Annotated in this window: 42 protein-coding genes (1 of these 42 running past the window's edge); 22 read left to right on the forward strand and 20 right to left on the reverse strand. The window is 59.4% G+C overall.

All coding sequences use genetic code 11. The annotated features are described in order from the left end of the window. Window positions 1–274 precede the first annotated feature (274 nt). The 11 genes from ACVWYF_RS20695 (at window position 275) to ACVWYF_RS20745 (ending at window position 20,637) form a co-directional block, all read left to right on the forward strand. Window positions 275–3,055, forward strand: coding sequence for a substrate-binding domain-containing protein (locus tag ACVWYF_RS20695; protein ID WP_457071682.1), 2,781 nt, complete (start codon window positions 275–277; stop codon window positions 3,053–3,055). Between the two features lie 203 nt (window positions 3,056–3,258). Continuing rightward, the gene (locus tag ACVWYF_RS20700; protein ID WP_457071684.1) at window positions 3,259–4,581 is read left to right on the forward strand and encodes a sugar porter family MFS transporter; all 1,323 of its coding nucleotides are present in this window, start codon (window positions 3,259–3,261) and stop codon (window positions 4,579–4,581) included. Window positions 4,582–4,734: 153 nt separating this feature from the next. Beyond that, window positions 4,735–5,616, forward strand: coding sequence for a carbohydrate kinase family protein (locus ACVWYF_RS20705; RefSeq protein ID WP_457071686.1), 882 nt, complete (start codon window positions 4,735–4,737; stop codon window positions 5,614–5,616). Between the two features lie 45 nt (window positions 5,617–5,661). Continuing rightward, window positions 5,662–7,206 carry a glycoside hydrolase family 32 protein gene (locus ACVWYF_RS20710; RefSeq protein WP_457071688.1) on the forward strand — a complete coding sequence of 515 codons (1,545 nt, stop codon included), beginning with the start codon at window positions 5,662–5,664 and terminating at the stop codon, window positions 7,204–7,206. A gap of 68 nt (window positions 7,207–7,274) precedes the next feature. Continuing rightward, window positions 7,275–9,161: a glycoside hydrolase family 13 protein gene (locus ACVWYF_RS20715; RefSeq protein ID WP_457071690.1), complete on the forward strand. Its 1,887-nt coding sequence runs from the start codon at window positions 7,275–7,277 to the stop codon at window positions 9,159–9,161. A gap of 269 nt (window positions 9,162–9,430) precedes the next feature. After that, window positions 9,431–12,391 carry a SusC/RagA family TonB-linked outer membrane protein gene (locus ACVWYF_RS20720; RefSeq protein WP_457071693.1) on the forward strand — a complete coding sequence of 987 codons (2,961 nt, stop codon included), beginning with the start codon at window positions 9,431–9,433 and terminating at the stop codon, window positions 12,389–12,391. A gap of 20 nt (window positions 12,392–12,411) precedes the next feature. Then, window positions 12,412–13,980 carry a RagB/SusD family nutrient uptake outer membrane protein gene (locus ACVWYF_RS20725; protein WP_457071695.1) on the forward strand — a complete coding sequence of 523 codons (1,569 nt, stop codon included), beginning with the start codon at window positions 12,412–12,414 and terminating at the stop codon, window positions 13,978–13,980. Between the two features lie 103 nt (window positions 13,981–14,083). Next, window positions 14,084–16,156: a glycoside hydrolase family 65 protein gene (locus ACVWYF_RS20730; protein WP_457071697.1), complete on the forward strand. Its 2,073-nt coding sequence runs from the start codon at window positions 14,084–14,086 to the stop codon at window positions 16,154–16,156. A 35-nt stretch (window positions 16,157–16,191) separates the two neighbouring features. Beyond that, entirely contained in the window at window positions 16,192–18,591 is a 2,400-nt protein-coding gene (locus ACVWYF_RS20735; RefSeq protein WP_457071699.1) for a glycoside hydrolase family 3 C-terminal domain-containing protein, read from the forward strand. Window positions 18,592–18,814: 223 nt separating this feature from the next. Continuing rightward, window positions 18,815–20,026 carry a metal-dependent hydrolase family protein gene (locus ACVWYF_RS20740; RefSeq protein WP_457071701.1) on the forward strand — a complete coding sequence of 404 codons (1,212 nt, stop codon included), beginning with the start codon at window positions 18,815–18,817 and terminating at the stop codon, window positions 20,024–20,026. Between the two features lie 107 nt (window positions 20,027–20,133). Then, entirely contained in the window at window positions 20,134–20,637 is a 504-nt protein-coding gene (locus tag ACVWYF_RS20745) for a DUF421 domain-containing protein (RefSeq protein WP_457071703.1), read from the forward strand. A gap of 28 nt (window positions 20,638–20,665) precedes the next feature. On the opposite strand, the gene uvrB is transcribed toward ACVWYF_RS20745, so the two are convergent. From uvrB to ACVWYF_RS20770, 5 genes are all read right to left on the reverse strand, one after another. Then, window positions 20,666–22,705: an excinuclease ABC subunit UvrB gene (gene uvrB / locus ACVWYF_RS20750; protein ID WP_457071705.1), complete on the reverse strand. Its 2,040-nt coding sequence runs from the start codon at window positions 22,703–22,705 to the stop codon at window positions 20,666–20,668. A 241-nt stretch (window positions 22,706–22,946) separates the two neighbouring features. Next, entirely contained in the window at window positions 22,947–24,695 is a 1,749-nt protein-coding gene (locus ACVWYF_RS20755) for a hypothetical protein (protein WP_457071707.1), read from the reverse strand. Then, the gene (locus ACVWYF_RS20760; RefSeq protein ID WP_457071709.1) at window positions 24,685–25,341 is read right to left on the reverse strand and encodes an RNA polymerase sigma factor; all 657 of its coding nucleotides are present in this window, start codon (window positions 25,339–25,341) and stop codon (window positions 24,685–24,687) included. The genes ACVWYF_RS20755 and ACVWYF_RS20760 overlap by 11 nt, the downstream gene beginning before the upstream one ends. A gap of 216 nt (window positions 25,342–25,557) precedes the next feature. Further along, window positions 25,558–26,307, reverse strand: coding sequence for a shikimate dehydrogenase family protein (locus ACVWYF_RS20765; RefSeq protein WP_457071711.1), 750 nt, complete (start codon window positions 26,305–26,307; stop codon window positions 25,558–25,560). Window positions 26,308–26,411: 104 nt separating this feature from the next. Beyond that, a complete protein-coding gene (locus tag ACVWYF_RS20770; RefSeq protein WP_457071993.1) occupies window positions 26,412–27,074 on the reverse strand; it encodes a DedA family protein in 663 nt (220 codons plus the stop codon). 421 nt (window positions 27,075–27,495) lie between these two features. Here ACVWYF_RS20770 and ACVWYF_RS20775 point away from each other — a divergent pair, with 421 nt between their 5' ends. Together ACVWYF_RS20775 and ACVWYF_RS20780 are read left to right on the forward strand one after the other, a co-directional pair. Next, the gene (locus tag ACVWYF_RS20775) at window positions 27,496–28,419 is read left to right on the forward strand and encodes a bestrophin family protein (RefSeq protein WP_457071713.1); all 924 of its coding nucleotides are present in this window, start codon (window positions 27,496–27,498) and stop codon (window positions 28,417–28,419) included. Window positions 28,420–28,629: 210 nt separating this feature from the next. After that, on the forward strand, window positions 28,630–31,437 hold the full coding sequence (locus ACVWYF_RS20780; protein ID WP_457071715.1) for a T9SS type A sorting domain-containing protein: 2,808 nt from the start codon (window positions 28,630–28,632) through the stop codon (window positions 31,435–31,437). A 157-nt stretch (window positions 31,438–31,594) separates the two neighbouring features. On the opposite strand, the gene ACVWYF_RS20785 is transcribed toward ACVWYF_RS20780, so the two are convergent. From ACVWYF_RS20785 to ACVWYF_RS20810, 6 genes are all read right to left on the reverse strand, one after another. Further along, window positions 31,595–32,425, reverse strand: a complete 831-nt coding sequence (locus ACVWYF_RS20785; RefSeq protein WP_457071718.1) for a phosphosulfolactate synthase — start codon at window positions 32,423–32,425, stop codon at window positions 31,595–31,597. A 124-nt stretch (window positions 32,426–32,549) separates the two neighbouring features. Further along, the gene (locus ACVWYF_RS20790; RefSeq protein ID WP_457071720.1) at window positions 32,550–33,947 is read right to left on the reverse strand and encodes a tetratricopeptide repeat protein; all 1,398 of its coding nucleotides are present in this window, start codon (window positions 33,945–33,947) and stop codon (window positions 32,550–32,552) included. A 164-nt stretch (window positions 33,948–34,111) separates the two neighbouring features. Further along, a complete protein-coding gene (locus tag ACVWYF_RS20795; protein WP_457071722.1) occupies window positions 34,112–35,134 on the reverse strand; it encodes an NAD-dependent epimerase/dehydratase family protein in 1,023 nt (340 codons plus the stop codon). 30 nt (window positions 35,135–35,164) lie between these two features. Beyond that, window positions 35,165–35,935, reverse strand: coding sequence for a tyrosine-protein phosphatase (locus tag ACVWYF_RS20800; protein ID WP_457071724.1), 771 nt, complete (start codon window positions 35,933–35,935; stop codon window positions 35,165–35,167). Between the two features lie 14 nt (window positions 35,936–35,949). Next, the gene (locus ACVWYF_RS20805; RefSeq protein WP_457071726.1) at window positions 35,950–38,454 is read right to left on the reverse strand and encodes a polysaccharide biosynthesis tyrosine autokinase; all 2,505 of its coding nucleotides are present in this window, start codon (window positions 38,452–38,454) and stop codon (window positions 35,950–35,952) included. A gap of 74 nt (window positions 38,455–38,528) precedes the next feature. Then, on the reverse strand, window positions 38,529–39,497 hold the full coding sequence (locus ACVWYF_RS20810) for a polysaccharide biosynthesis/export family protein (RefSeq protein WP_457071728.1): 969 nt from the start codon (window positions 39,495–39,497) through the stop codon (window positions 38,529–38,531). 249 nt (window positions 39,498–39,746) lie between these two features. On the opposite strand from ACVWYF_RS20810, the gene ACVWYF_RS20815 reads away from it, so the two are divergent. The 4 genes from ACVWYF_RS20815 (at window position 39,747) to hpf (ending at window position 42,680) form a co-directional block, all read left to right on the forward strand. Then, entirely contained in the window at window positions 39,747–40,892 is a 1,146-nt protein-coding gene (locus ACVWYF_RS20815) for an acyl-CoA dehydrogenase family protein (RefSeq protein WP_457071731.1), read from the forward strand. 208 nt (window positions 40,893–41,100) lie between these two features. Then, window positions 41,101–41,295, forward strand: coding sequence for a 30S ribosomal protein S21 (gene rpsU / locus ACVWYF_RS20820; protein ID WP_457071733.1), 195 nt, complete (start codon window positions 41,101–41,103; stop codon window positions 41,293–41,295). Window positions 41,296–41,463: 168 nt separating this feature from the next. Continuing rightward, window positions 41,464–42,342, forward strand: coding sequence for a tyrosine-type recombinase/integrase (locus ACVWYF_RS20825; RefSeq protein WP_457071735.1), 879 nt, complete (start codon window positions 41,464–41,466; stop codon window positions 42,340–42,342). Between the two features lie 38 nt (window positions 42,343–42,380). Beyond that, a complete protein-coding gene (hpf, locus tag ACVWYF_RS20830) occupies window positions 42,381–42,680 on the forward strand; it encodes a ribosome hibernation-promoting factor, HPF/YfiA family (protein WP_457071737.1) in 300 nt (99 codons plus the stop codon). 126 nt (window positions 42,681–42,806) lie between these two features. Here the strand turns inward: hpf and metK are convergent, their stop codons facing one another. The 4 genes from metK to ACVWYF_RS20850 form a co-directional block, all read right to left on the reverse strand. Next, a complete protein-coding gene (metK, locus tag ACVWYF_RS20835) occupies window positions 42,807–44,069 on the reverse strand; it encodes a methionine adenosyltransferase (protein WP_457071739.1) in 1,263 nt (420 codons plus the stop codon). A gap of 186 nt (window positions 44,070–44,255) precedes the next feature. Continuing rightward, window positions 44,256–44,990, reverse strand: coding sequence for an SDR family NAD(P)-dependent oxidoreductase (locus ACVWYF_RS20840; RefSeq protein WP_457071741.1), 735 nt, complete (start codon window positions 44,988–44,990; stop codon window positions 44,256–44,258). Between the two features lie 108 nt (window positions 44,991–45,098). Next, complete coding sequence (locus ACVWYF_RS20845; RefSeq protein ID WP_457071743.1) at window positions 45,099–46,319, reverse strand: class I SAM-dependent methyltransferase; 1,221 nt, start codon at window positions 46,317–46,319, stop codon at window positions 45,099–45,101. 29 nt (window positions 46,320–46,348) lie between these two features. After that, entirely contained in the window at window positions 46,349–46,837 is a 489-nt protein-coding gene (locus ACVWYF_RS20850) for a hypothetical protein (RefSeq protein ID WP_457071745.1), read from the reverse strand. A 278-nt stretch (window positions 46,838–47,115) separates the two neighbouring features. Here ACVWYF_RS20850 and ACVWYF_RS20855 point away from each other — a divergent pair, with 278 nt between their 5' ends. Both ACVWYF_RS20855 and ahcY read left to right on the forward strand, forming a co-directional pair. Further along, window positions 47,116–47,844, forward strand: a complete 729-nt coding sequence (locus tag ACVWYF_RS20855; protein WP_457071747.1) for a DUF4397 domain-containing protein — start codon at window positions 47,116–47,118, stop codon at window positions 47,842–47,844. 120 nt (window positions 47,845–47,964) lie between these two features. Continuing rightward, window positions 47,965–49,284 carry an adenosylhomocysteinase gene (gene ahcY / locus ACVWYF_RS20860; protein ID WP_457071749.1) on the forward strand — a complete coding sequence of 440 codons (1,320 nt, stop codon included), beginning with the start codon at window positions 47,965–47,967 and terminating at the stop codon, window positions 49,282–49,284. Window positions 49,285–49,354: 70 nt separating this feature from the next. Here the strand turns inward: ahcY and ACVWYF_RS20865 are convergent, their stop codons facing one another. From ACVWYF_RS20865 to ACVWYF_RS20885, 5 genes are all read right to left on the reverse strand, one after another. Then, complete coding sequence (locus ACVWYF_RS20865) at window positions 49,355–50,122, reverse strand: hypothetical protein (protein WP_457071751.1); 768 nt, start codon at window positions 50,120–50,122, stop codon at window positions 49,355–49,357. 28 nt (window positions 50,123–50,150) lie between these two features. Continuing rightward, a complete protein-coding gene (locus ACVWYF_RS20870; RefSeq protein WP_457071753.1) occupies window positions 50,151–51,194 on the reverse strand; it encodes an Atu2307/SP_0267 family LLM class monooxygenase in 1,044 nt (347 codons plus the stop codon). 131 nt (window positions 51,195–51,325) lie between these two features. Beyond that, window positions 51,326–53,557 carry a prolyl oligopeptidase family serine peptidase gene (locus ACVWYF_RS20875; RefSeq protein WP_457071755.1) on the reverse strand — a complete coding sequence of 744 codons (2,232 nt, stop codon included), beginning with the start codon at window positions 53,555–53,557 and terminating at the stop codon, window positions 51,326–51,328. A gap of 72 nt (window positions 53,558–53,629) precedes the next feature. Then, window positions 53,630–54,715 carry a hypothetical protein gene (locus tag ACVWYF_RS20880; RefSeq protein WP_457071757.1) on the reverse strand — a complete coding sequence of 362 codons (1,086 nt, stop codon included), beginning with the start codon at window positions 54,713–54,715 and terminating at the stop codon, window positions 53,630–53,632. 61 nt (window positions 54,716–54,776) lie between these two features. Continuing rightward, entirely contained in the window at window positions 54,777–55,778 is a 1,002-nt protein-coding gene (locus ACVWYF_RS20885) for a sugar phosphate nucleotidyltransferase (RefSeq protein ID WP_457071759.1), read from the reverse strand. 201 nt (window positions 55,779–55,979) lie between these two features. Between ACVWYF_RS20885 and ACVWYF_RS20890 the strand changes: the two genes are divergently transcribed. From ACVWYF_RS20890 to ACVWYF_RS20900, 3 genes are all read left to right on the forward strand, one after another. Next, window positions 55,980–56,558: a LemA family protein gene (locus tag ACVWYF_RS20890; RefSeq protein ID WP_457071762.1), complete on the forward strand. Its 579-nt coding sequence runs from the start codon at window positions 55,980–55,982 to the stop codon at window positions 56,556–56,558. A 148-nt stretch (window positions 56,559–56,706) separates the two neighbouring features. Continuing rightward, complete coding sequence (locus ACVWYF_RS20895; RefSeq protein WP_457071764.1) at window positions 56,707–57,165, forward strand: TPM domain-containing protein; 459 nt, start codon at window positions 56,707–56,709, stop codon at window positions 57,163–57,165. Beyond that, window positions 57,162–57,671, forward strand: partial view of a TPM domain-containing protein gene (locus tag ACVWYF_RS20900; RefSeq protein ID WP_457071766.1) — the 5' portion only. 348 nt of this gene lie beyond the right edge of the window; only the first 510 of its 858 coding nucleotides appear in the window; it begins with the start codon at window positions 57,162–57,164; its stop codon lies beyond the right edge, outside the window. Before ACVWYF_RS20895 ends, ACVWYF_RS20900 begins: the two co-directional genes overlap by 4 nt.

A 57,671-nucleotide genomic window follows, 5' to 3' on the forward strand; every position in this document is an offset into this window, starting at 1 on the left:
CCGCCCTCGGCTACCGCTCGCCCCACCAATTCGAACGCGACTTTCAAATCAGCATATCTTAGTGCATTGTCCGTTTTTACTGGACCACCCCAATTTGGGGTGGTACTACGCACTGCTGGTCAGGCATCATGGGGGCTTCGCTGATTTTTTCGGCGCGCAGTAAGCAAGCATAATCATCCGAATTATCATATAATGTGTAGTTTGCAGCAGGCATGGCCCTGTTAGCCCACATTGCTTACACATTTGCCCCGTAGTTTTTTGCTCCAGTATTTAAGTGACTGATTTTCTGAGCTTGTTGTGGTGCCGAATGCTGCTGCTACTGACGGTAGGAGTGGTGCTGGGGGGCTGCGCGGCCGCTCCTCCCGAGCCGGTTTACCGCATTGGCTTTTCGCAATGCACCATGGGCGACAATTGGCGGCGGGCCATGCTGGCCGGCATGGAAAAGGAATTGAGCTTCCACCCAAACGTGCAGTTTCAGATGCTGGATGCCCACAACGACAGCGAATTGCAGCGCCGGCAAGTCGAGCAGTTAATTAAGGAGCCGGTCGACCTGCTTATTATTTCCCCCAATCAATCCGGGCCACTCACGGCCCTCACCGAAGCGGCTTACAACCAAGGAATCCCGGTAGTAATCCTGGACCGCCGCACCACCTCGCGCCTCTATACGGCCTACGTGGGCGGCAACAACCTGGAAGTGGGCCGCACGGCCGGGCGCTACGTGGCCCAGCTGCTGCGCCAACGCGGGCAGGTGCTCGAAATAATGGGCCGGCCAGGCTCCTCGCCGGCCACCGACCGCGCCAAGGGCTTTGCGCAGGTGCTGGCCGCCTACCCGGACATCCGGCTCACGGCGCAGGTGGCCGGCAACTGGCAGCCCGCCTCGGTGCTCCAGCAGCTGCCGGCAGTGCTGCGGGCGCACCCCGAAACCGACCTGATTTTTGCCCATAACGACCCCATGGCCCGCGCCGCCTACCAAGTGGTGACGCGGCTGGCGCTGCCGCATCCCGTGCGCATCATTGGGGTGGACGGCCTGGCCGGGCCGGGCAACGGCCTGCAAATGGTGGAGGACGGCATTCTGAATGCCACCATGCTGTACCCCACGGGCGGTGAAGAAGCCATTCGGACGGCCTTGCGCATCCTGCGCCACGAGCCTTTTGCTAAGGAAAACCTGCTGGAAACCATGGTGATAGACTCGGCCAATGTGGGGCCGATGCGCGCCCAGACCGAGCAATTGGCCATCCAGCAGCACGACCTGCGGCAGCAGCAGCAACGGCTCGAATCGGAGATGCGCCGCTATGCCAGCCAGCGCACGGCCGTATACCTGCTGCTGGTCAGCTTGTTGGTAGCCACGCTGTTGGGGGCATCTGCGTGGCGGGCGTTGCGCCTTAATCGGCGCATTCGGCGGCAGCTGGAGCAGCAGAATGCCGAAATCAGCACCCAGCGCAACCAGATTGCGCAGCTGGCCGAAGCCGGCCGCCGCACGGCCGAAGAAGCCAGCCGCTCATCGGAAGCCAAGCTGCGGTTTTTTACCAATTTCTCGCACGAGCTGCGCACGCCGCTCACTCTCATTCTGGGGCCGGTGGAAGAGCTGCTGACCGACGGGGCCACCCTTGCGGAGGGGCAGCGCCAAGACCTGCAACTGGTGCGCCGCAACGCCCAGCGCCTGTTGCGGCTGGTGAATCAGCTCATGGATTTCCGCAAAATTGACGTGGGCCGGATGTCGGTGCGGGCCACCGAGGGCAACCTCGTGGACTTTGTGCGCGAGCTGATGGACGTGTTTGAAAAAACGGCGCGGCGGCGCAACATCACCTACCGGTTTTTGCCCGCCGAGCCGGTGGTGCAGCTCTGGTTCGACGGCGAAATCCTGGACAAGGTGTTTTTCAACCTCCTGTCCAATGCCTTCAAGTACACGCCCGATGGCGGCCAGATTACGGTGAGCCTCCAGCCCGATTTGGTGGCCCACATGGTGCGCGTGAGCGTGGAAGACACCGGCCGGGGCATTGCTGAAATCGACCAGCCGCACGTATTTGAGTGGTTTTACCAGGGCACCCGGTCGTCGGCCAACAGCTCCGGTATTGGCCTGGCCCTGGCCGAGGGCCTGACCCGGCTGCACGAAGGCTCACTCACCTTCCGGACCGAGCCGAGCCACGGCACCACCTTCGAGGTGAAGCTGCCGCTGGCCCGCCCCGCTACTTTCCTTGAGGCCGACCCCGAGCCGCGCCTGTCCCCCACCGCCGAAATGCTGCCCGATGACGAGCCCGCCGAGCCCGCCCCGCCTCTGGCCCGCACCGATGCAACGGCGCTGGTAATAGAAGACAACGACGACGTGCGCAACTTTCTGCTACAGAAGCTGCAACCCTATTTCCAGGTCAGCTCCGCCGCCGATGGCGTCACCGGCCTGCGCCTGGCCGGCGAAACCATCCCCGACGTGGTGGTGTGCGACGTGAACCTGCCCGGCCTGAGCGGCCTGGAAGTGGTGGCCCAACTGCGGGCCGACTGGCGCACCTCGCACATTCCGCTGGTGCTGCTCACGGCCCGTAGCGCCCCCGAGGAGCAGGTGGCCGGCGTGCAGGCCGGGGCCGACCTCTACCTCACCAAGCCCTTCAACCCCACGTTCCTGGTTGAGAGCCTGCGCACGCTGCTGCGCAACCGCGACCAGCAGCGCGAGCATTTCCGTCGCGAGCTGAGCGTGGACACCGCCACCGTGGCCCCGCAGCGCGTCGACCAGAAATTCCTGGCCGACCTCACCGCCATCATCGAAGCCAACCTCGACCAGCCCACCCTGAGCGTGGACGACGTGGCCCGCAGCCTGGGCGTGTCCCAAATGCAGCTTTACCGCAAGGTGAAGGCCCTGCTCGGCACCGGCGTGTCGGACTATATCCAGAGCCTGCGCCTCACCAAAGCCCGCCTGCTGCTGCTGCAGGAAGGCAGCACCATTGCCGAAATCGCGTACCTCACCGGCTTCTCCTCGCCCTCGTATTTCTCCACGGCCTTCAAAGGCAAGTACCAGGTATCGCCCTCGGAGTACAAAGCCTTGCACACTCCCGGGCGTAGCTGAAATATTTTTGCAAATCGGGTCGGATTAGTGAAAGAAAAGCCAGCTAGGCTTGTCTGGATTTTTACGTCAAATTGTTGACAGAAAATGATTTAAAATAATTTTTGCACCATGTAGGAATTCCGCAAGAAATTGAAGGAAACGAGCAAGCCTTTTGGACACCCGCCCCGGACTTTTGAGCCAGCCTCAATTCGTCCCGCTTTCTCATGGTGCAGCGCAAAGTCCTTTTCTGGTCTATCGTCACGGCGCTGGGCGGCTTCCTGTTCGGCTTCGATACGGCAGTTATATCCGGCGCGGAGAAAGCCATTCAGCAACTCTGGAACCTGAATGCGTTTGAGCACGGCTTCACCATTTCCATTGCTCTTATCGGCACGGTGCTGGGGGCCATTTTCGGGGGCATTCCCTCCGATGTGCTCGGGCGGCGGCAGACGCTGCGGTGGATTGCGGTCTTGTATTTGGTATCGGCGGTGGGGGCGGCGCTGGCCCCGGCTTGGGTGCCGTTCATGGTGTTTCGGTTTTTGGGCGGGCTGGGGGTAGGGGCGTCGTCGGTGACGGCTCCGCTGTATATCTCCGAGATTTCGCCAGCCGAATCGCGAGGCAAGCTGGTGGGCTTGTTCCAGTTCAACATCGTGTTCGGCATCCTTGCCGCCTACCTCTCCAACTACCTGCTGGCCAACGTGGGCGAGCATTCCTGGCGCCTGATGCTGGGCGTGCAGGCCGTACCAGCGGTGTTGTTCCTGCTGTTCCTGTTCCGGGTGCCCGAAAGCCCACGCTGGCTGCTGCTGCACGGCCGCATCGACGAGGGCCGCGACGTGTTGCGCATCATCGGCCCCACTACCGTGGATGCCGACGTGGCCGCCATCCTCACCTCCCAGGCCCTGGATGCCGGGCAGAGCGAGTCGCTCTGGAGCCCGCAGTATCGCACGCCGGTGTTGCTGGCCGTGGCCTTCGCCTTTTTCAACCAAGTGTCGGGCATCAATGCCATTATCTACTACGCGCCCCGCATTTTTGAAATGACCGGGCTGGGGCAGAAAACGGCCCTGCTGTCATCGGCGGGCATTGGGTTGGTCAATTTCATCTTCACATTGCTGGGGGTCAATCTCATTGACCGATTTGGGCGGCGCACGCTCATGCTGGTGGGCTCGGTGGGCCTCATTGCCACGCTGGGGCTGGTGGCGCGGGCCTTTTACGCGCAGCAGTTTGGCGGCGTATTGGTGCCGGTGCTGCTGTTCGTGTACATCGCCTTTTTCGCCTTCTCACAGGGCGCGGTCATCTGGGTATTCATCTCCGAGATTTTCCCCAACGCGGTACGGGCCAAGGGCCAGGCGCTGGGCTCCAGCACACACTGGGTGATGGCCACGGTCATCGCCTTCACCTTCCCTTGGTTTGCCGAGCACCTGGGCGGCGGCAACACGTTCGCCTTCTTCTGCGGCATGATGGTGCTGCAACTCATTTTCGTCCTGCGCTTTATGCCCGAAACGAAGGGTACGAGTCTAGAGCAGGTCGATAAAGCGTTGGTGATGCACTGAAGAAAGACTGTCATGCAGAGCGAAGCGAAGCATCTCGCGTGCTAAACGTAATCCAGCCAATTGAATTGCTGCCACACGCAAGAGGCTGCGCTACGCTCTGCATGATGGCCATTTGCTCATTTGCTTCTCACCTCCAAAACTCACCCCCACGCCATGGCCATTGCCTGCTTCGGAGAAATGCTCTGGGACGTGCTGCCCACCGGGAAGCAACCGGGCGGAGCCCCGCTCAACGTGGCGGTGCATCTGCGCAATTTCGGGCTGGAGGCGCAACTCATCAGCCGCGTGGGACACGACGACCTGGGGGCCGAGTTGCTGGCTTTTGTGGAAAGCAAAGGGCTGAGCACCAAATACGTGCAGCGCGGCGAAACCCACCTCACGGGCGTGGTGAAGGCCAACGTGAGCAACACCAACGAGGTAACTTATAAGATAGTCCAGCCGGTGGCCTGGGACTACATTCAGTATGAACCTGCGCTCAGCGCTCTGGTTCAGGGGGCCGAAGCCTTCGTCTTTGGCAGCTTAGCTGCTCGCAGTCCGGTGAGCCGCGAAACCTTGTATCGCCTGCTGCAACAGGCGCCACTGAAGGTCTTCGACGTTAATCTTCGGCCCCCTCATTATTCGCGCGACGTGGTGCAATACCTGTTGCGCCACGCCGACATCGTGAAGCTCAACCACCACGAGCTCACCGAAATCATGGACTGGTTTGGGGCCAGCCCGGCCGAGGAAACCGCCCTGGAGTGGCTGGCGGCCCGCTTCAAGCTGCAAGCCGTGTGCGTGACCAAAGGGGCCGACGGTGCCGCGCTCTGGACCGGTGGGCAGCTCTACCGCAGCCCCGGCCGCCCCGTGGCCGTGCAGGATACTATTGGCAGCGGCGATGCTTTTCTGGCGGCGCTGCTCCGGGGCCTGCTGGCTGGCCAGCCGCCGGCCGATAACCTTGCTTTTGCCTGCGCGGCGGGCTCGCTGGTGGCCACTTTCCAGGGAGCCACGCCGGCCATCTCCGAAAATATGGTGCGCGAGCTGGCCTCCGCCACTGCCTGATTACCCGATTTTACAAACTGACTCAAGCTGCCCATCTCCCACCCGATGAACCGATTGCTCCTCTGCGCTTTACCTCTGCTCGCGAGCATAACCAGCCTGGCCCAAACCCCGGGGGCGGCCGCCGACCCGTACCGGCCGGTGTACCACTTCACGGCCCCCAAAAACTGGATAAACGACGCTAACGGCTTGGTGTACAGCAATGGGCAGTACAACCTGTTTTTTCAATACAACCCGCAGAGCGCCCAGCCTGGCCACCTGGCCTGGGGCCACGCCACCAGCCCCAACCTGCTGCGCTGGACCCCGCAACCCGTGGCCCTGACCGAGTATGCCAGCCCCGATGGCAGCAACACGATGATTTTTTCGGGCAGCGCGGTCGTCGATAAGGACAACACCTCGGGCCTGTTCGCGGCCGGTAAAACCGACGGACTGGTCGCCTTTTATACCGGCCATCAGGAGCGGGCGGGTGCAGTGGTAGCCCAGCACCAGAACCTGGCCAGCAGCCCGGACGGCGGCCTCACCTGGCAGCGCTACGCTGGCAATCCCGTGCTCGACATCGGCAGTAAGGAGTTCCGCGACCCCAAGGTGTTCTGGTACGCGCCGCAGCAGAAGTGGGTGATGGCCACCGTGAAAGCCGACCGCCAGCAGGTGTATCTCTACGAGTCGAAGAACCTGAAAAACTGGAGCTTTCTGAGCCGCTGGGGCCGCGCCGGCAACACGGTGAAGGAGTGGGAATGCCCCGATTTGTTCGAGCTGCCCGTGCCCGGCGGCGGCACCAAGTGGGTGCTGCTGATTTCGGCCGGCAACCCCGTGGAGCAGTTCCGGGGCCAGCAGTATTTCCTGGGGCAGTTTGATGGCAAGACCTTTACGCCCGACCAGGCGTACGAAGAGCCCGCTTACCTCGACTTCGGCAAGGACTATTTTGCCGCCGTTACCTTCAACAACGTGCCCGATGGTCGCCGCTTGCTGGTGGGCTGGGCCAACGACTGGGCCTACGCCCAAGCCGTGCCCACCGGCACCGAGTGGCGTGGCAGCTTTGCCGTGCCCCGCGAGCTGAGCCTGCGCCGCACTTCCGCCGGCCTCACGCTGGTGCAGCAGCCCCTGGCCGAGCTGCGCCGCTTGGGCAAAGAGGCCCTGAGTATCAAAAGCCGCGACCTTAAGCCCGGCCCCGCCGGCTACGAGCTGCCCTTCCACGGCGAATCATACGACCTGGAACTGACCCTGAAACCCGGTAAAGCCAACCTGCTCACCCTGAACCTGCTGCAAAGCAACGACGAGAAAACCGTGCTGCGCTACGACGTGGCGAAGCAGGAGTTGACCCTTGACCGGCAGCATTCGGGCAACGTGGCCTTCCACCCCATGTTCGCCATGAGTCTCGAAACCGCCAAAGTACCCCTGCGCGACGGCCAGCTCCAGCTGCGCCTGCTCGTGGATAAGTCGGTGGTGGAAGTATTCGCCCAGAACGGCGAAACCACGCTCACGGACCTGGTTTTTCCGAAGCAGCACGCCGGCCGCATCAGCCTCATCACCGATGGCGCGGCCCAGGTAACGGCCCTGCGCCTCACCGACCTCAGCCAGCCAGCCATGCCTTAACTGAAATTTTACCCCTTACAATCAAGAGCTTCGCTTCAATACTCTTTTCCGCAAAACCCATCCCACCCGTGTCGTTTTTCTCCCGCTCATTCTTTTTACTTGAACGCAGTGCCCGCTCCGTAGGAGTGGGGCCGGGGCCGGCAGGGGCGGGCTTTGCCGTGTGCGCCAGCCTGGTCGCCACGCTATTGCTAACCCTGGCCGGTTGCGGCCAGGCCGGGCAGAAATCGGAACAAAAAGCCGAAACCGCCCAAACCCGGACCCTCGCCGATACTACTGCCCGTAACGAGAGCTGGTGGAAGGAAGCCGTGGTGTACCAAGTGTACCCACGCAGCTACCAGGACAGCAACGGCGATGGCGTGGGCGACCTCAAGGGCCTGATTTCGCGCCTCAACTACATCAAAAGCCTGGGCGTGGACGTGATTTGGCTGAACCCGATTTACGGCTCGCCCAACGACGACAACGGCTACGACATCAGCGACTACCGCGCCATCATGAAGGACTTCGGCACCATGGCCGACTTCGATGGCCTGCTAAAAGGCATTCACCAGCGCGGCCTGAAAGTGGTATTGGACCTAGTGGTGAACCACTCTTCTGACGAGCACAAGTGGTTTCAGGCGTCGAAAAGTGCGCGCACCAGCCCCTACCGCGACTACTACCACTGGTGGCCCGCCGAAAAAGGCACGCCCAGCAAACGCCAGAGCTTTTTCGACGTGAAGGGCGATGCCTGGCGCTACGACTCGCTCACCAACGCTTACTACCTGCACTACTTCTCGCGCAAGCAGCCCGATTTGAACTGGGAAAACCCCAAGCTGCGCCAGGAAATCTATTCCATGATGCGCTTCTGGTTCGATAAGGGCATTGATGGCTTTCGGATGGATGTGATTCCATTCATCGCCAAGGACACGACCTTTCCGGCCCTGCCGGCCCAGTACCACGGCGATTTCGGCCGCTACTACGCCAACGGTCCGCACCTGCATGACTACCTGAAGGAGATGAACCGCGAAGTGCTGCGCAAGTACAACGTGATGACCGTGGCCGAGGGCGCGGGCGTAACTAGTGACCAGGCCCTAGACTTCGTGGACCCCGCCCGCCGGGAACTCAACATGCTCTACCACTTCGAGGGCATGGGCGTGGGCAACGTGCCCGGTCTGAAGTACCGGATGCTCTCGCCCAAGGGTTACAGCCTGCTGGATTTCAAGCAGGTATATACCAAATGGGATAAGATTTTTGCCGAAAAGGGTTGGGGCACCATTTACCTCGGCAACCACGACCAGCCCCGCATGACCACCCGCTGGGGCGACGACCGGCCGGCCTTCCGCGCCCCCTCGGCCAAGCTGTTGAGCACGTTTTTGCTCACCATGCGCGGCACGCCTTACACCTTCGGCGGCGACGAACTGGGCATGACCAATATCCGCTTCAATGGCATTAGCGATTACCAAGACATCGAGGTGCGCAACATGTACCAGCAGCTCAAGGCCGAGGGCGGCAACCTGAGCCAGTTTCTGGAGGCCCAGAAAATCTCGGGCCGCGACAACGGCCGCACGCCCTTTCAGTGGAGCGCCGCCGCCAATGCCGGCTTCACCACCGGCCGGCCCTGGCTGAAAATCAACCCCAACTACGGCACCATCAATCGGGCCGCCGAAGAGCAAGACTCCAGCTCCGTGCTCAATTATTTCCGCAAGGTCACGGCCATGCGCAAGGCTCATAAGGTGCTGGTGTACGGACAGTACCAACTGCTCGACGCGGCCAACCCACACATCTACGCCTACACCCGCACCCAGGGCGCGGAGCGGGTGCTGGTGGTGCTCAACTTTTCCTCGGAGCTGCGCAGTTGGGCCGTGCCGGCCGGCCTCACGCCCGCCGGCCAGCCCTGGTTCAACAACTATCCTACGCTCAAAACCGGCTCCACCCTGGCCCTGCAACCCTGGCAGGCCGTGGTGCTCCCGCTGCAATAAAAGGAGCGGCTTTTCGCAACAACTCATCCCTCTCACCTAACGCTGCAAAACATGAATAGACCCGGAACTCCCCGCCAATCACTCCGAAATCGTTTGCAGAAATCGTTTTCGGAGAATTGCCAGCTACTCGCCGCTTAAAAATTTCCCACCATTTCACTTTTCATACCATGAGAAACAACGTTTACAAACGGTACAATCCGTGTGAGCTGCCGGCCGCAACAGGCGGGCACGGCCCAACAACGCTCCTGAAGCTCTTGCTACTAGGGGTCTTGTTTGTTCTGTTTCCACTACTGAGCCAAGCCCAGGCCAACCGTTCGATTTCGGGCAAGGTGACGGATGAGTCGGGCGGCGGCCTGCCCGGCGTGACGGTACTGGTGCCCGGTACCAGCACCGGTACCAGCAGCGGAGCCGATGGTAGTTTCCAGCTTGATGTGCCAGCTACGGCCACGAAGCTGTCGTTTTCGTTCGTAGGCTACTCTGCGCAGCAGGTTGATATCACCGGCAAGTCGTCGGTATCGATATCGATGAAAAGCGACGCACAGGCGCTGAGCGATGTAGTGGTAGTGGGCTACGGTACGACCCGCAAGCAGGACCTGACCGGGGCCGTAGCTGTTATTGGCGAGAAGGATTTCAACAAGGGTACCTTCACCTCGCCCGACCAACTTATCCAGGGTCGTACCTCGGGGGTGCAAGTCACCAACAGTAGCGGACAGCCTGGGGGCCCGGCAACCATCAAAATTCGGGGCAATTCTGCCGTGACGGGTACCGGCCAGCCGCTTTACGTAGTAGATGGTGTGCCGCTCGATGGCCGCTCGGCCCGGCCGGGCCAAGTGGCGGCTAGAGACGCTGGTGATGGTGCCGACAGCAACCCGCTCAACTTCCTCAACCCAACTGACATTGAGTCAGTGACTGTTTTGAAAGATGCCTCCGCTACGGCTATATACGGCTCGCGGGCAGCCTACGGGGTTGTGCTGATTAACACGAAGCGGGGCAAAACGGGTGCCCCCCGGCTGGACATCGGGGCCTCGACTGGCTTTTCAACCATCCTGCGCCGGCAGAAGATGCTCAATGCTGGCCAGTTCCGGCAAGCGCTGGTTTACTATGGACTGCCCAACAGCGGGCCCGGTAGCTACGACTTGGGCTCCGACACTGACGCGCTGGGGTCTATCCTGCGAACGGGTCAATTGCAAAACTACAACGTGGCCATGAGCGGTGGTGGCGACAACGGCCGCTACCGCCTTTCGCTGGGCTACCTCAATCAGGACGGCATTGTACGCAAAACCGGCTTCAAGAAGTACAGTGCCAACTTCTCCACCAATCTGGAGTTCCTCGAAAGCAAGAAGCTCGGCGTGGATGTGAACATCGTTACCAGCCAGTTTCAGGAAAACTTGGCTCCCATCACTACTACCGCCGGCTCGCAGGGCAGTCTCATTGGCCAGGCGTTGCAGTGGAACCCGACTGAGTCGCTCCGCAACGCCGACGGTTCGCTGAACATCAAAGCAGGCGAACTCATCAATCCCCTTGCGTATCAGGAACTATACAATGACGAATCCCGGGTGTCCACCATTCTGGCCAGCGTATCGCCGCATTACAAGTTTACCGACTGGCTGGAAGCACGGGTGCTGTACAGCATCAATTACAGCACCGGCGAGCGCCGCACGTCCACTGGACAAGACCTTATCAACTTCGATGATATAAAGGGCAAGGGGCTTGCTGGTATTGGCAACAACCAGTTGAGCACTCAGCAAATCGCCAATACGCTGAATTTTAACAAGAAAATTGCTGCTGACCTCAATTTGAACGCTTTATTGGGCTACGAGTATACCACGTTTTCAAACGCAGGCTCGAACATCAAGGCATTCGGTAATCCCGACCAAGGGGGCTTTGGCAACTTCGGGCTGGACTACACAAATTACATTCAGTATTCCAGCAACGGCTCCCGCTTTCCAACTTCCTTCAAAGACCCATTCACGGCGTTGCAGTCCGTTTTTGGCCGGGCTATTCTTAACTATAAGGAGCGCTACCTCATCACGGCTACGTTGCGCCGCGACCAAAGCAGTAAATTCGGCCCCGAAAATCGGGTGGGCTATTTCCCTTCTGTTGCCGCTGCCTGGGACATTAGCCAGGAAGAATTCCTAAAGGGCAACAAGTCACTGACGCAACTTAAAGTCCGGGCAGGGTACGGCCGTACCGGCAACCAAGAGTTCCCGGCCGGCTCGGCCCAAGCCCGGTACTCGCTGGACAACAACGGTGCCCAGAATCCGCTCAACGCCGCAAACCCAGGCTTGAAATGGCAGTCGGATACGCAGTACAATGCCGGTGTTGACCTGGGATTCTTTGACAACCGACTGACGGCCACGGTGGATTACTTCTACAAGACGACCACTGACCTGTTGTTTCCCAAAATCCCCGGTGAGCCCCGGCCGTCCAATGCTGCCGTCAGGTGGGAAAACCTCAAGGGCGAAGTCGTAAACAAGGGCGTAGAAGTTGCACTCGGGACTATGATTTTGAACGGTGAAAAGGTTGGGGTGGGCTTTAACGCAAACGCTACTTTCATTCGCAACAGCGTTTCCGGCCTGCCGGGTGCTCCCATTCCTACCGGATTAATTACCGGCCAAGGGTTATCCGGGGCATTGGTTGAAACCATTCGGAATGGTTTGCCCATCAATGCTTTTTATCTGCCGGAGTACCAAGGTCTTAACGACAAAGGACTGCCGAATGCATTCGGGCCGGTATTCTACGCTGGTAGTCCCAACCCCAAAACTCTGCTTGGCTTAAGTGCTAACGCCCACTACGGTAAGCTTGCACTTGTAGCCAACATGACCGGGGTATTTGGCCAACTCATTTACAACAATACCCTGAACGCAGTGGGTGCCATTGGAGGCATTAACGCCCGGAAGAACATTGCGCTGGTAACATTTGAGAATCCTGTTAAGGAATCGACTGGCAGCGCGACGGCCGCCTCGTCACGCTACCTGGAGAAGGGCGACTACTTAAAACTCTCTAACGTGACGCTGTCGTACGCAATCGGCAACCTGGGAAAAGTGTTCAAGGGAGCCAGCATCTACGCTACGGGCCAAAACCTGTTCGTATTTACGAAATACACGGGGGCTGACCCGGAAATCAATACCATCAAAACAGGTGCCAATAGCGTCCCCTCGGTCGGCATTGATTATACGGCCTATCCGAGTGCCCGCCTCTTCACCTTCGGCCTTAATTTCTCCTTGTAACACATTAGCCCTTATCAGCCATGAAGAAGAACAGTATTATCCGAATCGCGGCCACTTTAGCCTTGCTACAGGTCGCCAACAGCTGCCAGCTCAATGAGGACATTAACGGAAACCTAACGCTAGACCAAATTCCTAAAGGCAACCCGGCGGCGCTACTCACGGGGGTATACAATTCCATGCGTGACCCTATTCAGGGTAGCGTAAACGTTTTTGCTCTGGAGGAAGTCTCGACCGATGAGCGAATTATGCCCACCCGCGGGCCAGACTGGGACGACAATGGCAAGTGGCGCCAGCTCTACCTCCACAACTGGGACTCCAACAACGAACAAATCCGCAATACCTTCACCGGGCTTAACGGCATTACCTACGCCGCCACCGACCTGTTGCGGTTTAACCCCACAACGCAGCAGGCCGCAGAAGCCCGGTTCATCCGCGCCTGGGGTATGTTTTGGTTACTGGATATGTTCGACCAAGTGCTGTACCGCGACCCCGGCGAGGAACTGAGCCAGCCGGCCCGGTTGCGGAAAGGCACAGAGGCGCTGAATTACATCGTGAGCGAAATCCAGGCCGTGCAAAAAGACTTGCCCCTCGGCCCGGTGGGCAAAGCCAACCAGGATGCCGCTCGCGTCTTACTGATGAAGTGCTACCTTAACAAGGGGGCCTACGCCAACCGCAAAACACCCACCTTCGACGCGGCTGACATGAACTCGGTTATTAAGTTGGCGGACGAAATCATCACCAGCAACAAGTATACCTTCACGCCTGACTATTTCGATAACTTCGCGCCCAACAACACCGCTATTGGTAAAGAGAACATCTTCACCCAAGAAAACACCTATGGCGACGGCGGCGATGTGCGCTCCTATTGGAAGTTCGTTTCGCACTACAACCTGTTTCCCGTCAATGGCTACAATGGCCCAGCCACCACGGGCGATTTTTTCGACAAGTTTGAGGCGACTGATAAACGGCGGGGCGAAGCTTATCCGAGCAATTCTCCCAATGCCATCAACACGGGCAACCACATCAACGTGGGCTTCCTTGCCGGTCAGCAGTACAACCTCAAGGACGAGACTGCCCTCAAAGACCGAGGGGGTAACCCCTTGGTGTTCACTAAGGATGTTAACATATTTGAAGTAGGCGCGGACCTGGAAGTAAAAGGCATCCGGCCCCTGAAATACCCTGTGGACTACGCCAGCGAAGACAAAGGCGGCAACGGCGCGGAGAACGACCATGTGAGTTTCCGCCTGGCCGACGTACTGCTGATGAAGGCCGAGGCCATTATGCGTGGGGGTACCCCCACCAGCGCGGGTGTTTATGGCACCACGCCCCTGGCCATCGTCAACTACATCCGCACGCTGCCCTCGCGGGGAGCCAGTGCCTTGCCCGCGCTTACGCTGGACATTCTGCTCGACGAGCGCGGCCGTGAGCTGTACAACGAGGAGTGGCGCCGGCAGGACCTGATTCGGTTCGGCAAGTTTCTGCTGCCTCGCAAGGACAAGCCGCAAAGCCCGGATAAAGCTTTGCTCTTTACCATTCCGCAAACGCAGGTAGATGTGAACCCCAACATCACCCAAAACCCTGGTTACTAGCCTGGGCTGGAGTTTGCCTGCGGGTGCTCCAATAATTTCAGGAGAGGGCGGGCCACGGCCTGCCCTCTCCTTATTTTTTCACTACCCTTGAAACTGCTTTGCTATGACCAAATTCCGACGAGTTGCCACCCGCCGGCTGTGGCTCCTACTGCTACCGATACTGCTGCTATGTACCCCGTATACCCAGGCCCAAACGACCCCGCCCGACCCCTGGCGCATCGTCGCCGACAAGGTGGACCCGGCCAACTACTACGGCGTGACGGTGGCCAACGGCATCATGGGCGTGGTGTCGTCTCCTGAGCCGTTTAAGGTGAAGAACGTGGTGCTGGCCGGGGCCTACGACCAGTACGGCCGGGGCCGGGTGAGCAACTTCCTCAACGGCATCAACCTGCTGAATATGTACATGGAAATTGACGGCCGCCGCTTGGGCGCTGCCGATGCCAGCCACTTCCGGCAAGAGCTGGACATGCAGAAGGCTACCCTCACCACCACCTTTGACTACGCCGACAAGGCCACCATCAGTTACACCACCTACGCGCTGCGCCACCTGCCCTACACGGTACTGCTGGACGTGTCCATCGTGGCCAAAAAGGACATTGCCCTCACCGCCGCCAGCGTGATGGACACCCCCGATGCCCTGCGCGACGTGCAGAACTACTACAACGAAATCGACCGGCCGCACGCCACCGTGCGTCTGCTCACGTCATCGGCTAAAAGCCCTACGGGCAAGCTGTTGCTGTGCGCCTCCACTACGTTTCTGTTCACGGAAGGGCAGGGGCTGGAGCCGCGCGTCATCCACGAGATGTGGGACAATGGCGAGCACCTGATGAAATTCAGCAAAGCCCTGAAGGCCGGGCAGACATACGGCTATGCCGTGGCGGGCTCGGCCATCACCTCGGCCCACCACCCCGACCCGCTGAACGAGGCCGAGCGCATGACCATTTTCGCCCGCCTCGAAGGCCGGGAGCGGCTGCTGGCCTTCCACGCCAAAGCCTGGCAGGACCTGTGGCAGAGTGACATCCAGATAAGCGGCGATGCCCAGGCCCAGCAGGACGTGCATTCTATGCTCTACCACCTCTACAGCTTTTCGCGGGCCGGCACCGATTATTCGCCCTCGCCCATGGGCCTCTCGGGGCTGGGCTACAATGGCCACGTTTTCTGGGATGCCGACCTTTGGATGTTCCCGGCGCTGCTGGTGCTGCATCCCGAAATCGCTAAGTCACTGGTCGAATATCGGTTCCGGCGGCTGGAGCCGGCCCGGCAGAATGCCTTCGCCCACGGCTACCAGGGGGCCATGTACCCTTGGGAAAGTGCCGATACGGGCGTGGAAGAAACGCCGGTTTGGGCCCTGAGCGGACCTTTTGAGCACCATATTTCGGCCTGTGTGGCCCTGGCCGCCTGGCAATACTACTGCGTGACGCAGGACAAGGACTGGCTGCGCGAAAAAGGCTGGCCGATGCTCTCGGCCACCGCCGACTTCTGGGCCAGCCGCGTAGAGCGCAACGGCCCCGGCCACTACGACATCAAAAACGTGGTGGCTTCCGATGAATGGGCCGAAAACGTGGACAACGACGCCTTCACCAACGCCGCCGCCAAAGTCAACCTGCAAAACGCCGCTGCCGCCGCAAAGCTGCTCGGCCTGCCCGCCAATCCCGACTGGGCACTGGTGGCCCGGAACATTCCCATCCTCCGAATGGCCGACGGCGTGACTCAGGAGCACGCCACCTACCACGGCGAGGGCATCAAGCAGGGCGACGTGAACCTGCTGGCCTACCCCCTGAACGTCATCACCGACCCCGTTCAAATCAAAAAAGACCTGGCCTATTACGAAACCCGCGTGCCCAACGAAGGCACCCCGGCCATGACGCAGGGCATTTTCGCGCTGCTCTACGCCCGCCTGGGCAATGCCGATAAGGCCAAGCTCTGGTTTAAAGATGCTTACGAGCCCAACCTGCTGCCCCCGTTCCGCGTCATCGCCGAAACCAAGGGCGGCACCAACCCCTACTTCGCCACTGGCGCGGGTGGTGTGCTGCAAGCCGTGCTCATGGGCTTCGGCGGGCTGAATATCACCCCGGCGGGCATTACGCAAAGCAAAAGCACGCTGCCCACCGGCTGGCAGTCGGTGAAGATTACGGGCGTGGGGCCGCAGCGCCGCACGTATTCCATGGGGCGATAAATAATTGATTTTCAAACGCTAATTCTTCCACATTGATGAATCACTTATCCAATACATCGGGCCACCGTAGTCGCCGGTTCCCGGCCGTACTGCTGCTGGCGCTGCTAGGCAACCGGGCCGCAGTGGCCCAGGCTCCCGCGCCGCAGTTGGGCAAAGCCCCGCTCAAAGAAATCCTCGCCGCCCTCACCACCGAGGAAAAAGTGAAGCTGGTGGTGGGCATGGGCTTTTACCCGGCCGGCTTCCCCGAAGGCATTCTGCCACTTTCGGACCCCGCGGACCGCAAGGTGCCCGAGAAAGTGCCCGGCGCGGCCGGCCGCACCCACGCCATTGCGCGGCTCGGCATTCCGTCGCTCACGCTTTCGGATGGGCCGGCGGGCGTCCGCATTGCCCCCATCCGGGACGGCGACAGCACCCGGACCTACTACGCCACGGCTTTCCCGGTGGCCACGCTGCTGGCGTCGAGCTGGGACACCGAGCTGGTGCATAAAGTAGGCGTGGCTTTTGGCAGCGAAGTGCGGGCCTTTGGCATTGATGTGCTGCTGGCCCCGGGCATGAACATCCACCGCAACCCGCTGGGTGGTCGCAACTTCGAGTATTATTCCGAAGACCCGGTGGTGACCGGCAACATCGCGGCGGCGTTTGTGAATGGCATTGAGTCGAACGGTGTGGGTACCAGCATCAAGCATTTCGCGGTCAACAACCAGGAGTTCAACCGCATGAAAATGAACTCGCAGGTGAGCGAGCGGGCGCTACGGGAAATCTACCTCAAAGGGTTCCAGATTGCCGTGCGAAAGTCCCAGCCCTGGACGGTGATGTCGAGTTACAACCTTGTGAACGGCACCTACACCTCCCAGAGCTCCGACTTGCTCACGGCGCTGCTGCGGCAGGAGTGGGGATTTAAAGGATTGGTAATGACCGACTGGTACGGCGGCCAGAACCCGGTGGCCCAGCTCCAGGCCGGCAACGACCTGCTCATGCCCGGCACCACCACCCAGACGCAGGCCCTGCTGGCGGCGGCCAAAAGCGGCCAGCTCACCCCTGCCCAGCTCGATGCCAACGTGACTCGCGTGCTGGAAATGGTGCTCCAGTCGCCCACCTTTAAGGGCGACAGCTACACCAGCCGCCCCGCGCTGTCCGCCGATGCCGCCGTAGCCCGCCAGGCCGCTGCCGAAAGCATGGTCCTGCTGCGTAACGAAGCCCAGGCGCTGCCCCTGGCCGCCGGCCAGCAGCTGGCCTTGTTCGGCAACACGTCCTACAATCTTATTGCCGGCGGCACCGGTAGCGGCGACGTCAACCGCGCCTACACCATCTCCATCGAGCAGGGCCTGAACAAGGCCGGTTACTCCGTCAACTCCGCCATCAGCCAAGTGTACACCCAGTACCTGCGGGCCGAAAAAGCCAAACTGCCCAAGACCCGGACGTTCTTCGACCCCGCCCCGGTCATTGCCGAGCCAAGCCTGAATGCGGCCCTACTACAGCAGCAGGCCCAAGCCGCCGATGTGGCCATCATCACCCTCGGCCGCAGCGCCGGCGAGGGTGGCGACCGCAAAGTGACCGACGATTTCACGCTCCGGGCCGATGAAACGGCAATGCTCCAGCAGGTTGCCACGGCTTTCCATGCGGTGGGCAAGAAAGTGGTAGTAGTGCTGAACGTGGGGGGCGTGGTAGAAACCGCCAGCTGGCGCAACCAGGCCGATGCCATCCTGCTGGCCTGGCAGCCCGGCCAAGAAGGCGGCCACGCCGTAGCCGACGTGCTCAGCGGCCAAACCAACCCCTCGGGCAAGCTGGCTACCACCTTCCCCATGGCCTATCCCGACATTCCGTACAGCCAGGATTTTCCCGGCAAAGTGCGGCCCGGCGCGGCCCCTTCGGCCGGCGGAATGGCCGGTCAGGAATCTGAAAACACCTATGCCGAAGGCATCTACGTGGGCTACCGCTACTTCAATACCTTCCACAAGCAGCCGGCCTATGCCTTTGGCCACGGCCTGAGCTACACCACATTTGCTTACGGCCCGCTAAAGCTCAGCGCGCCCGCGCTCAACGACAAGCTCACGGCCACGCTCACCATCACGAACACCGGCAAAGTGGCGGGCCGCGAGGTCGTGCAGCTCTACGTGAGTGCGCCCAAAGGCAAGCTCGCCAAGCCCCAGAGCGAGCTGAAAGCCTTCGCCAAAACCTCCCTACTTGCGCCCGGCAAGTCGCAAACCCTCAGCTTTACCCTTACCGCCGCTGACCTGGCTTCCTACAACACTGCCGCTTCAGCCTGGGTGACCGATGCCGGCACCTACACCGTGCAGGCCGCCGCGTCGTCGGTAGAGGTGAAGCAGCGCGCCACCTTCCAGGTGGGCAAGCCCGTGGTGGTGGCCAAAAGCCGCCATTTACTAGCCCCGCCGGCCCCGGTGACGGAAATGGCCGCGCCCACGGCCAGCAAGTAATGATGTTGTTGAAGTCCCGCGCCAGCCAGCTCGTAAGTCGCGTCTGCCAAGTAGCTTCGCCTGGCCGCTCCCGTACTGTTGGGGGCGGTCTTGGCTATCTATGCGACACTTCTACTTTTCTGCCGCCCAACCGGGTCGCGCCCGCCGCTCAGGCTGCTTCAGCTCCTTGATTTTGAGTGGGCTGCTGGCTTTAAGCAGTCTGCCCACTTTAGCTCAGGCTGTGATGCCCGCCGCCACCGCCACGCTATTGCGGCCTGCCGCCGTATTCGACGGCCAGGAAATGCATGCTGGCTGGGTCGTGCTGGTCGAAAATGACAGAATAACGGCGGCCGGCCCCGCCACGCAGGTAACGCCGCCAGCCGCCGCCCGCACCCTGGAGCTGCCGGGCCTAACGTTGCTGCCGGGCCTCATCGAAGGCCACTCGCACCTGCTGCTGCACCCCTACAACGAAACTGCCTGGGACGACCAGGTGCTGCTCGAATCGCAAGCGTTGCGGGTGGCGCGGGCCACAGTACACGCCCAGCGCACGCTGCTGGCGGGCTTCACTACTGCCCGCGACCTGGGCACCGAAGGCGCGGGCTTTGCCGATGTGGGCATGAAGCAGGCCATCAACCAAGGCATTATCCCCGGCCCGCGTCTGCTGGTGGTTACGCGGGCGCTGGTGGCCACCGGCAGCTACGGCCCCAAGCTTTCGGTGGATGAGAACGTGCCCCAGGGTGCTCAGGAGGCCGATGGGGTGGATGGCATTATCCGGGCCGTGCGGGAGCAGATTGGCAAGGGGGCCGATATTATCAAGGTGTACGCCGACTACCGCTGGGGTCCCGATGGCTCGGCCCAGCCCACGTTCTCACAGGAAGAACTGACGCTGATTGTGCAAACCGCCCGCTCGACCGGCCGGGGCGTGGTGGCCCACGCCAGCACGCCCGAGGGCATGCGCCGCGCCATTATGGCCGGGGTCGAAACCATCGAGCACGGCGACGGCGGCACCCCCGAAATATTCGCCCTAATGAAAAAGCGCGGCGTGGCCCTGTGCCCTACCGTGGCCGCTTCCGATGCCGTAGCCCAATACAAAGGATGGCACAAGGGCACCGACCCGGCCCCGCCCCGCATTCAGCAAAAGCACCAGAGCATGGCCGCCGCCCTCAAAGCCGGTGTGATGCTGGCCCAGGGCGGCGATGTGGGCGTATTCGCCCACGGCGACAACGCCCGCGAAGCCGAGCTGCTGGTGCATGACTACAGCCTCACGCCGCTGCAGGTGCTGCGCCAGGCCACCAGCGGCAACGCCCAAATCTTCCACCTCGCCGACCGGGGCAGCATCCGCCCCGGCCTGCTGGCCGACCTCGTAGCCGTGGCCGGCGACCCTACCCAAGATGTTGCCGCCCTGCGCCAAATCCGGCTCGTGATGAAGGGCGGCGTGCTCTACCGCCAGCCGTAGCAGTTGGCGCTTGCCCATTAATCTAGTCAGGGGTTATTTGTTGGCTGCTATGATAGTCCTAGCGGCAACGGACTGCGTACTACCGACAGCCACTTGCCAATTTCTTGATGAAAGAATTCTTCGCCAACCTCATCGGCCTGCACGAAACAGCCCAAACCATCAGTCCCGGCCAAATTTCGGCCCGAACAGTGGTGGTTTTTCTGGTGGCGTTGGTGCTGCTACGAATGTCGGGCCGACGCACGTTTGCCAGCAATAGTGGCCTTGAAATGGTTGTTAAATTTATGTTGGGCGCCACGCTCAGCCGCGCCATCGCGGCCGATGCGCCATTCTTCACCATCCTCTCGGCGGCCCTTACACTTGTGCTGGTACATCGGGCGCTGGCTTATCTCACGTATTTCTTCCCCGCGCTGGGCCGTTTGGTAAAGGGCGAGGCCAGCGTCCTGGCCGAAGGGGCCACCATTCATCACCACGAGTTGCGGCGTGCCAGTATCAGCGAGGAAGCCCTGCAATCGGGCCTGCGTGTAGGGGCTAATCTCGACGACCTGGCTCAAACCAAAACCGTGCGTCTGGAGCACGACGGCAGCATCAGCATCGTGAAAAAGGCAGACTGAGCGGGACACATTTTGCGCCCCGCCCGCGTTATTCCCGCTTGCCTTTGAGCATGGTTTTCAGCGCGGCCAATTCGTCGCGCAGCTTGGCGGCTGTGAGGAAGTCGAGGTCCTTAGCGGCGGCTTCCATCTGCTTTTCAGTGGTTTTGATGAGCTTTTCCAACTCGGGACGGGTCATCATGGCTATCACCGGCTCGGCGGCCATAGCCAGGGCGGCCCCGCCGTCCGCGTCGGCGTAGGGCAGGGTATCCAGCACGCGGTAGTCGGAGAGCGAGGTTTGACCCAGGATTTCGGCGTGACTCTTGCGCACCGTGCGCGGGGTGATGCCGTGTTCCTCGTTGTACGCCGCCTGGGTGGCGCGGCGGCGGTTCGTCTCGTCAATGGCCCGCTGCATGGAGCCCGTCATGCGGTCGGCGTACATAATTACCTTGCCCCGGTCGTTTCGGGCGGCCCGGCCCATGGTCTGAATCAGGCTGCGCTGGTCGCGCAGGAAGCCTTCTTTATCGGCATCCAGAATAGCCACTAAACTCACTTCCGGCAAATCCAGGCCTTCGCGCAACAGGTTCACCCCAATTAGCACATCGATTTCGCCCAGCCGCAGCTTGCGCAGAATCTCCACGCGGTCCAGCGTTTTCACGTCGGAGTGTACGTATTCGACCTTGATGCCGAGACGGTCCATGTACTTGCTCAGCTCCTCGGCCATGCGTTTGGTAAGGGTGGTCACGAGCACGCGGTCGCCCATTTTCACGCGGTTGTCCACTTCGTCCAGCAGGTCATCAATCTGGTTGATGCTGGGACGGATGTCGATTTCGGGGTCGAGTAGGCCGGTCGGGCGGATAATCTGCTCCACCACCACGCCATCGGCCTGGGCCAGCTCGTAGTCTGACGGCGTGGCCGACACGAACACGGCCTGCCGGTACATGCTCTCGAACTCGTTGAAGGTCAGCGGCCGGTTGTCCAAGGCCGAGGGCAGGCGGAAGCCGTACTCGATGAGGGCGGTTTTGCGGCTGCGGTCGCCGCCCCACATGGCCCGAATCTGGGGCATGGTGGCGTGGCTTTCGTCCACCACCAGCAGGTAGTCTTTGGGGAAATAATCGAGCAGGCAAAACGGCCGCGAGCCCGGCGTGCGCCCGTCAAAGTAGCGCGAGTAGTTCTCGATGCCCGAGCAGTAGCCCAGCTCCCGAATCATCTCCAAATCGAACTCCGTGCGCTCCATGATGCGCTTGGCTTCGGAATCGCGTCCTTCCTTCTCAAAGTAAGCGTGCTGCTGCACCATGTCGTCCTGAATCTGCTTAATGGCCGAGTTCAGGGTCTCCTTCCCGGTCACGAACAGGTTGGCCGGGTACAGGGCCACGCCACTGGCCTCGTCGCTCAGCTTCTTGCCGCTCACCGGGTCAATCTTGTGAACGGACTCAATCTCATCGCCAAAAAAGTAGATGCGGATAGCGTAGTCGGCATACGCCGGAAACACGTCCACCGTATCGCCCTTCACCCGAAACGAGCCCCGCGTGAACTCCACCTCGGTGCGCGAATACAGAATCTGCACGAACTGGTAGAGCAGGTTGTTGCGCGTGTACTGCATTCCCGGCTTCAGGAAAATCACGTTTTTGGCGAATTCCTCGGGGTTGCCGATGCCGTAGATGCACGACACCGAGGCAATCACAATCACGTCGCGCCGCCCGCTGAGCAGGGTGGAGGTGGTATGCAACCGCAGCTTCTCGATTTCCTGGTTGATGGCCAGGTCCTTTTCAATGAAAACGTCGGTGCTGGCGATGTAGGCTTCCGGCTGGTAGTAGTCGTAGTAGCTGATGTAGTACTCGACCGCGTTCTGCGGGAAAAATGCCTTGAACTCGCCGTAGAGCTGCGCCGCGAGGGTTTTATTGTGGCAGAGCACCAAGGCCGGCTTGCCCGTCTGGGCAATGACGTTGGCCATGGTGAAAGTTTTGCCGGTGCCGGTGGCTCCCAGCAGCACCTGGGCGTACTCGCCGTTGTTCACGCCCTCCACCAGCTTGGCGATGGCGGTGGGCTGGTCGCCGGTGGGCTTAAATTCAGAGGTCAGTTGGTACTCCATGCAACGCGAAAGGTAGGCCGAAATGGTCAGCCTACCTTAACCCAAATGGGGGATAATGGGTTTCGCGGGAATGGGAAAAGAGTAGGGGAAGAGAACAGTAGATACGGCTGTCATGCAGCGCGCATCGAAGCATCTTGCCTGCGCAACTAATTCTTTCAATTGAGTTAGTACTGAGGTAAAGATGCTTCGATGCGCGCTGCATGACAGCCGTGCTTCCTGTAAATACGGCTGTTCAAACACTTTACCGCCCAAACTCCACGCCCGCTTCCAGCCCGAAGCTATACGGGTGGCTCTGCGCAAAATAGCTTTGCACCGGGTGGGCATTCAGCGCCACCAAGCCGATTTCGGCCGTCGGACCTACTGTCAAAGCCCACTTGCCCGTGCTGGTACGAAACTGGGTGCCCGCCGCGCCGCGCAGGCTGCCCATCACGCGGCGGTAGGGGCCGCCCGTCGAGGCGATGGAATAGGTACGGGTGGCTTCGGGGTCGCCCTGCACGTCGCTGCGCACGCCCAACAGGGCCGTTACCACGCCCCCCAGCCGGCCGTAGAGGCTCCAGCCACGTTTCGCGGGGTTGGAATAGCGCACTTCCAGCGGAATGCTGCCCATGCTGTAGCGGAAATCGGTGGTGTGCAGCGGGCGGTTGGTGCGGGCTTGGCCCAGGTCGAATAGCTGCTCACCCACAAAAGACGACGACGAGGCCGACTGCGCCGTGGCCTGCGTGAATTCGGCCCCGGTGCTCAGCGACCAGTGGCCGCGCAGGTGGCGCGTAGCCAGCAGCGCGATGCGCTGGCTCAGGCCCGGCCGCAGGTTGTTGCGGTACTCGGTAGCGGCCACTTCGGTCAGGGCCGGGGAATCTGTGCCGAAGGCGGGCCCCCGGTCATAATCGAATGCCGGCTCAATGCCGGCCCGCGAGAAATTAACGTTGGGATTGAATACGCCGGCCGTGTAGCTGGCCCCATAATGCCAGCGGTTCGCGTCGGTGGCGGGCAGGTTTTCAACCTGCACCGTAGCCAGTCCATTCGGCAGGGTGGTAGCATTCGCCAGGCTCAGTGACGTTTCCCGGGCGGCCAGCAGGCTCACTTCCTCGGGTGCAATCGTTGCGGCCGAAGTGGCGGTAGCGGCCAGGGAGGTGGTAGCCGCCGCGCCGCTGCTCAGCGCGCCAGCCGTGCCGCCGCCAAAGGCTGCCGAAGTGCCGGCCGCAGCAGCACCCGCTACATCAGCCGCCGCCAGCATCCGGCCGGAGGCCTGGTGTGCGGCCGGTTCCTCGGAGCGTACCTGGGCCGCAGCCGAATGGGTGGCCGAAGCGGGGGTTTCTCTAGCTGCTATGGCCGCGACAGTTGCCGTGCGCCCTTCCGAAGCAAGGCCATTTTGCGAAGTCGGTTCATTAACAGAGAACTTCCCAGCCGAATAACGGGCCGCTGAATTCGAACCGAAGCCAGTATATTTCTTTGGGGAAGCAGAGGCCAGGTCCGTCCGGTTTGTAGCGGCAAAGCCTTTATCAGCTGACGGCGTGGCGTTAGAATAGATGGTCGTCGGGGTACCGTTATTCAGGGAACCCTTACCCGATAAAGTAGCCCCGCTAGTACCGGCTGCCGGGCTATTAGCTGCCAGCGCAGCGTCGGACTGGCCGGCTCCAACTTTCAGGCCCGGCGTGGTCGAATTATTGGCGCGGCCCAGTTGGGTGCCCGCCGCCGCCGGCTGGTTGTTTGCCGCCATTTCCGCGCTACCCAGCAGGTCGGCGCGGTTGGCCCACCAGCCGGTACCGGCCAGGGTGGCCAGCAGCAGGCTGGCCGCCGCCACCCAGCGCGTAGCCACCAGGCGACGGCGGTAAGTTTCGTTCTGCCGAATCAGCAGGGAATTATCAATCTGGTCCCACAGCATGGGGCGCGGGGGCACGGCGGCCTCCTCGCCCAGGTGGTGGCGGAATAGTTCCTCCAGGCTGCCGGTGTTTTTAGGCGTAGTGTTGTTATCGATAGGATTAACGGACATGGCGGGTTGGGGCACCGAGGCGCTCCAGTTTAGTTTGTAGGATGACGCGGGCCCGGGAATATTGGGATTTGCTGGTGCCCTCGGTAATGCTTAATAGTTCGCCGATTTCTTTGTGGGTGTAGCCTTCGATGGCATAAAGGTTGAAAACCATGCGGTAGCGCGGGGCCAGCTCCTGCACCATTTCCAGCAGCTCCTGGAAGTTAAAGTTGCTGAGGGTAAACTCTTCGCTGGACAGCGTTTCGGGGTAGTCGCCGTCGCTCACCGCTACCAGTGAGGCGTTGCGGCGGTGCTGGCGCAGGGCCGCGTTAATCATGATACGGCGAATCCAGAATTCCAGCGGGCACTCGCGCCGAAAGCTGGCCAGCGTGCGAAACACCGTCAGAAAGCCTTCCTGCAACACGTCCTCGGCCTCGAAGGTGGTTTGGGCGTAGCGCAGGCACACGGCCATCATTTTGCCGGCGTACTTATCGTAGAGCAGCTTCTGGGCCAACTGGCGGCCGCGCAGGCAGCCGTCAATCAACTCGGCCTCGGTGGGCGGGCTGGTCACGGCCGCGCTGCGGCTGGCCGTGAGGCGTGGCGCCGTGGCGGGCTGGTCGGGCAGCACATCATCGGCCCCGAACGCGAACCAGGTGAGGGCGCTGCTCATGCCTGCGCCCGGTAACCCGTGCCGGCCAGGGATAGAAAGGTAGAAGAGTCCATTTTCAATTGCATAGAAAGGCGTGTCATTCAGAAAGTAGCCGGCCTGTGGCGGGCTGGCTTATGGGAGATGCACGCCCATCGGAAAAGGTTGCAAGCGGGACGTTTTGCTCAATGAAGAATTAAGAATGAGGAATGAAAAATTGGAAAATGACCAGAAGGGTCCTCATTCCTCATTCCCATTATTCCAGATGTCCCAGGCCGCCTCTGCTTGCAGGCACAGCATTTCGAAGCCATTTTTTACCTGCGCGCCGGCTGCCCGGCCTTTGGCCATAAACACTGTTTCGGCCGGGTTATACACTAGGTCATACAGGTAATGCTGCTCCGTCAGCGCCTCGTAGGGCAGGCGCGGGCACTCCTCCACCAGCGGGAAGGTGCCCAGCGGCGTGGTGTTGATGATGAGTTGATGCGCGGCCAGTACCTGCGGCGTCAGGTCGTCATAGGTGAGGCCGTGGCCCAGCGGGTCGCGCGTGACGGACCAGTAGGCGATGCCCAGGTCATTCAGGGCTACGCCCACGGCCTTTGCCGCGCCGCCCGCGCCCAGCACCAGTGCCCGCGCTTCGGGTGTAGCCGGAAAAAACTGGCGTAGCGACTCGCGGAAGCCCACCACGTCGGTATTGTGGCCACAAAGGCGGCCATTGGGCAGCCACTCAATCACGTTCACGGCCCCCACGCGGCGGGCCGAGCTGGCCAGCTCATCCAGGTAAGGCACCACACTTTCCTTATACGGAATGGTCACGTTCAGGCCGGCCAGGTGGGGGTGGGCGGCCAGCAGGGCGGGCAGCTCGCCCACGGTAGCCAGCTCAAACAGCTCATATTCGTGGTCGGCCAGGCTCTGCGAATAGAACTTCTGGTTGAAGTACGTTTGCGAGAACGAGTAATTAAGGGTGCGGCCAATAAGCCCGAACTGACGCATGGAATGGAAAATTGAAAACGAAAAACAACCCAAAGTAGCGCAAAAAAGCCGTCCCGGATATGAAAATCCGGGACGGCTTTTTTGCCGGACATCGAATGGCCGGGCTATCGGGCCGGCGCGTCGGTCGGGCCGGCCATCTTGCCCTTCACAAACGACCACAGCGGTGGCAGCACCGACAGCGCGATGATGCCCAGAATCACCAGCTCGAAGTTCTTTTTTATCACCTCAATGTTGCCGAACAGGAAGCCCGCCAGCGTAAGCACCACCACCCATAGCACCGCGCCCATGATGCTGTACGACGCGAAGTAGCGATAAGTCATGGTCCCGATGCCTGCCACAAACGGTGCAAACGTGCGGACAATGGGCACGAAGCGCGCCATGATGATGGTTTTGCCGCCGTGCTTGGCATAGAACGCCTGCGTCTGGTCGAGGTACTTGCGGTTCAGGAACTTGAAATCCTCGCGGAACACCCGTGGCCCTAAGTAGTCGCCCACCGCGTAGTTCACATTATCACCGATGAAGGCGGCCGCAATCAGCAGCGGGATGAGCACCCACACGCTCAGGCCCGTTTCGGGGCGGGCGGCCAGCGCGCCGGCCGCAAACAGCAGCGAGTCGCCGGGCAGGAAGGGAAATACAATAATGCCCGTTTCGGTGAAGATGATGAGGAAGAGCACCAGGTAGGTCCAGGTGCCATAGTTGTGAACTACGTCCACCAGAGTCTTGTCGAGGTGCAGCAGAAGGTCGAGAAAGTGCTTGATAATTTCCATGCCGGGCGTGAAGTGAATCACAAAGAAAACCAGTCGCCGCCGAAACCACCGCAGTCGTGGGGCATCGGCACCTCACGCGTCCGGTTTATTATTCTCCGCAGTTAGCGTCCCGAACCTGTGGTTCTTACCTTTGCGCCCCGATTGACTATGCAGGCGCTCGGCTTGGTATTTATTCGGTATTTTTTTCAATGCGAACAAAACCCTCAGTTCGGGATAGTAGGCCTGTTATTGAGCCCGATAAAGCATCGGCATACGGTTCAGGTAAGCGTTGCGCGGCAAAATATGGCATGACCTATGATTAGGCCTGCCGCAATACGCCTATGAATTGGCAACGGCTCATTTTCACTATTCTACGGTGCGGCTATACCGGCTCAACCCCGGCAAATGATTTGCCGTTGCAGGACAAAAAAACACTTACTCAATGATTGTTTATCAGGGCGGAGATTGGTGGCGGGCCTTGTGGCACTTTCATACCTCGGCCGTTATTCGCCTGTTGCTGAAGCGCGTGGCCCTGGTTGGCCTTTACGGGTCGGCCATTGCCATCGTTAGCCTCGACTTTCACACCCTCAACGTCCGCATCGGGCGCGAGTATTTGTCCATTCTGGGCATTCTGCTCAGCTTGCTGCTGGTGTTTCGCACCAATACCGCCTACGACCGCTACTACGAGGGCCGCAAGGTGTGGGGAGTGCTGGTATCGCAGTGCCGGGGCCTGGCCATGGAAATGAACGCGCTGCTGCCCCGCGAGGCCAAATCCAGTCGTCGCTACTTCGCCGCCCTCATCTCCAACTTCCCCATTGCCCTCGAAGGCAGCCTGCGCAACAAGATTCGCTTCGACAAGATGGAGGCCACCCCCGACATCATCGAGCGCCTGCAAAAGGCCGAGAGTGTGGCTTCTACTATCATTGCCGTACTCATGGAGAGCGTGGAGCAGCTGCGCCAGGTTCAGATATTCGACCCCATCTACCTCATCAACATCAAGCAGCACTACCTGGCCATGATGTCGGTAAGCGGGACCTGCGAACGCATTAAAGCCACGCCCATTCCGTATTCCTACAGTTTTTTTATCAAGTGCTACATCACCGTGTTCATCATGGTAATGCCCTTGGTGTTGGTGGATTCCTGCGGCTGGTGGATGGTGCCCGTCACTATGATTGGGGCCTACGCCATGCTCGGCCTGGAAATGATTGGCAACGAAATTGAAAACCCGTTTGGCTACGACAGCAACGATTTGCCCATCACCCAGCTCTCCAATAAAATCCGGGTAAGTGTTCATGATTTGCTCGGCGTGGAACTACCTGCCGAGAAAAAAGCTTTGGCGACCGTACCCTACAGTGTCGTGCATTAACCGAGGGTTTTTATGCATTCACCCAGCATTAAATAGCTTCCATCAACAGCCGCTTGCGACTGTCAAAAACCCTTAATTTGGACAGATTTACCATTTGTTTAAATTTTCCCCTAACAGGTCAGACCTTTTTTTTACCTTTGCGTATATGCGCCTCGTCGTGAATACGCGTTCCACGCGTTTCGTTCTCTCTAACATCCAACCCCCAATTACATGCAAAATTTAACTTTTACTCAGAAGCTGTTGCGACAGCGGCGCTTTCTAAGCTCTCTTATTCCGCTATTGGCCTTATTCTTAGGGATAGGTTTGCCGAATAAGGCTTATGCCCAGCCCACTGGCGCATCAACTGCGACCATTCGCAACGTCTACGTTACTGCTGGTGCCAGCGCTGCTGCTGCTACAACTAACACTTATGATGCCATTGCTACTACAGGCGGCACTGGTATTGGCGGCGGCATTTTCGCCGGAACGAACTTTGGTTCGCTGGACGTTTCTGCTGGCCGGTTGCTTTTGCAAGGCGGTAAAGTAGAAATCAATGAAACGGCCGGGGAAGTATACAGCCGCGCTTTTATTACGTTTGGTGTAGTTGCGGGTACTATTGCTGCTGGTCCAAATCCTACGCTAAACCAGACTGTTGAGTTGGTTCAGACGGGGTTCAGTGCTGGCGTTCGGACGTTCGAACTGACGACGGCTGCTCGTGATATTCTAATGCTAGCTACCACGGCTGGCAGTCCTGGCACGAGCTACCGTTTTGACGTTGCTGTTAACGCCCTAGGAGAAGATGCCGGGGGCGACCCAGTATCAACTGCTGGGACTGCATCACGCCGTCGTTCCGTATTCACAGCTACCGGTACGCCAGCCTCTTCATCAGTAAAGGCTAATACCATTCAGGTTGCGCCCAACGGTGGTTCCAACGTTACTTTCTATTTCAACTCGGCTAGCACGCCCCAGTTTTCGGGCGCTGATTTGAGTTCGCCAACTAATGGGGGCAATTCTTATGACATCAACACCGGCCGCCTGTTGCTCACCGGTACGACAGTAACTACTACGGAGGCAGGTAGCTCTACCATTAACAACGTTGTCCTATACTACCGCACCCGTCTCGGCACTGACCCAGGCGGAGCCTATCAGGCCATTACGCTTACTCAGAGTAGCGGTGCCAACGGTGGTACTAAAACCTTCGTACTTGACCCCAACAGTGGCGCGGCTCAGCCTAACCTGATTGCTACGCCGGCCGTCAAGGCACCAGGTACGTACACGGTTGATGTCTACTATCAGGCCAATGGCACCGCCAATGGCACCCCCTTTGCCATCGTTGACCCGCCCACAGGTGCCTATTCGGCTAACTTCATGGTAAACGGAACGCCCATTGCCCAGACCATCTGGACGGGTGGAAAAAATGACAACTGGTTCGATATGGATAACTGGACCAATGGTGTCCCCACCGCAAGTACCAACGCGCTGGTTCGTGACCTGGGTACCGGCAATGCAAATGCTTACCCGAACATTTATTCCGATTCGAAAAAGCTCACGGCCGGTGGTGCAGTTGTGTATGATAACACGGGCTCCGGCCCCGCCCTTACTCGTGACTTTGTGATGGCTGGTACTTCACAGGCCCAGCGCTCTATCGCACGTCTGATTCAAGGCCAGCTTATTGTATATGGCAATTTCAGCAACAACCTCGACAGCTTTATCCAGCGGGAAAATACGGACATTACCTTCGGCGCAAACGGTGCCTCAGATAACCCGACCGGCAACCAGACCATCACCGGTGGTACGTTCGTAGCTGTGACAATAGCCGGCATCGGCAAAAAGAGCCTCGCGGGCACCATGACCGTTTCGCAATCCGTCACTTTTAACGGTGGTATTTTGGCTACGGATATCACGCAGCCGGACATTTCCGCTATCGTACTTGCTGACCGAGATATTGTCAACAACAACAACGGTGCCCAGCTCATCAACGAATCCGAACAGTCATACATCTATGGTTTCGTAAGAACGTCGCGTGCCGGCGTGCTTGTGGGTGAAGCGCGTACGTATGGTGAAATTGGCTTGGCCATTACTTTCACTGGTACAAACAATCCCGGCAAAGTAGATGTCACCCGTAACACGGTTGAGGCTTACTCACCAGTAAATGGCCGGTATGGTATCCGTCGTATTTTCGGCGTGCGTCCTGCTGATGCTGCTACTAACTCCGGTGGCTTGAGCGCCACTTTTTACTTCCACTACTTGGACCGCGAAACAATGAATCTGGGTGGCGTAAACACTCGGACTCCAGGCTCGGGCAGCATCCCGGAGGCCAACTTGGCGTTGTTCGTTTCAAATACTTCAGGCAACACGTTTAGTTACTTGGGCCGCGATATCGCAGTTGACCAAACCAATAACATTGTTACAAAATCGGGCGTTACTAATTTTGCAACGTTCACTTTGGGTGATACCGAAAAGCCTCTTCCCGTTCGCCTGACGGCGTTTGATGCCAAGCGCATCGGCAGCGATGCCTTGGTGACCTGGCAGACGGCTTCGGAAGAAAACAGCAAAGGCTACGAAGTGCAGGTTTCGACCAATGGCACCGAGTACCGCACGCTGGCCTCGATTCCGAGCGTTTCGCCCAACACCACGCAAGTAACCAACTACAGCTACGTAGATAAAGAAGCTAATAAGACGGGCAAGCGCTACTACCGCCTGCACCAGTTGGACCTGGACGGCAAAGATGCCTTCTTCGCTCCTACTGTAGTTAGCTTCGAGGGCAAGGCTCCTTCGTCCAACTTCGTAGCTTACCCCAACCCCCTCAATGCTGGCAACGAACTCCACGTAGCCCTGCAATCGGCGGCTACGGGCACTGCTAAACTGTTGGTGACCGACATGACGGGCCGCACCCTGCAGCAGCAGAACGTGGTGCTCACCGGCAGCCTCACCGATACGTCGGTAGCTGGCATGGGCGACCTGAAAGCGGGTGTGTACCTGATGAAAATCACCTTGCCTACGGGCGAAGTAAAGAACCTGAAAGTGGTGAAGCAATAAGCTGCCCCACGGCTTAGGCCAATAGAAAAGCCGGTTTCCGCAAGGAAGCCGGCTTTTTTTATATGTTATGACAGCTAAGGCTCAATCAAAAGCCCCGTTGTGCTACGCACGACGGGGCTTTTGATTGAGCCTAGCACAACTGGCCGACCTTGCCGGCTTAGCCTCGGGGCATGGATGTTCCGGGTTTGCCGGTCTTGGCGGCCGGGCGGAACATGGGGTCCACGGCATCCATGTCGAGGAAGTGCGAGAACGTGTCGCCGCGCAGGCCCAGGCGGATGGTTTCGAGGCTCACTACTTCATTGGGAGCAATGTTGCCGAGGTTCACATTGGCCCCCAACAGCTTGATAAACCACACTTGCTGCGCTTTCTGCGGGGCCTCCCACAGGATTTTCTCCGAAGGAATCTTGGTCAGAATCTCCTCAACCAGGCCCGAGCGCACCTCGCCGGTGCTGCGGAACAGGCCTACATTGCCACCCTCGCGGGCCTCGCCGATTACCTTGATGGCCCCGGCTTCAAGCTCGGTCTGCATCTGCGAAATCCACTTGTAGGGCGGAATGATTTTTTCGGCGTCCTTCGAGCCCACTTCGCTTAGCACGCGCACGCTCTTGCTCAGGTCGCGGATGTACTCACATTTGCGCTCGTGGTCGAGGTCAATGCTGCCGTCCGATACTTCGGCGTACTCCATGCCGTAATTATCCAGCAGGCGGCGGTAATCGTCGTATTGGTTACGAATGATAAATGCTTCGAACAGTGTGCCGCCGAAGTACACCGGAATGTTGGCTTCGCGGTAGATTTCGAGCTTGCGCTTTAGGTTGGGCACCACGTAGGAAGTGGCCCAGCCCAGCTTCACCACGTCGGTGTAGGCCTCGCCTACTTCCAGAAAATCTTCTACTTCGCGCAGGCTCATGCCTTTGTCCATCACCATGGTGTAGCCTTGCTCACGGGGTTTGGGGGTGCGCTCCGGCAGTTGGGAGAGGTCGTAATTCATTAATAAGAAGTGAAATATGAGAATTGGGGGAGGGCTTGCCCGCGTTAATAAACGGGTGGCACGGGCAAAGAAAAACCGCCCGTCGGCTGACGGGCGGTTACAAAAGTAGCGTTAAGCCGAAGTGTTATTTCCGAAACTGCTCAATGAGCCGTTTCAATCCCGGCTGCTCACGCAGTTGGGGGAAATAGTCGAACAGGATAATGTGCTGCTCATAGTTGAGCGTGAGGGCCGTTTCGAGTACGCCGTATGCCTCTTTCATGCGGCCATCGGCCAGCAGGTACGCGCACAGCATGTAGTGAAAATGCGCTTCGTGCGGGTGCAATTCCACGGCGTGCCGCACGAGGTCCACGGCTTCGCTGAAATGGCCTTGCTCGTAGAGAATGGCACTCCAACTCACCCAGCCCTGCACGTCGTCGGGGGCCACTTCGGTGGCTTTCTCGTAGGCTTCGAGGGCACTCACCACGTTGCCCACCTGGTTTTCGGCCGCGCCCAGCGCCGACCAGTACTCGCCGCTTTCGGCGTACAGTTCGGTGGCCTTGCGGAAATAATGAATGGCCTCGAACCAGCGCCCTTGTTCCTGCAGCAGCACACCCTGGCCAAACCAAGCCTCGTCCATCTCGGGGTTCAGCTCCAGCGCCTGGCGGTAGTATTTGCGGGCGGGCTCCCACTCGCGCAGCTTCTCGTAGCACTCGCCGATGTTGCACAGGGCTTCATCGGTGGGCTCTCCGGGCGGATAGGCCATCTCAAACTCTGGAATGGCTTTCAGGTATTCCTGCTGGCACACAAAGGTGTCGGCCAGCCAGTGGTGGGCATCGTAGAAATCGGCGCTGATGGTAACGGCGAAGTCGAAGGCCTCGGCGGCTTTCGTGAAATCTTCGCGGCGGTACCAGTACTGCCCCAGGTTGTACCAAGCCGTGGCCGAGTAAGGGTCGTCATCGGTGAAGCGCTTGAAGAAATCCTCGTGCTCCTCCAGCCGTGCCGTGATATCAAGGCAGTGCAGAAGCTCCTGCACGCCGGTTTCGTTGTCCGGGTTGAGGCGCAGGCTCTGCTTGTAGTGCTTGGCGGCACTCTTAAATTTCTGCCAGCTCTGGAACGCCAGGCCCAAGTTGAAGTGAATGTCTTCGCGCTCGGGTTCCTGCTCCAAGCCAGTCCGGAAAAACTCCACCGCTTGCGCAAATTCGCCCCGCTGTGTGCTGATAATGCCCCGTGTCACCGCCACGTCGGCATTGGTCGGGTCCAGGGCCGCCACGGCGTCAATCTGGCGCTCGGCCTCGGTGTAGTCGCCACGCATGGCCGTCACCTGAGCGCGGTCAATCAGCAGCTCCGTTGAAAAAGGGTATTGGCCGAGGGCGGCTTCACAGGCTTGCAGGGCCTTGTCAAACGCTGCGCTCGTCACGTAATGGTCGATGATGTTCTCGAAGTCTTCCAGGTCGAAGAAAACAGACTCCTGCTGGGCAACCATGCGCTCGAAGCGGCGCACGGTGTCCAGTACGGTCCGGTCGTTTTCAAAATGTTCGTTCATGCGCATAAAACCGCAGTTAAGTGGATTAATCTGGTTTTGTGGATTAGCGAGTCCGGCGGCCGGGGCCGTATGGGTCATCACTCGCCGGAACCATTCCACTCCACTTTATCAGTACTCTATCAATAATAACAAATATTGGCCAAAACCGTGCAATCTGGTTGTTGCTAAGATACGATAACCGGTTCGAGGATGCCGGGTCTCGCTCCTAGTTCGGCGGCGCACCACGCCAGTGTATCGGCTAACGGTCGGAATATTAGGCCGGTAGCGCTTTGCACTTTGGCGTGGCTGTACACCACGGGCTGCCGCCCCGCCCGGGCCGTGTCTTTGGTGATAAGTGGCCGGGCGCCGGTGAGCACCGCACGGGCGTGCTCCAGCCGCCAGATGACCTCGGCCGCCCAGTCGGGCACGGCCACCGTGGGCGGCCGGCGCTGCATGGCCACCGCCGCCTGCCGGAAAAAGTCGGCCAAGGGCACGGCCTCGGCACTCAGAATGTAGCGCTGGCCGCTGGCAGCGGGCTGGTCGAAGGCCAGGGCCAGCAGCTGGGCCACTACGTCGCGCACGTCCACGAAATTGATGAGGCCACGGGTATAGAAGCGGTGCTGCTGGTGCGCGTAGCGCAGTAGGCGCGTGCTGCTGCGGTGCCAGTCGCCCGGCCCCAGCACCACCGATGGGTTTACAATGACGGCCGACAGCCCCTCGGCTACGCCGCGCCACACTTCCAGCTCGCCCAGGTATTTGGAGGTAGCGTAGGCCGGATGCGCCGCGCCCAAGTCCCAGGAGGCTTTTTCCGTCACGGTAAGCACCTCGCCGGGGGCGGCCGTAGCGCCCGCCGCCGGCCCACCCAGCGCCGCTACCGACGAGACGTGTACCAGTCGGACGCCCGGCCGCTCCAGGCAGGCATCGACCACGGCAGCGGTGCCCTGCACGTTCACGCTCAGCAGCAGGTCCTCGTCCTGTGGCGCATACGAAACCAGCCCGGCACAATGGAAAACGTGCGTAACATCGGGCGTGAGAGCCACCCGCAACTGTTCGGTATCGAGCAGGTCGCCGGCCAGCCATTCCACTCCCGGGGTAGCATTGGCCGGTGCCGCGCCCCGGTGCAACGCACGCACAGCTAGCCCCCGCTCCCGCAGCGCGCGCAACAGAAAAGAGCCGATGAGGCCGGTGCCGCCGGTTACAAATATCATTTAACTAATGGTTAATCACTACCCGTTATTTCAAAGCGTATTGTTGAGCAAGGGTAGCCGGAGTAGCTTTTCCATATAGGGCTGCGCAAGTGTGCGTTGCGCCAGGGTATCGGTGTGGCGCAGGTGATGCGTATCGGTACCCACAAAATCCACCAACTCACCGTCAATCAGCTGCTCGGCTACTTTTTTGGCGGCCGGGGAGTAGTAGCCGGCCAGCGAGTTCAGGTTCACCTGGAGTAGCACGCCGTAATCGCGGCGCATCTTCTCAATCTCGGCAAAGCGGCCGTACAGGTATGTATAGCGTTCCGGGTGGGCCAGCACCGGCTGGTAGCCCTGAGCTTTCATCTCGAAAATAATTTCGAACAGGTTCAGCGGCTCGTTCATGTAGGAGGTTTCGAACAGCAAGTAGCGCTTGTCGCCGCCGAAGGTGAGCATCTCGGTGCCATCGGCCAGCTTGCGGCCCAGAAATTCGTCGAGGTAGTACTCGGCGGCGCATTCCAGGGCTACATCCTGCAGGCCAGCCGTGGCAGCGGCTTCGCGCAACAGCTTGAGTGCGGCCCGAATGCCCTCCGGGGTGTTCTTGTAAAAGTCGCCCATGATGTGGGGCGTCATCACCAGCTTGCGGTAGCCGAGGTTGCGCAAGGCCCGGAGCAGGTCCAGCGAATGCTCCACGGTTTCGGCCCCATCGTCGAGGCCCGGCAGCAGGTGCGAGTGCATATCGGCCTCCAGAGCCGCCAGCGTAGCCGTGGCCACCGGAGCGGAAGTCGCCCCGCCAAAAAGACGTTGCCAGAGCGAAGCCATTTATTCTAGGAGTGTTAGGTAAAAAACTTCTTCAGCTTCTCGCCGAAAGTCAGCTGCTTGGTGGCCGGCTCTTCGTAATATCCCTGGCCATAAGCCCCGTAGCCATAGCCATACCCGTAGCCATACCCGTAGCCATACCCGCCCCCCGACTGCGCATCGTTGAGAATGGTACACATTCGCGTGAAATTGTTGCCGCGAATTAGTCGGTTCATGTTCTTAATGAAGGCTTTGCGCGAGTAGCCGGCCCGCACGATGTAAAGCGGAATATCGGCCTTGCGCATGATGAGGATGCCGTCCGTGACCAGGCCCACGGGGGGCGTATCAATCAGGATAACATCATAAAGCTGGAACAACTCCTGAATCATGGTATCGAACCGGTCGCTCAGAATCAGCTCCGAGGGGTTGGGCGGCGTTGGGCCGGCCGAAATGAACTGCAAAGAATTAATGCTCGTGGGCTGAATGCATTCCTGCACACTGTGCCGGTCGATGAGGATGGTACTCACGCCGCGCGTGTTTTCGGCCCCAAATGCCAGGTTGACTTTGGGCTTGCGCATGTCCAAGTCCAGGATGATGACCTTCTGTCCCGAAAGGGCAATGATGCCGCCGAGGTTCACGGTCACAAAGGTCTTGCCTTCGCCGGAAATGGTGGACGTCACCGAAATCAGCCGCTTCTTTTTGGCCGAGCTGATAAAGTCCAGGTTGGTTCGGATGGAGCGAATCGACTCGGAAATGGCCGATTTGGGGTTCTTGTCTACCACTAGGCGCGACACTTCCATCTTCTCCTTGTCGTAGGTTGGGATAATGCCCAGTACCGACGCTTTGGTATTGCGCTCCAGCTCCCGCACGTTCGTTACGGTATTGTGCATGAGGTAGCGCACCGCAATCAGGCCCAGGCCCAACAGTAGCCCGCCGGCCAAGCCCACAGCATATACAATCAGCCTGTTAGGGAAAATGGGCGGCGAGGGCGGCGAGGCCGGCGACAGAATCTGGAAGTCGGCCGTGGTGCCCGCCTTCTCGATGTTGAACTCCATCTTCTTGTCCAGCAGCATTAGGAAGGACTTTTCGTACAAGTCCAGCGGGCGTTTCAGTCGGGCCAGCTCGGTACCCTTCTCGGGCAGACTTTGCAGTTCCCCGGTCAGCTTGGCGCGCTGCGCGTTGAGTTCGTCCATGCCGCGGCGCAGCAGCTTTTGGTTTTGCAGCAGCAGGCGCTGGATGTTGTTGCGGGCAAAATTGATTTTGGCTTGCTCAGCCTGCACTACTTCTGTTTTGTCGGTGTAGGAGCGCGACAGCCGCCGCAGGTTCCATTGCAGGCTGTTGAGCTCTGCCAACTGGTCACCCAACTGCGGGTCTTCAATCTCGGCCAGCGCGGGAATACTCTGCTGCACGGTTTGGTTTTCGTCGCGCGTGAGGTTGCCCTGCTGGGCCATTTGTGCCACCTGGCCCAGTAGGGTCAGGTTTTCCGCGAGTTTAAGCCGGTCCTCTTCCAACTTCTCCAGCTTTTCGCCGAGTGTCCCCACCTCGGCCTCCACATCGTAGGTGCCCGAGCGCTGCACGAAATTTTGCAGGTTGTCTTCGGCTTTCTGGAGGCTTTGTCGGTTTTCCTCCGAAATCTTATCCAGAAAGCGGAGCTGCTTTTGGGTGGCTTCCTGCTTGCTGGCAATTTTCTCGTCCAGGTATACCGAGTCAATCTTGTTGACGATATCCTGTGCCTTCACTGCATTGAAATCGTTGAACGAGATGCCAATCGTGTTGGCATCCGGGTTCACAATCTCAACCGTCAGGTTCTTATCCAAGTAGGCATTCACCGTGTTATCGTCCTGCACCGTAAAGTGGTAGCTGGCCTCCAGGGCCTGCGTATCCAGTTCTTTGGTCGGCAGAATTTGCAACGTGATGCCGGGGAGGGCGATGGTTTGCCCCAGGGCGTACTCGCCGCCCTGGGGCCTGTTTTGACTGGTGAAATCAAGCTTTAACCGCTGCTTGTCCACAAATTTCAAGTCAAACTTGCGGTTATACAGCGCGTTATCCGTGATTTTATATACCACGCGGAAAGGGGAGGTGCCGTACATTTCCGACTCCAGCACCGTGCCCTGCACGTAGTAGTTCACATCAAGGTCCAGCGAATCTTTCAGCCGCCGGTAAATGATGTTGGACTTAATCAGCTCTACCTCGCCCGCCAGCTTGGTGCCGTGGGCTTTGTCCACTACGGCCGGGGCCATCTGCCCGGCCAGGCCCAGGGCGCTGCCCTCGTTGCGCTCGTCAATTTTGAGCAACGACGTTGACTTATATACCGGTTTGGTGTAGCGCAGGTACAGCCACGAGGCCGTAACACCCAGAATAATCAGCAAAAGCATCCACAGCAGGCTGCGCCGGGCTACCAGCACCAACGTGGCCACATCCAGGCTGGTCGATTCATCGTCCGTCTCATTGCCTCCGGCGTTGGGCACAACCGAAGGCTGCGCGGCTCCGCCGCTGGCATTCCGGATGAGCTCTTCCAGCTCCGAGTTTTCGTTTACGGCCATTGTAATGCTATTACCAGCAGGCGCTGGGTATGATAAAAGAAACTATCTAGTTGATATTTGGCTGTTCGGCAGTATTATTTTTTTACAAGAGTGTATAAGAATAAAGTCGTAGTCAGAACAAGGGAGGTAAAGCTGATAATGGGGGCCGCGTCGGTCAGGGTTTCCAGTACCGGGCGGTGTACGGGCTCTACGTAAATAATATCATTCGGCTCCATTTGCAGGTTGGCCCGGCGCATTCCGTCAAGCGTGGTCAGGTCCACTTGCTGAATGCGCGGGTTCTTCAGGTCGCCCCGGATGATGCGAATATTGCTGGCCTTGCCGCCGTAGCGGTAAAATCCCTGGTTGTTGCTGCCGCCACCGCTACCGCTACCGCCATCGAGGCCGCCAGCCAGGGCCAACACTTCAATCAGGTTCATGTTGTCGTTGGCCAAGGTGATGACCTGCCCACCGGCAGCACCCAGCATGAAGACGCGGTTGTTGGTCACCCGCGTGGTCACGAAGGATTCTTTGTAGTATTCGTTGTAGCGAGCTTGTAGCACGCTGTCGGCCTGTAGCAACGACAAGCCACTCACCTTCACCCGGTTCACCAGGGGCAGCACTACCGTGCCATCAGCCTGCACCAGAAACTCGGAGCCCGCCGTCGCGCTGCCAGTCGTCTGGCCTGCGGTGCGCTGGCCCACGGCAGCGCGGGCGTTGCCACCACTGCTGCTGGGGCTGGCGGCTGCACCCGTGCTACGGCTGGGCAGTGCCCCGCTGGGCTGGCCAAACTGCAATTCCCCGTTAGGGTCCAGAATGCGCTCGCCCTTGTTCGTATTCACCCGCACTTCCAGGAAATCATTGGGCTGGATGAGGTAGTTGCGTGCCGTGCGGTTCACGGCCAGGCGCAGTTTGGTGCTATCCAGCTGGCGGCCCTGGCTGTCGGTGAGCCGGAACATGGTGCGCTGGTTGTAATAGCGAGTGGAAACGCACGACGAAAAAAGCAGCAGTGCGGGCAGGGCCAGCAGCCACAATGGCTTGAGGCAGCGAGAATGAAATGTCGGCATGAAGGCCAATTAGGGCTGAATCAAACAAAAACCAGGAAAAACTTTAGTCTCGTAAGACAGGTTCTCCCCAAAAAGCCTCAAAAGTAACGATTCTGCCGCGCCCATTCAACAACAGTGTGTTGCGGTGGCCGTCGCCCTCTTCGTTGCCAACTGCCTGAATCGTACTTTCGTGGACCGAAAACGGCTAAACTGCCGTTGAAGTACCGATGACCTTATATTCTCCCAAATCCCACCACTAGTTCCCTTTACATGGAAGCCGTAGCCACCGAAAACCAAACCATGATAGCGCAGATGGTGCGCGATTTTGGCGCCCAGCACATCAAGCCCGAGATGATGAAATGGGATGAGAGCCAGGAGTTCCCCATCGATGTCTTTCACAAGCTTGGCGAGCTAGGCCTGATGGGCGTGTTGGTGCCCCAGGAGTACGGCGGAGCCGGTTTTGGCTACGTCGAGTACGTAACGGCCATTGCTGAGCTGTCCAAGATTGACGGCAGCATCGGCTTGAGCATGGCGGCCCACAACTCGCTCTGCACCGGCCACATCCTCCAGCACGCTTCGGAGGAGCAGAAGCAGAAATATCTGCCCAAGCTGGCCTCCGGCGAATGGATTGGAGCCTGGGGCCTCACCGAGCCCAACACCGGCTCCGATGCCGGCAACATGCGCACCACCGCCGTGCTTGATGAGAGCGGCGAAAACTACATTATCAACGGCGCAAAAAACTTCATCACCCACGGCAAATCCGGCAACGTGGCCGTGGTTATCGTGCGGACCGGCGAAGTAGGCGACTCGCACGGCATGACGGCCTTCATCATCGAGCGCGGCACGCCGGGCTTTGAGGCCGGCCGCAAGGAAGACAAGCTGGGCATGCGCGCTTCCGAAACCACTGAGCTGATTTTTACCGACTGCAAAGTGCCCAAGGAAAACGTCATCGGCAAAGTGGGCGACGGCTTTGTGCAGTCGCTGAAAGTGCTCGACGGTGGCCGCATTAGCATCGCGGCCCTCAGCTTGGGTATTGCTCAAGGGGCCATGGAGGCCGCCACTAAGTACAGCAAGGAGCGCCACCAGTTCAACCAGCCCATCAGCAATTTTCAGGGCATTGCCTTCAAATTGGCTGATATGGCTACCGAAATTGAAGCGGCCAGCCTGCTCACTTACCGCGCCGCCGACATGAAGGACCGTGGACTGAACGTGAACCTGGAATCGGCCATGGCCAAGCTTTACGCCTCGGAAGTAGCCGTGCGTACCGCCAACGAAGGCGTTCAAATCTTTGGCGGCTACGGCTACACCAAAGATTATCCGGCCGAAAAATATTACCGCGACGCCAAGCTTTGCACCATTGGCGAGGGCACCAGCGAAATCCAGAAGCTGGTTATTGCTCGCGTTTTGCTCAAATAAACCATGGATTCGTCGGATTAAAGGTGGATTTTTGAATTTTATAAACGAGTTTCATGCTATGCACACGTTTTCTAGCGTGGTTTTGCCTGACGCTGAATAAGAATCGACTACGAAATCCGTGAAATCCGTTTGAACTCGACGAATCCGTGATTATCTTTGCGGCCCGGTTTACGCCGCCTCCCTCTGAAAATCTCCCTCATTCCCCGATATGATTATCATTCAAATCAAAGACAACGAATCGGTTGACCGTGCGTTGAAGCGTTTCAAAAAGAAATTCGAGCGCACCGGCGTTCTGAAAGAATTGCGTCGTCGTACGTTCTTCCTGAAGCCTAGCATCAAGGAGCGCAAGATGAAGCAGAAGGCTGTTTACAAGCTCGCCACCTACGGCCAGCCCGGCGAATAGCCCGAAAGTTTTTCGGTCCGTTTAGCTTTGTTAAAAACCGGCTAGTTTGCCTCTATTGGCAAGCCAGCCGGTTTTTTCGCGTCCATATAGGAACGGAAAACTTGGCTTCAACTAAAAAAATGCTACATTGGATGCCCGGCCCAACCGCCGGGCATTTTTGGTGTTGGTATGGATGCTTTTCTCGATTTTCTGCGCTTTGAGCGGCGTTACAGTCCGCACACGATTGTCTCCTATCAGACCGATTTGGGCCAGTTTGCGGCCTACCTGAAGTCGGCCTACGAGTTGGCCGACCCTGCCCAGGCTACGCACCCGCTCATCCGCGGTTGGGTAGTGGAGTTGATGCAGGAAAACCTCGACCCGCGCACTGTGAACCGCAAAGTGGCCTGCCTGCGCTCCTACTACAAGTTCCTGCTGCGCAATGGCCGCATCGATAGCAACCCCATGCTACGCATTAAGGCCCCGAAAATGGCCAAGAAGCTGCCCGAATTCGTGCCCGAAGAAGCCCTGAATGGCTTGTTGAATACGTTCGAGTTCGGGGAGGACTTTGCCGGGCAACGTGACCAGTTGGTGCTGGAGATGCTATATGGCACGGGTATTCGCCTCTCGGAGCTCATCGGCATTCACGCCGACGATGTGAGCTTGGGAGCCAGCACTGTGCGCGTAACCGGCAAGGGCAACAAGCAGCGCCTCGTGCCGCTGAACCCCACGCTGAAGCTCGTGATTGAGCGCTATCAGGCCCGGCGGGCGCATGAGTTTGGCGCAGTGGGCGGCCCGCTGCTGCTCACCGATAAGGGCGACGCGATGTACGAAAAGTTTGTGTACCGCACCGTGAAGCGCTACCTGAGCCAGATTACCACCTCCGGGGCGCAGCAGCACCCGCACGCACTGCGGCACGCCTTCGCCACGCACCTACTGGGCAAGGGTGCCGACCTGAATTCTATCAAGGAATTACTGGGCCACGCCAGTTTGGCGGCCACGCAGGTGTACACGCACCTGTCCGTCGACCGCCTGAAATCCGTATTTGAACAGGCCCACCCCCGGGCCTGAGTTTCTGTTTACCCTTTTACCTCTTAATCACCCGCTTTATGAAAGTACAGATGCATTCGGTGCACTTCGACGCCGACCAGAAATTGCTTGATTTTGTTCAGCAACGTTTGAATAAGCTGGAAACTTTTTACGATAAAGTTACCGAGGGAGAAGTAATCATGCGCCTCAACAATAAGGATGGCATCGACAACAAAACCATTGAGATAAAGCTGCTGGTGCCTGGCAATATCCTGTTCAGCCAGGAAGATGCCGCTTCTTTTGAAGCTGCTGCCGATGCTGCTACAGACAGTCTGCGCCGGCAAATCACCAAGCATAAGGAAAAAATGCTGACGCATTGATTTGTGGCATAAGCTTTAGCTTGGGCTGACTGCTATAAATGCAAAAACCCCACTCGCATACTGTGAGTGGGGTTTTTCTATTCTTGCAAATCTGTTTCCGGCACAAACTAAAGTTTGTGCTACAACCTACAGGCCGAACTCGGCCTTAATCTGGGGCACATAGTCGAGCTTTTCCCAGGTAAATGTTTCGAACGTCTTGGTTTCGCCGTTGGGCATTACCACATTCACGGTGCCGGGCTGGCGACCCATGTGGCCGTAAGCCGCCGACTGGGCGAAAATAGGGTTTTGCAGGCCGAAGCGCTTCACGATGGCGTAGGGGCGCAGGTCGAACAACTTGTTCACCTTCTCGGCTACTTCGCCGTCGGAGAGGGGCTGGCCAGCGGCATTTTTTACCTTGATGGTGCCGTAGGTGGTCACGAACACGCCCACGGGTTGGGCTACGCCGATAGCGTAGGCAACCTGCACCAGCACCTGGTCGGCTACGCCGGCGGCCACCAAGTTTTTGGCGATGTGGCGGGCGGCGTAGGCCGCCGAGCGGTCTACTTTGGAGGAGTCTTTGCCGGAGAAGGCCCCGCCGCCGTGCGCGCCCTTGCCGCCGTAGGTATCCACAATGATTTTGCGGCCGGTAAGGCCGGAATCGCCGTGGGGGCCACCGATAACGAACTTACCGGTGGGGTTGATGTGGTAGGTGATTTTGTCGGTGAACAGGGCCTGGGCATCGGCGCTCAGGCCGGCTTTCACGCGCGGGATGAGAATCGAGAGCACATCGGCTTTGATTTTATCCAGCATCACGCTCTCGGAGGCATCGAACTCGTCGTGCTGGGTGCTGATGACGATGGTATCGATAGCCTCGGGCTTGTGGTCGTCCGAATAACGGATGGTTACCTGGCTCTTAGCGTCGGGGCGCAGGTAGGGCATGGCCGTACCCTCGCGGCGGATGGCGGCCAACTCCTGCAACAGGCGGTGCGACAGGTCGAGAGCCAGCGGCATGTAGTTGGCCGTTTCGTGGCTCGCGTAGCCGAACATCATGCCCTGGTCGCCGGCACCCTGGTCTTCGTCCTTGGCGCGCTCCACGCCCTGGTTGATGTCGGGCGACTGCTCGTGCAGGCGGTTCATCACCTCGCAGGTGTCGGCGTTGAAGAGGTATTCGGGCTTGTTGTAGCCGATGCGGCGAATCGTTTCGCGGATAATGGGCTCGGCATCGACGTGGGCCGTGGACTTGATTTCGCCGGCTACGAGGGCGAAATCGGTGGTCACGAGCGTTTCGCAGGCTACTTTGGCAGTGGGGTCCTGGCGCAAATACTCGTCGAGGATGGCGTCGGAAATCTGGTCGGCAACTTTATCGGGATGGCCTTCCGAAACCGATTCGGAAGTGAACAGATAGGGCATTGAATGCGCGAAAAGAGCGGAAGATAGAAACGAAGCGCGCCCGCCAGGCCGAAACCGGCGGGCGGGCGCGGCACAAAAGTACGGAAATCCGGGCTATCGGTGGCTATGCCCATGCCAAGGAAATGCGGTAGGGCTCAGCAGGCAACAGAAAGTGAATGCTACAATTGAGCCGTTCGGACGATGGCGTTATAATTGCGCCAGTCGGCCGCCATCTACCACCAGCGTGGTGCCATGCACGAAGCTGGCTTCGGACGAAGCCATGAAGGCAATGGCGGCGGCCAGTTCCTCGGGCGTGCCCACAGAGGCTTTATCGACTTTCTCGGTGCCGTTTTTCACGTTGGGGTTGCTCCAGAGCATGGGCGTGTCCACGGCGCCAGGGGCCACGGCGTTGATGCGGGTCTGCTTGCGGTCGAGTTCCAGGCTCATACCACGCACGAAGGCTTCGAGGGCACCCTTGCTAGTAGCGTAGGGCACCACGTTGGCGGTGGTTTGGTGGGCATGCACTGAGCTAATGGCCACAATAGCGCTGCCGGCCGGCATGTGCGGCAGGCAGAGCTGGGTGAGCTGGGCCAGGGAGCGCAGGTTCACGAGCATCAGCAGGTCCCACTGCGCGAGGGGCAGGTCTACGAGGTGGTCGAAGGTCATCATGGCCGCGTCGCATACCAGCACGTCGATGCGGTGGTATTTGGCCAATACTTTGTTTACGGTGGTGGTGATGACGCGGGGCTTGCTCAGGTCGCAGGCTATGAATACGGCTTTGCCGCCGGCTTTGGTAATCAGGCGTACGGTTTCGGCACCTTCCCCTTTGTCGCGGCCCAGGGCTATTACGGTGCCGCCTTCGGCCCCGAGCCGCACGCAGGCGGCCCGGCCAATGCCGGAGGTTCCGCCCGTTACCAGGCATATTTTATCTGTAAAACGCATTACTAAATTATTGGATGAAAAGCGCCGCACTAGCTGCGCAGATGCTCTACGGCAGATAACCGGTCAGGGCGGCTTTTGTGCTGGTTAAATAGCCTGGTGTTCCCGTTTTCAGGCGATGCCAGCAGTGCCATTCACCGGGGGCGTAAGCTTTTCGCACACCAGCACCACCAGCCGGCCGCGCAGGTCAGTAGTAGCAAACAGATATGTCTCGCCGCCCTCGCGGATGCCGGTGCGCTGCCGGAAATCGGCCACCGAATCCGGAAAGTTGCGGGTAGTGACGTGGGCGCGCGCCTCCGGCCCGAGGTGGGCTTTTAGGGTCGCGCCATCGGCTTTTTCTACGGCCAGGATTTTGAAAATCCGACCTGGGAAATCAGTCCGCAATACATCAGAGGTGTATAAATGGCTGTTTTGGTGCAGCTTCAGCAGCTCGAACGCCGTACCGATGCTGCGGAATGCGCCCGCCTTGAGCACGGCCGCGTTGGGCTCGTACAGGTATTGCTGGGCATCGGCGTAGCGCGGGATGGCGCGGGCCTCGCGGGCGCGGTTGAGACGGAATTCCTGCTGGGTGCCGTCGCGGCGCAGGTTCAGGGCGTAGCGCTCGGGGTCCACGGCGGGCTCCTGGCCCAATTCGTAGAGGACTTCCTTTACTTCATTATCCACGGCCACCACCCAGAGGCGCCGTACATGGGTCAGGCCCTGCACGGCGAGCTCAATATCGAGCATAGGCGAAGTTTTGAGCAGGACTTTATCGGACTTGTGCAACAGTAGCGGCAGCAGCTTCACCACGTCGGGCTCGCAGTCGCGCAGCAGGAAAATCTTGCGAGCGGCGGTGTCGCGCCGGGCCGGGTCGAGGTAGAGCCAGTCGTAGTGATGCGGCGTGCTTTTTAGGAATGCCACCGCATCGGCCGCGTTAATGGTTACATTATCAATGCCCAACTGCGCGAAATTGTAGCGCACCAGGCCGGCCAGCGCGGGGTCGCGCTCCACGTAGTCGACCTGCGCCACGCGGGTGGCAAAGGCGGCCGAATCGGCCCCGAAGCCACCAGTAAGGTCGGCCAAGCGCTGGCCGCCGACCAGGTTGGCTTTGAAATCCGCCGTGCGGGCCGAGGAAGCCTGCTCGACGGATAGGGCGGGCGGAAAAATTAGCTCCGGGTTGTCGGCCCAGGCGGGGAGCTTGGCGCGGGCTTTTTGGCGGGCCTGAATCTGGCGCACCAGTTCGGGCACGGGGAGGCCGGGGTGGCGGCGGGCTTGGAGGGCCAGGTGGGCGGGGTCGTCGTGCAGGTGCGCGGCCACGTACCGCCGGGCCGCTTCGGGCAAGGGGTAGTCCATGGATGACCTTATACGGGAAAACGCGGCAGTTAGCGCAACGCCCAGCGCAACGCGAGCAGGGGCTGGCCCGTGGGCGCGGCCGCAAACCCGATGGCGGCCGGCTGCAAGCGCTGCCAGGTGCCGCCGTGGGCCACGTCGTGGTTAAACGCTTTTACCGCCCGCTGCAGGTGCGAATTGGTGTTTCGGTTGATGAAAATGCTGGCCACCAAGCTGGTAGCAAACACGCCGATGGCTACCTGTTGCGTTGAATTGAAATACTGCCGGTCGCCGTTGGCCAGAATCTGCTGGCCGTACAGGCCAAACGACCCAACGGCCACCAAGCGGTCAAGCAGGAAAAAAGTCTTCTGGCGGCGGTACTCGTTGAGGTGGGCCAGGGCTTCGGTGTTGCCGGCCAGGTAGGGGCGCAGCTTCTGCCCGAAGAAACCGGCCGTTTGGTAATTCTCGCCACTGGCCCCGGGAGCCAGAAAATCAAAATTGTGCTGGGGACCGCCCATACCACGCGCCTCGTCTTCGGGCAAGAGGCGAACACTACCAGGGGCTTGCTGAGCTAATACAGGAGCTAATAAGCTAAGGGATAGGATAATAGTGGCTGCGCCACGGAGCTGCCAATTAACTGGGCGCAGCTGGTTGATTTCGTGCATAGTAACAAATATAATGATGCTTTAGAGGCTAGAAAGCTATCTGTTACAATATTTTCTGGCTGCTAACCCAACAAACCCGCGTCGTCGCACGTTCAGGCCGCAACGGCTAACCACCCTTTGGGCCGCGTGTTTCATCATCCAACCGAATATTTTTCATGAAAACATCTTTTGTATTCCGCCGCGCCATTCAAGCTATTCTGCCGGCTACCCTGCTCCTGGCCGCTTGCAGCAAGAGTGACACGCCCGCACCGGCTGCGCCCGACCAGGCCCGGGTTCAGTTCGTACACGATATTGTCTCTGCTTCTACAGTTCCTGTTAAAGCTCTTGTGGGAACGCAGGAAGTAGCCACATTGAATTACAGCCAAAATTCGGCATATACTGGTGTAGCCGTTGGTGCCCAGGATATTAAAATCAATGCTTCGCAAACTGGAACAGCTCTTGCGGTAGTTAATAAGACGTTGGCAAAGGATGTTAATTACTCTGTGTTTGCCTACCGCTCAGGTACAGCGGCTGCTCCAGTGGCGCCACTTGTAACCGAAGACAACTTAACTGCTCCTGCTTCGGGCAAAGCTAAAATCCGTCTTGTCAATTTGGGTATTGGCACTGCCACTCTCGGTGTTGGTCTCTCACGAGTACAGGGAACTGGCTTCGCATCTATAACCACTGCCGACGTACTTTATGGGGCCGCTTCTTCTTTTACAGAAACTGACGCTGGTCCCGTAGCTATATTCTTGACAAGTGGTGGCGCGCCCACTACGCCGCTCATCACGCCAAACCCCAAAACGCTAACAGCGGGTAAGATTTACACCGTTGTGATTCGCGGGACTGACACTCCCCTTACAAACGACCAGGCGCTAACTGTTGATTTCATCGAAAACAACTAAGCCAAGAATCCCTTAACTAAAAAAGCCCGCGCCCAACCGGCGCGGGCTTTTTTGTGTTCCAGAGCGAACAAATCCAGTATCTTTGTAGTTGAATTGCCACACAATAAATCAACCCGTATCATGGTGGAAACCACGACGAAGACGTACGTTCCGTACAAAGTAAAGGACATGAGCCTGGCCGAGTGGGGCCGCAAGGAAATTCGCCTCGCCGAAGCCGAAATGCCCGGTTTGATGAGCCTGCGCGAGGAGTTTGGCGCGTCGCAGCCCTTCAAAGGCGCGCGTATTGCCGGCTGCCTGCACATGACCATCCAAACGGCCGTGCTCATCGAAACCCTGCAAGCGCTGGGTGCGGAGGTGACTTGGTCGTCGTGCAACATCTTCTCGACCCAGGACAACGCCGCCGCTGCCATTGCGGCCGCCGGTACCCCGGTGTATGCCTGGAAGGGCATGAATGAAGAGGAGTTTAACTGGTGCATCGAGCAGACGCTGTTTTTCGGCGAAGACCGTCAGCCGCTGAACATGATTCTGGACGACGGCGGTGACCTCACCAACATGGTGCTGGACCGCTTCCCCGAGTTGGCCGCCGGAATCAAAGGCGTGAGTGAAGAGACGACGACCGGCGTGCTGCGTCTGTATGAGCGCGTGAAGAATGGTACGCTGTCCTTCCCCGCCATCAACGTGAACGACTCGGTGACGAAGTCGAAATTCGACAACAAATACGGTTGCAAAGAGTCGGCGGTGGATGCTATCCGTCGGGCTACCGATGTGATGATGGCCGGCAAAGTGGCTGTAGTAGCTGGCTACGGCGACGTAGGAAAAGGCACTGCTGCATCGCTGAGCGGCGCGGGTGCCCGCGTTATCGTGACCGAAATTGACCCCATCTGCGCCCTGCAAGCGGCCATGGATGGCTACGCCGTGAAGAAGCTGGCTAATGCCGTGAAGGAAGCCGACATTGTGGTGACTGCTACCGGTAACTGCGATATCCTGACGGAGGAGCATTTCCGCTCGCTGAAGGACAAAGCCATTGTCTGCAACATCGGCCACTTCGATGATGAGATTGACATGGCGTGGCTGAATGGCAACTACGGCCACACCAAGGACACGGTGAAGCCCCAGGTGGACATCTACACCATCGAAGGCAAAGAGGTAATTATCCTCGCCGAAGGCCGCCTTGTGAACCTGGGCTGTGCCACCGGCCACCCTTCGTTCGTGATGTCGAACTCGTTCACCAACCAGACCCTGGCCCAGTTGGAGCTGTGGGAGCGCGGCGACCAGTACGAAAACCAGGTGTATACCCTGCCCAAGCACCTCGACGAGAAGGTGGCCCGCCTGCACCTCGCCAAAATCGGCGTGGAGTTGGACGAGCTGACCGTCAAGCAGGCTGATTATATCAAAGTGCCGGTAGAAGGTCCGTTCAAGTCGGATTTGTACCGCTACTAAGAATCTGTTGCTTCGGCAACTAAAAAGCCCCGGCCGTGATATGCGGCCGGGGCTTTTTGCTTTTCGGGTTTTAGCGACGGGAAGGTGGGGCTTTATGGATATGATTTGGTAGCTCCGCCAGATAACTTAAAACATACTGATTGTTAGGGTATGATTGCAGGGTACGCTGGCCAAAATACCGACATAGCTGTGCGTTGTGCAGGTGTGAAAAGCATTCGGTTTGATATTGCAGTATTTGCTCCCGCATCAGCCGATTATCGGCGGCAGCGTTTTGCATTGACTGCATGGCGGCTGCGGCGCGTGACAGGTTGTAGGATGCCGCCGCCCATTGTGCGTGGTCAAGCTGAATCGTAGCCAGCTTAAAATAGGCTTCCAAAAAAAGGATGTACGTGCTTACCACTTCAGGGCCTTCCTGACCGTAGCTATTAAGCAACGTAATAAGCCGTTGGTACACGGGGTAGCTTTGGTTTCTGATTGTTTCTTGCCGATACAAAGCCCTGGCATAGCAGTTTAATACCTGAGGGTGGGGCGGGTTGAGGGCAGCGGCTTTGGCAACTGCCTCGACCGCGTCGGCAAAACGCCCATCGGCATAAGCACGCTCCGATTCGGCTACTTCGATTGGATGGGCCACCGCAGGCTTGACAGTAACTACGCGTTGGGCCAACGGCAAATCCTTTAATTCTTCGGCATGAAGCGGCTTAGCATCACCAACAAAGTGGAAAAAGCGCTTGCTGCTTAAAAAGGCATAGTCGTCTTTAGGCTTATAGACTTGCGAAAATACCAAGTGTGGAGAAACCGCACACCAGAGAAGGCAAGCAATCAGGAGCGTCGATTTCATGCAGAAATATACAGCTAACGGAGCAATTTTAGACGGGGTTTGCGACCAGTGCCGCCCGTACAGCCGGGGCTACCTGCGTGCCTAGCAGCTTAATGGAACGCAGCACGCCTTGGTGCGAGATGCCTTCGATGACGAGTTGGGCCAGAAAACGGGTGTTATTGAACAGCTTATGCTGGTAAAGTAGTTTGGCGATGATATCCTGCGGGCTGCCCACCAGCAGTGGGCCTTGCGGGCCGCAGAGGTAGTCGAAATGGCGGCGGTCCATGGGTGACCAGCCGCGCTCGCGGCCGATGCGGTTCATGAGTTGCGAGTAGGGCGGGAAGAACTCGTCGCGGGCCTGCTCGGTGGTATCAGCAAGGTGCAGGTGGCAGTTGATGGCGAGTTGGAGCGCGGCCACGTCGTGGCCGGTTTTCTGGGCCGATTCGCGGTAAAGCTCGGCAAACGGCACGTACTGCGCGGGTGCGCCACCGAGGATGGCAATAGTGAGCGGCAGGCCCATTTGCCCGGCCCGGATGACGGACGCGGGCGTGCCGCCCACGCCAATCCAAACCGGGATTTGGGGTTGAACGGGGCGCGGGTACACGCCCTTGGCATCGATGGAAGCGCGGTGCTTCCCTTGCCAGGTCACGACTTCGTTCCCGTTGATTTTTAGCAGCAGCTGGAGCTTTTCAAGGAACAAGGCATCGTAGTCCTTCAAATCCTGCCCGAAGAGTGGAAACGACTCTATGAAGGAGCCGCGCCCGGCAATAATCTCGGCCCGGCCGTTGGAAATAAGGTCGACGGTGGCAAAGTTCTGGAAGGTTCGTACGGGGTCGACGGAGCTGAGGACGGTGACGGCGCTGCTCAGCCGGATGCGCGTGGTGATGGCGGCCACGGCGGCCAAAATGACTTCGGGGGCCGAGATGATAAAATCGGGGCGGTGGTGCTCGCCGAGAGCGAATACGTCGAGGCCGGTTTCGTCGGCCAGCTTGCCCATGGCCAGGAGCTCCTGCATGCGTTGGGCGGCGGCGTGGTCCTGGCCGGCAACGTGGGCCGGAACTATTTCGCCAAATGAGCTGATGCCTATTTGCATAAGTATAGGGGGCTAAAACGAGGTAGAGACGCATAGTTGCGTCTCGTCGTTGAACAGCTGGAAATGGGTGCTGCGTTTCCGTTCAACGACGAGACGCAAATATGCGTCTCTACATCAGGCAATAAAACAGGTTACTTCACCTCCGGCGTCATACCCATGTTGGCGTAGCAGAAGCTCCACACGTCGGCCCATTCATCAATCTGAAGCTTGGTGCTTTTGCCCGCGCCGTGGCCGGCGTTCACATCCACGCGGATGAGGGTGGGATTGGGGCCGGTGTTGGCGGCTTGCAGGGCGGCGGCAAACTTGAAGGAGTGCGCGGGTACCACACGGTCGTCGTGGTCGGCGGTGGTAATCATGGTGGCGGGGTACACGGCGGGCCGCAGGTTGTGCAGGGGTGAGAACTTGCGCAGGTTCTCAAACTGCTTCTGGTCGGCGGAGGTGCCGTATTCGGGGGCCCAGTTCCAGCCGATGGTGAAGGTCTGGTAGCGGAGCATGTCCATCACGCCCACGGCAGGCAGGGCCACTTTGCAGAGGTCGGGGCGCTGGGTCATGGTCGCGCCCACGAGCAGGCCGCCGTTCGAGCCGCCCGCGATGGCGAGGTGGTCGTAGTCGGTGTACTTATTGGTTTTGAGGTATTCGGCGGCGGCAATGAAGTCGTCAAACACGTTTTGCTTGTTGGGCGTCATGCCGGCTTTGTGCCAGGCTTCGCCGTACTCGCCGCCGCCGCGCAGGTTGGGAATGGCCAGCACGCCGCCGTTTTCCAGCCACAGCATGCGCGCTACCGAGAAGCCGGGGGTAAGCGAGATGTTGAAGCCGCCGTAGGCGTAGAGGTAGGTGGGGTTCTGGCCGTTCAGCGCCACGCCCTTCTTGTGGATGATGAACATGGGAATCTTCGTGCCGTCCTTACTCGGGTAAAATACCTGCGTCGTCACGTAATCGGCGGGGTTCACGTCCACTTTAGGGGCGCGGAAAACCGTGCTGGTGTTGGTGGCGAGGTCGTACTTGTAGATGGTGGTGGGGTAGGTGAACGAGGTGAAGGCGTAGTACACCGACTTGGCATCGCGCCGGCCGCCGAAGCCGCTGGCCGTGCCAATGGCGGGCAGCTTCACGTCGTGCTCAAACTTGCCCAACTCCGAATATACCTTCACCTGCGAGCTGGCATCGTTCAGATAATCAGCAACCAGCCGGCCGCCTACCTGGGTCACGCTTTCCAGCTTGTTCTTGCTTTCGGGCAACACGTCGTGCCAGTTGGCTTCGGCGGGCTTCTTGGGGTCGATGCGGATGACGCGGTAGTTGGGGGCCTTGTAGTTGGTGTACACCAGCACCTCGCCGCCCACGTTGCCGATGATGTTGCTGTTGAATTCGTAGCTCGAAATGAGCGTGGTCCAGATTTTGGCCTGCTTGGGGTCGGCGAGGTCGCGCACCAGCAACTGGTTGCCGTCGGCCTTGCCATCGGTGAGTGTCAGGGCCAGAAACCGCTCGTCCTCGGTGGCGTTGACGAAGCGGAAACCCAGCGGCATTTTCGGGTTTTCGTACACCAGCTGGTCGGCGCTCTGCGGCGTGTTCAGCTGGTGGAAATACACCTTGTGGAATTCGTTCTTGCCCGAAAGGCCGTTCTGGCCGGCTTTGGGCGCATCGTAGCGGCCGTAGTAGAAGCCGTTTTTGGTCCACGACGTGCCCGATACTTTCACCCATTCTAGGGTTTCGGGCAGCAGCTTGTTGGTGGTCAGGTCCATGATGCTGACCTTGTGCCAGTCGGAACCGCCGCTGCTGGTGGCGTAGGCCAGGTAGCGGTGGTCGTTGCTGAACTCGGTGCCGGCCAGGGCGGTGGTGCCATCGGCCGAGAACTTATTGGGGTCGAGGAGGACTTGGGGCTCCTCGGTGCCGCGCTGGCGGTACATCACGGCCTGGTTCTGCAAGCCGTCGTTCTTGCTGAACACCAGCTCGGAGCCCACCTGCTCGGGCACGCCAAATCGCTCGTAGTTCCAGATTTTGGTGAGCCGCTCCCGGATTTTATCCCGGAACGGAATCTGCTTCAGGTAGCCAAAAGTCACCTCGTTTTCGGCCGTCACCCAGGCCTTGGTTTCGGGCGAGTCCAATGCTTCGAGCCAGCGGTAGGGGTCGGCTACTTTGGTGCCGAAATAGGTGTCGGCGAAGTCGGTTTTGCGGGTTTCGGGGTATTTCACGGGGGGCAGGGGAGTGGGGATTTCCAGGCCGGCACGGCGGCTGGGCTCGCCGTTTTCGGGCACGGTGGTTTCGGTGAGGGCCTGGTGGTTGGGCAGGGTGTTGCGGGCGGGCGGAGCCGTGGCGCGGCAGGCCGTAGCAGTCGCCAGCAGGACGACCAAAGGGATAACAGCTTTCATAAAAAGGAGGAAGAAAGATGAAGGCCGTTGCCAGCCGGACAAAACGTGTGAGGAATCCGAATCTATTGAAAATCAATCCATCTGAACATCATCTGCAATGGCGGTGTCCGGGGCGCGGGGAGTCGCCTCGGCGGCGGGAGCGGGGGCTGTCACCGCCGGGTCCGCCGGGGGCTGGGCGATGGCAGAAGCCACCAGCTCGGGCAAATTGGCGCGCAGCCAACGCAGCTCTTCGTCTACGCGCTGGCTCACCAGGCGCTCCACTTCCAGCCGCTGGGCGGGGCTGAGCTGGTCGAGAACCGGCGGGGCCGGGGCATTGTTGGTTTCGGGCGCGGCGGCGGCGAGTATCAGGGCCTCGGCACGCTTCACGCGGGCTACGGAGTCGGCCACGGCGGCGCTGGTTTCGGCGGCGGCGGCCTGGGCGGCGGTGGCGGCGTGCTTGGCTTCCAGGGTTTCGCGGCGCTGCTGGCGGCGCCACTGGCCCAATGTCACGCGCAGCATGATGTAGAGCACCAGGCTCAGAACGCCCAGAATGAGTGCCAGCGGGGCCGCAAAGCGCATGAGCAGGCTTTCGGTGCTGGTTGAGGACGGGGCCGAGGGGCCGGTCGCGTCGCGCTCGGCGGCAGCCTGGGCTTCGGCGGCTTCGGCCGGACCGGGCGCGCCGGGGGCAGTGGCGGCGGTATCGGCCATTTCGGGGGCCATCGCGGCCGAAACTTCGCCCAGCGGCGTACCGGAGGTTACGTAGTTGGTGAGGGCGGTTTCGAGGGCGGCCACGCGGGCCATGCGGGTGGGGTCTTTGCGCCGGGCGGGCGAGCTTTTGAGCTTATTCACAATGGCTTTGGCCAAAGCCACCAGCCGGGCCGGGTTGTCTTTCTTGCCTTGGTAAATAGCGCCCCGGCCTTCGATGGACTGATACAGCACGCTGTACACACGCAGACTGTCGGGCCGAATGCTGGCGGCTAACGCATCAAGGTTGCCGCCCTCGCAGCGCACGGTGCTTTTGAGGTTGGGCCGGCCGGCATCATCATAAACGAAACGCACCGTGGCGCACCAGATTTGCACCTTCGATTCATCGAGCGAGGGCTGGCCGAGGGGCGTTTGGGCCGAAGAAAACAACGGCAGGGCAACAGCAAAAGCAAGCAGCAGGCGACGGAAAATCATGCGCAGAAAAATGGTTGAGGACCGAAAAGTACGAAATGCCGGCCCATCGTCCACATTCTTCTTAGCTGTAGTCAATTTCCGTGTTATCGCCGATGTTCAGCGAGTGGTTCATACCCCGGAACGAGGCGTCGGAACCCACGATGCAGTCGTGCATCACGGCCGCACGCAGCTCCGAGTAGCTGCCAATGATGGAGTCGCTCAGGATGCAGTTTTTGACGATGGTTTTGTCGCCGATAGCCACGTTGGGGCCGATGATGGAGTGCGAAATCTGGCAGCCGCGCCCGATACTGACCGGCGGAATAATCACCGTATCCGCATATTCGGAGTAGTCCTGGCCTTCCAAGAACTCGGGGCGGTTCAGCAGGCGGGCGTTGGCTTCGAGCAGGGTTTCCTTGCGCCCGCAGTCGAACCAGTTGTCCACCGGGCAGGTCTTCATCACCTCGCCTTCCTCGATGAGGTGCATGAGCGCATCGGTGAGCTGGAACTCGCCGTGGGTCCGCACGTCCGAGTCGATGAGCCATTCCAGGGATTCAGCCAGCTTTTCGGCGTGGGCCAGCTTGTAGAGGCCCACCATGGCGAAGTTCGACTTCGGAATTTTGGGCTTCTCCACCACCTTGTTGACCCGGCCGTTGTTGCCGGTTTCGACCAGGCCGAACATGCTGGGGGTTTTCACCTCCTTCACGGCCAGCACCGAGCCGGGCGTGGCCATGAGGGCCGGCAGGTCCACGTCCACAATGGTATCGCCGAGCATGATGAGTACGCCGTCGGGGTCGTGGCGGAACTCCTCGCGGGCCAGCCACAGCGCGTGGCCGATGCCCTCGCGCGGCTCCTGCACCACAAACGTGGCCTTGAGCTCGGGGTAAGTCCGGCGCACGTAGCGCACAATTTTATCGCCCAGGTAGCCCACGATGAACACGAAATCGGTGAGGCCGGCGGCCTGCAGGCGGTCGATGATGTGGCCCAGAATGGTGTTGCCGGCCACCGGCACCAGGCTTTTGGGCTGGGTGTGGGTGTGAGGGCGCAGGCGCGAGCCAATGCCGGCAACGGGAATAACAGCTTTCATGAAACGGGGCTGTGTAATGGAGAAGGCGGGGGGACGATAAAGGAAGGCGTTCGGGCCAGCTAAGCAGCAAGCTACAACTACTAGGGCTAAGCTGCGTACTTTGCCCCAAACCCGGTAGCAAACCGGAGCAGCGGCCGTAGGTTTGGCCCGTTGCGCTATCAAACCCCGAATACCTTTCACCAACACCCTTCACAACCCATCATGAAACGCTTTCTTCTCTATTTCGCGGGCCTGGCCCTGTTGCTCACCCAGTCCTCGTGCGGCTACAACGGCATGGTAACGCGCGACCAGGCCGTGAAGGCCCAGGCCGGCAACGTGCAAAGCGCCTACCAGCGCCGCAACGACCTCATCGGCAACCTGGTGAACACCGTGAAAGGAGCCGCCAAGTTTGAGCAGGGCACCCTCACCAGCGTGATTGAGGCCCGCGCCAAGGCCACCAGCGTGCAGCTGAACGCCAACGACCTGACGCCCGAAAACATCAAGAAATTCCAGGAAGCCCAGAGCCAGGTTTCGGCCGGGCTGGGCCGCCTGCTGGCCGTGTCTGAAAACTACCCCGACCTGAAGGCCAACGCCAACTTCCAGGAGCTGCAGGCCCAGATTGAAGGTACCGAAAACCGCATCAACGTGGAGCGCAACAAGTTCAACGCCGTCACTAACGACTACAATACCTTCACCCGCTCGTTCCCGAACAACCTGTTTGCCGGCATGTTCGGCTTCCCCCCCAAGCCTTATTTCGAGGCTGACCCGGCCGCCAGCAAGGCTCCCACGGTTCAGTTTTAGGTTTGATTAGTATTTGAAATAAAGCACGTCATGCAGAGCGCAGCGAAGCATCTTTACTGCGTAAGTAATTCCAATCGTTAGGATTAGTTGCGCGGTAAAGATGCTTCGCTGCGCTCTGCATGACGTTCTGTTTCTCATAATCCCACCCATGAATTCCCCCCTCACTCCCGCCCAGGATGCGGCTTTGGTAGCCGCCATCCGGCAGGCCGAAATCACGACTTCCGGCGAAATCCGGGTGCATCTCGAAGACACTTGCCCCACGCCCGAGCCGCTGGACCGCGCTGCCCAAGTCTTTGGCGAGCTGAACATGCACAAAACGGCCGCCCGCAACGGCGTGCTGTTTTATCTGGCCTGGCAGAGCCGGCAGTTTGCCGTGGTGGGCGATTCGGCCATCAACGCCGCCGTGCCCGACGACTTCTGGGAAACCACCAAAGAAGCTGTGCTGGAACATTTTCGGGGTGAAAACTACGTGCTGGGCCTGGAGCGAGGCATAAAAATGGTGGGCGAGCAGCTCAAGCGCTACTTCCCCTACGATGCAGCCACCGACCAGAACGAGCTGGACGATTCCATTTCTTTCGGCGGCCAAAAACCGTCTTCCGACGCATGAAAAATTCCGTGGCTAATGCCAGGATAGCAACGTTGCCCCGCTTCTCCTTACTGAAATCGGGTGCGCCAAGGCCGTGGTGGTCGCTGCTGCTGCTGTTGCTGGGGCTGCTGGCAGCCCTGAGCAGCGCGGCACAAAACATCCCCCCCCGGCCCAATCCACCGCGCCTCGTCAACGACCTGGCCGGGCTGATGCAGGGCGGGGAGGCCGACCAGCTGGAGCGCAAACTGGTGGCTTATAACGACAGTTCATCGTCGCAAATCGCGGTGGTTACCGTGCCCAACCTCGATGGCGACGACATTAGCGACTACGCCCAGAAGCTGTACGAAAGCTGGGGCATTGGCCGCAAAGGCAAGAACAACGGCATCCTGATTCTGGTGGCAAAAGAGGAGCACACCGCCCGCATCCAGACCGGCTACGGCCTGGAAGGAGCCGTGCCCGATGCCTTGGCCAAGCGCATCATCAGCAACACGCTGGTGCCCGCTTTCCGCCAAAACCAATACTATGCC

This window comes from Hymenobacter sp. UYAg731, assembly GCF_054061335.1.

Bases quoted from the DNA above. Each gene is read 5' to 3' on its own strand.
- ACVWYF_RS20700 (WP_457071684.1), top strand. From the start codon at position 3,259: ATGGTGCAGCGCAAAGTCCTTTTCTGGTCTATCGTCACGGCGCTGGGC.
- ACVWYF_RS20705 (WP_457071686.1), top strand. From the start codon at position 4,735: ATGGCCATTGCCTGCTTCGGAGAAATGCTCTGGGACGTGCTGCCCACC.
- ACVWYF_RS20710 (WP_457071688.1), top strand. From the start codon at position 5,662: ATGAACCGATTGCTCCTCTGCGCTTTACCTCTGCTCGCGAGCATAACC.
- ACVWYF_RS20725 (WP_457071695.1), top strand. From the start codon at position 12,412: ATGAAGAAGAACAGTATTATCCGAATCGCGGCCACTTTAGCCTTGCTA.
- ACVWYF_RS20730 (WP_457071697.1), top strand. From the start codon at position 14,084: ATGACCAAATTCCGACGAGTTGCCACCCGCCGGCTGTGGCTCCTACTG.
- ACVWYF_RS20735 (WP_457071699.1), top strand. From the start codon at position 16,192: ATGAATCACTTATCCAATACATCGGGCCACCGTAGTCGCCGGTTCCCG.
- ACVWYF_RS20740 (WP_457071701.1), top strand. From the start codon at position 18,815: ATGCCCGCCGCCACCGCCACGCTATTGCGGCCTGCCGCCGTATTCGAC.
- ACVWYF_RS20745 (WP_457071703.1), top strand. From the start codon at position 20,134: ATGAAAGAATTCTTCGCCAACCTCATCGGCCTGCACGAAACAGCCCAA.
- uvrB (WP_457071705.1), bottom strand. From the start codon at position 22,705: ATGGAGTACCAACTGACCTCTGAATTTAAGCCCACCGGCGACCAGCCC.
- ACVWYF_RS20755 (WP_457071707.1), bottom strand. From the start codon at position 24,695: ATGTCCGTTAATCCTATCGATAACAACACTACGCCTAAAAACACCGGC.
- ACVWYF_RS20760 (WP_457071709.1), bottom strand. From the start codon at position 25,341: ATGAGCAGCGCCCTCACCTGGTTCGCGTTCGGGGCCGATGATGTGCTG.
- ACVWYF_RS20765 (WP_457071711.1), bottom strand. From the start codon at position 26,307: ATGCGTCAGTTCGGGCTTATTGGCCGCACCCTTAATTACTCGTTCTCG.
- ACVWYF_RS20770 (WP_457071993.1), bottom strand. From the start codon at position 27,074: ATGGAAATTATCAAGCACTTTCTCGACCTTCTGCTGCACCTCGACAAG.
- ACVWYF_RS20775 (WP_457071713.1), top strand. From the start codon at position 27,496: ATGATTGTTTATCAGGGCGGAGATTGGTGGCGGGCCTTGTGGCACTTT.
- ACVWYF_RS20780 (WP_457071715.1), top strand. From the start codon at position 28,630: ATGCAAAATTTAACTTTTACTCAGAAGCTGTTGCGACAGCGGCGCTTT.
- ACVWYF_RS20785 (WP_457071718.1), bottom strand. From the start codon at position 32,425: ATGAATTACGACCTCTCCCAACTGCCGGAGCGCACCCCCAAACCCCGT.
- ACVWYF_RS20790 (WP_457071720.1), bottom strand. From the start codon at position 33,947: ATGAACGAACATTTTGAAAACGACCGGACCGTACTGGACACCGTGCGC.
- ACVWYF_RS20795 (WP_457071722.1), bottom strand. From the start codon at position 35,134: ATGATATTTGTAACCGGCGGCACCGGCCTCATCGGCTCTTTTCTGTTG.
- ACVWYF_RS20800 (WP_457071724.1), bottom strand. From the start codon at position 35,935: ATGGCTTCGCTCTGGCAACGTCTTTTTGGCGGGGCGACTTCCGCTCCG.
- ACVWYF_RS20805 (WP_457071726.1), bottom strand. From the start codon at position 38,454: ATGGCCGTAAACGAAAACTCGGAGCTGGAAGAGCTCATCCGGAATGCC.
- ACVWYF_RS20810 (WP_457071728.1), bottom strand. From the start codon at position 39,497: ATGCCGACATTTCATTCTCGCTGCCTCAAGCCATTGTGGCTGCTGGCC.
- ACVWYF_RS20815 (WP_457071731.1), top strand. From the start codon at position 39,747: ATGGAAGCCGTAGCCACCGAAAACCAAACCATGATAGCGCAGATGGTG.
- rpsU (WP_457071733.1), top strand. From the start codon at position 41,101: ATGATTATCATTCAAATCAAAGACAACGAATCGGTTGACCGTGCGTTG.
- ACVWYF_RS20825 (WP_457071735.1), top strand. From the start codon at position 41,464: ATGGATGCTTTTCTCGATTTTCTGCGCTTTGAGCGGCGTTACAGTCCG.
- hpf (WP_457071737.1), top strand. From the start codon at position 42,381: ATGAAAGTACAGATGCATTCGGTGCACTTCGACGCCGACCAGAAATTG.
- metK (WP_457071739.1), bottom strand. From the start codon at position 44,069: ATGCCCTATCTGTTCACTTCCGAATCGGTTTCGGAAGGCCATCCCGAT.
- ACVWYF_RS20840 (WP_457071741.1), bottom strand. From the start codon at position 44,990: ATGCGTTTTACAGATAAAATATGCCTGGTAACGGGCGGAACCTCCGGC.
- ACVWYF_RS20845 (WP_457071743.1), bottom strand. From the start codon at position 46,319: ATGGACTACCCCTTGCCCGAAGCGGCCCGGCGGTACGTGGCCGCGCAC.
- ACVWYF_RS20855 (WP_457071747.1), top strand. From the start codon at position 47,116: ATGAAAACATCTTTTGTATTCCGCCGCGCCATTCAAGCTATTCTGCCG.
- ahcY (WP_457071749.1), top strand. From the start codon at position 47,965: ATGGTGGAAACCACGACGAAGACGTACGTTCCGTACAAAGTAAAGGAC.
- ACVWYF_RS20865 (WP_457071751.1), bottom strand. From the start codon at position 50,122: ATGAAATCGACGCTCCTGATTGCTTGCCTTCTCTGGTGTGCGGTTTCT.
- ACVWYF_RS20870 (WP_457071753.1), bottom strand. From the start codon at position 51,194: ATGCAAATAGGCATCAGCTCATTTGGCGAAATAGTTCCGGCCCACGTT.
- ACVWYF_RS20875 (WP_457071755.1), bottom strand. From the start codon at position 53,557: ATGAAAGCTGTTATCCCTTTGGTCGTCCTGCTGGCGACTGCTACGGCC.
- ACVWYF_RS20880 (WP_457071757.1), bottom strand. From the start codon at position 54,715: ATGATTTTCCGTCGCCTGCTGCTTGCTTTTGCTGTTGCCCTGCCGTTG.
- ACVWYF_RS20885 (WP_457071759.1), bottom strand. From the start codon at position 55,778: ATGAAAGCTGTTATTCCCGTTGCCGGCATTGGCTCGCGCCTGCGCCCT.
- ACVWYF_RS20890 (WP_457071762.1), top strand. From the start codon at position 55,980: ATGAAACGCTTTCTTCTCTATTTCGCGGGCCTGGCCCTGTTGCTCACC.
- ACVWYF_RS20895 (WP_457071764.1), top strand. From the start codon at position 56,707: ATGAATTCCCCCCTCACTCCCGCCCAGGATGCGGCTTTGGTAGCCGCC.